The organism is Lacticaseibacillus mingshuiensis, assembly GCF_016861785.1.
Classification (GTDB): Bacteria; Bacillota; Bacilli; order Lactobacillales; family Lactobacillaceae; genus Lacticaseibacillus; species Lacticaseibacillus mingshuiensis.
In genome coordinates this window covers 55,263-98,473 of the sequence record NZ_BOLS01000011.1, presented here as the reverse complement: position 1 = coordinate 98,473, position 43,211 = coordinate 55,263, and the positions used below count along the sequence as shown (strand labels likewise).

General features: G+C 53.5%; 46 protein-coding genes, 2 tRNA genes and 3 pseudogenes (1 of these 51 only partly in view). 38 read left to right on the top strand and 13 right to left on the bottom strand.

Going from position 1 to position 43,211, the window contains the following annotated elements; all coding sequences use genetic code 11:
- The first annotated feature begins 80 nt into the window (after positions 1-80).
- From JUE67_RS08360 to JUE67_RS08290, 15 genes and pseudogenes are all read left to right on the top strand, one after another.
- Positions 81-317 (top strand): HK97-gp10 family putative phage morphogenesis protein, encoded by a 237-nt coding sequence (locus tag JUE67_RS08360; protein ID WP_225877929.1) that lies wholly within the window; start codon positions 81-83, stop codon positions 315-317.
- Positions 314-679 (top strand): hypothetical protein, encoded by a 366-nt coding sequence (locus JUE67_RS08355; RefSeq protein ID WP_203627337.1) that lies wholly within the window; start codon positions 314-316, stop codon positions 677-679. Before JUE67_RS08360 ends, JUE67_RS08355 begins: the two co-directional genes overlap by 4 nt.
- Position 680: 1 nt before the next feature.
- Positions 681-1,319 carry a phage major tail protein, TP901-1 family gene (locus JUE67_RS08350; protein ID WP_203627339.1) on the top strand — a complete coding sequence of 213 codons (639 nt, stop codon included), beginning with the start codon at positions 681-683 and terminating at the stop codon, positions 1,317-1,319.
- A gap of 63 nt (positions 1,320-1,382) precedes the next feature.
- On the top strand, positions 1,383-1,823 hold the full coding sequence (locus JUE67_RS08345; RefSeq protein WP_203627341.1) for a tail assembly chaperone: 441 nt from the start codon (positions 1,383-1,385) through the stop codon (positions 1,821-1,823).
- Between the two features lie 89 nt (positions 1,824-1,912).
- Entirely contained in the window at positions 1,913-2,128 is a 216-nt protein-coding gene (locus JUE67_RS08340) for a hypothetical protein (protein WP_225877923.1), read from the top strand.
- Entirely contained in the window at positions 2,128-5,298 is a 3,171-nt protein-coding gene (locus tag JUE67_RS08335; protein WP_203637120.1) for a phage tail tape measure protein, read from the top strand. The genes JUE67_RS08340 and JUE67_RS08335 overlap by 1 nt, the downstream gene beginning before the upstream one ends.
- A 3-nt stretch (positions 5,299-5,301) precedes the next feature.
- Positions 5,302-6,120 (top strand): phage tail domain-containing protein, encoded by an 819-nt coding sequence (locus JUE67_RS08330; RefSeq protein WP_203627353.1) that lies wholly within the window; start codon positions 5,302-5,304, stop codon positions 6,118-6,120.
- Positions 6,121-6,132: 12 nt separating this feature from the next.
- Complete coding sequence (locus tag JUE67_RS08325; protein WP_203627355.1) at positions 6,133-8,241, top strand: phage tail protein; 2,109 nt, start codon at positions 6,133-6,135, stop codon at positions 8,239-8,241.
- Positions 8,210-9,196: a BppU family phage baseplate upper protein gene (locus JUE67_RS08320; protein WP_203637119.1), complete on the top strand. Its 987-nt coding sequence runs from the start codon at positions 8,210-8,212 to the stop codon at positions 9,194-9,196. The genes JUE67_RS08325 and JUE67_RS08320 overlap by 32 nt, the downstream gene beginning before the upstream one ends.
- Before the next feature lie 71 nt (positions 9,197-9,267).
- A complete protein-coding gene (locus tag JUE67_RS08315) occupies positions 9,268-9,543 on the top strand; it encodes a hypothetical protein (RefSeq protein WP_203627550.1) in 276 nt (91 codons plus the stop codon).
- Positions 9,544-9,557: 14 nt separating this feature from the next.
- Positions 9,558-9,797 (top strand): annotated as a pseudogene (locus tag JUE67_RS08310) (phage holin); the annotation flags it as partial.
- A gap of 28 nt (positions 9,798-9,825) precedes the next feature.
- Positions 9,826-10,104, top strand: coding sequence for a DUF6275 family protein (locus JUE67_RS08305; protein WP_203627361.1), 279 nt, complete (start codon positions 9,826-9,828; stop codon positions 10,102-10,104).
- A 1-nt stretch (position 10,105) separates the two neighbouring features.
- Positions 10,106-11,242 carry a GH25 family lysozyme gene (locus JUE67_RS08300; RefSeq protein ID WP_203637118.1) on the top strand — a complete coding sequence of 379 codons (1,137 nt, stop codon included), beginning with the start codon at positions 10,106-10,108 and terminating at the stop codon, positions 11,240-11,242.
- 102 nt (positions 11,243-11,344) lie between these two features.
- The gene (locus JUE67_RS08295; protein WP_203627365.1) at positions 11,345-11,545 is read left to right on the top strand and encodes a hypothetical protein; all 201 of its coding nucleotides are present in this window, start codon (positions 11,345-11,347) and stop codon (positions 11,543-11,545) included.
- A 22-nt stretch (positions 11,546-11,567) separates the two neighbouring features.
- Positions 11,568-11,642 (top strand): annotated as a pseudogene (locus JUE67_RS08290) (glucose-6-phosphate isomerase); the annotation flags it as partial.
- 146 nt (positions 11,643-11,788) lie between these two features.
- Here the strand turns inward: JUE67_RS08290 and JUE67_RS08285 are convergent.
- From JUE67_RS08285 to JUE67_RS08280, 3 genes and pseudogenes are all read right to left on the bottom strand, one after another.
- Positions 11,789-12,091 carry a hypothetical protein gene (locus JUE67_RS08285; RefSeq protein ID WP_203637117.1) on the bottom strand — a complete coding sequence of 101 codons (303 nt, stop codon included), beginning with the start codon at positions 12,089-12,091 and terminating at the stop codon, positions 11,789-11,791.
- 1,826 nt (positions 12,092-13,917) lie between these two features.
- Positions 13,918-14,073, bottom strand: a complete 156-nt coding sequence (locus tag JUE67_RS12925; protein WP_444542885.1) for a sunset domain-containing protein — start codon at positions 14,071-14,073, stop codon at positions 13,918-13,920.
- Between the two features lie 102 nt (positions 14,074-14,175).
- A pseudogene (locus tag JUE67_RS08280) lies at positions 14,176-15,093 on the bottom strand (DNA/RNA non-specific endonuclease); the annotation flags it as partial.
- Positions 15,094-15,410: 317 nt separating this feature from the next.
- Between JUE67_RS08280 and JUE67_RS08275 the strand changes: the two are divergent.
- Positions 15,411-16,325 (top strand): Gfo/Idh/MocA family protein, encoded by a 915-nt coding sequence (locus JUE67_RS08275; RefSeq protein ID WP_203627367.1) that lies wholly within the window; start codon positions 15,411-15,413, stop codon positions 16,323-16,325.
- A gap of 45 nt (positions 16,326-16,370) precedes the next feature.
- Here JUE67_RS08275 and JUE67_RS12830 read toward each other — a convergent pair whose 3' ends face one another.
- On the bottom strand, positions 16,371-16,496 hold the full coding sequence (locus JUE67_RS12830; RefSeq protein ID WP_263852822.1) for a hypothetical protein: 126 nt from the start codon (positions 16,494-16,496) through the stop codon (positions 16,371-16,373).
- 54 nt (positions 16,497-16,550) lie between these two features.
- Between JUE67_RS12830 and JUE67_RS08270 the strand changes: the two genes are divergently transcribed.
- The 3 genes from JUE67_RS08270 (at position 16,551) to JUE67_RS08260 (ending at position 20,159) form a co-directional block, all read left to right on the top strand.
- Positions 16,551-17,024: a nucleoside deaminase gene (locus JUE67_RS08270; RefSeq protein ID WP_203627369.1), complete on the top strand. Its 474-nt coding sequence runs from the start codon at positions 16,551-16,553 to the stop codon at positions 17,022-17,024.
- Positions 17,025-17,476: 452 nt separating this feature from the next.
- The gene (locus JUE67_RS08265; protein ID WP_203627370.1) at positions 17,477-19,345 is read left to right on the top strand and encodes an OPT family oligopeptide transporter; all 1,869 of its coding nucleotides are present in this window, start codon (positions 17,477-17,479) and stop codon (positions 19,343-19,345) included.
- 352 nt (positions 19,346-19,697) lie between these two features.
- A complete protein-coding gene (locus JUE67_RS08260) occupies positions 19,698-20,159 on the top strand; it encodes a GNAT family N-acetyltransferase (RefSeq protein WP_203627371.1) in 462 nt (153 codons plus the stop codon).
- A 51-nt stretch (positions 20,160-20,210) separates the two neighbouring features.
- Here JUE67_RS08260 and JUE67_RS08255 read toward each other — a convergent pair whose 3' ends face one another.
- On the bottom strand, positions 20,211-20,543 hold the full coding sequence (locus JUE67_RS08255; protein ID WP_125698448.1) for a DsrE family protein: 333 nt from the start codon (positions 20,541-20,543) through the stop codon (positions 20,211-20,213).
- 130 nt (positions 20,544-20,673) lie between these two features.
- On the opposite strand from JUE67_RS08255, the gene JUE67_RS08250 reads away from it, so the two are divergent.
- A tRNA-Glu gene (locus JUE67_RS08250) sits at positions 20,674-20,745 on the top strand.
- Positions 20,746-20,826: 81 nt separating this feature from the next.
- Here the strand turns inward: JUE67_RS08250 and JUE67_RS08245 are convergent.
- The gene (locus JUE67_RS08245; protein ID WP_203627553.1) at positions 20,827-21,165 is read right to left on the bottom strand and encodes a hypothetical protein; all 339 of its coding nucleotides are present in this window, start codon (positions 21,163-21,165) and stop codon (positions 20,827-20,829) included.
- Between the two features lie 405 nt (positions 21,166-21,570).
- On the opposite strand from JUE67_RS08245, the gene JUE67_RS08240 reads away from it, so the two are divergent.
- The 6 genes from JUE67_RS08240 to JUE67_RS08215 all read left to right on the top strand — a co-directional run bounded on the left by JUE67_RS08240 (position 21,571) and on the right by JUE67_RS08215 (position 24,682).
- Positions 21,571-21,837, top strand: a complete 267-nt coding sequence (locus tag JUE67_RS08240) for a GlsB/YeaQ/YmgE family stress response membrane protein (RefSeq protein WP_203627555.1) — start codon at positions 21,571-21,573, stop codon at positions 21,835-21,837.
- A 56-nt stretch (positions 21,838-21,893) separates the two neighbouring features.
- Positions 21,894-22,433: an alkaline shock response membrane anchor protein AmaP gene (amaP, locus tag JUE67_RS08235; RefSeq protein WP_203627372.1), complete on the top strand. Its 540-nt coding sequence runs from the start codon at positions 21,894-21,896 to the stop codon at positions 22,431-22,433.
- A gap of 10 nt (positions 22,434-22,443) precedes the next feature.
- Complete coding sequence (locus tag JUE67_RS08230) at positions 22,444-22,641, top strand: DUF2273 domain-containing protein (protein ID WP_203627374.1); 198 nt, start codon at positions 22,444-22,446, stop codon at positions 22,639-22,641.
- 8 nt (positions 22,642-22,649) lie between these two features.
- Entirely contained in the window at positions 22,650-23,042 is a 393-nt protein-coding gene (locus JUE67_RS08225) for an Asp23/Gls24 family envelope stress response protein (RefSeq protein WP_125697340.1), read from the top strand.
- A 29-nt stretch (positions 23,043-23,071) separates the two neighbouring features.
- Positions 23,072-23,641, top strand: coding sequence for an Asp23/Gls24 family envelope stress response protein (locus tag JUE67_RS08220; protein ID WP_225877928.1), 570 nt, complete (start codon positions 23,072-23,074; stop codon positions 23,639-23,641).
- A 276-nt stretch (positions 23,642-23,917) separates the two neighbouring features.
- Positions 23,918-24,682, top strand: a complete 765-nt coding sequence (locus tag JUE67_RS08215) for a class I SAM-dependent methyltransferase (protein ID WP_203627376.1) — start codon at positions 23,918-23,920, stop codon at positions 24,680-24,682.
- Between the two features lie 242 nt (positions 24,683-24,924).
- Here the strand turns inward: JUE67_RS08215 and JUE67_RS08210 are convergent, their stop codons facing one another.
- From JUE67_RS08210 to JUE67_RS08185, 6 genes are all read right to left on the bottom strand, one after another.
- Positions 24,925-25,683, bottom strand: a complete 759-nt coding sequence (locus JUE67_RS08210) for a potassium channel family protein (RefSeq protein WP_203627378.1) — start codon at positions 25,681-25,683, stop codon at positions 24,925-24,927.
- Between the two features lie 75 nt (positions 25,684-25,758).
- On the bottom strand, positions 25,759-26,394 hold the full coding sequence (locus JUE67_RS08205; RefSeq protein ID WP_203627380.1) for a TMEM175 family protein: 636 nt from the start codon (positions 26,392-26,394) through the stop codon (positions 25,759-25,761).
- 90 nt (positions 26,395-26,484) lie between these two features.
- Complete coding sequence (locus tag JUE67_RS08200; RefSeq protein ID WP_203627381.1) at positions 26,485-27,915, bottom strand: C69 family dipeptidase; 1,431 nt, start codon at positions 27,913-27,915, stop codon at positions 26,485-26,487.
- A gap of 291 nt (positions 27,916-28,206) precedes the next feature.
- Positions 28,207-28,277, bottom strand: a tRNA-Gln gene (locus JUE67_RS08195).
- A 150-nt stretch (positions 28,278-28,427) separates the two neighbouring features.
- Positions 28,428-28,616: a hypothetical protein gene (locus JUE67_RS08190; RefSeq protein ID WP_203627383.1), complete on the bottom strand. Its 189-nt coding sequence runs from the start codon at positions 28,614-28,616 to the stop codon at positions 28,428-28,430.
- Positions 28,609-28,929, bottom strand: coding sequence for a hypothetical protein (locus JUE67_RS08185; RefSeq protein WP_203627385.1), 321 nt, complete (start codon positions 28,927-28,929; stop codon positions 28,609-28,611). The genes JUE67_RS08190 and JUE67_RS08185 overlap by 8 nt, the downstream gene beginning before the upstream one ends.
- An 88-nt stretch (positions 28,930-29,017) precedes the next feature.
- On the opposite strand from JUE67_RS08185, the gene JUE67_RS08180 reads away from it, so the two are divergent.
- The 7 genes from JUE67_RS08180 to manA all read left to right on the top strand — a co-directional run bounded on the left by JUE67_RS08180 (position 29,018) and on the right by manA (position 37,633).
- Positions 29,018-29,704: a histidine phosphatase family protein gene (locus JUE67_RS08180; RefSeq protein ID WP_203627387.1), complete on the top strand. Its 687-nt coding sequence runs from the start codon at positions 29,018-29,020 to the stop codon at positions 29,702-29,704.
- Between the two features lie 175 nt (positions 29,705-29,879).
- Positions 29,880-30,545, top strand: coding sequence for a TetR/AcrR family transcriptional regulator (locus tag JUE67_RS08175; protein WP_203627389.1), 666 nt, complete (start codon positions 29,880-29,882; stop codon positions 30,543-30,545).
- Positions 30,542-32,272 carry an ABC transporter ATP-binding protein gene (locus JUE67_RS08170; RefSeq protein WP_203627391.1) on the top strand — a complete coding sequence of 577 codons (1,731 nt, stop codon included), beginning with the start codon at positions 30,542-30,544 and terminating at the stop codon, positions 32,270-32,272. Before JUE67_RS08175 ends, JUE67_RS08170 begins: the two co-directional genes overlap by 4 nt.
- On the top strand, positions 32,272-34,161 hold the full coding sequence (locus tag JUE67_RS08165; protein ID WP_203627393.1) for an ABC transporter ATP-binding protein: 1,890 nt from the start codon (positions 32,272-32,274) through the stop codon (positions 34,159-34,161). The genes JUE67_RS08170 and JUE67_RS08165 overlap by 1 nt, the downstream gene beginning before the upstream one ends.
- Before the next feature lie 554 nt (positions 34,162-34,715).
- Positions 34,716-35,597, top strand: coding sequence for a VOC family protein (locus JUE67_RS08160; protein ID WP_203637116.1), 882 nt, complete (start codon positions 34,716-34,718; stop codon positions 35,595-35,597).
- Positions 35,598-35,613: 16 nt separating this feature from the next.
- Positions 35,614-36,612 (top strand): serine hydrolase domain-containing protein, encoded by a 999-nt coding sequence (locus tag JUE67_RS08155; protein WP_203627397.1) that lies wholly within the window; start codon positions 35,614-35,616, stop codon positions 36,610-36,612.
- 10 nt (positions 36,613-36,622) lie between these two features.
- Complete coding sequence (gene manA, locus JUE67_RS08150; protein ID WP_203627399.1) at positions 36,623-37,633, top strand: mannose-6-phosphate isomerase, class I; 1,011 nt, start codon at positions 36,623-36,625, stop codon at positions 37,631-37,633.
- 103 nt (positions 37,634-37,736) lie between these two features.
- Here manA and JUE67_RS08145 read toward each other — a convergent pair whose 3' ends face one another.
- A complete protein-coding gene (locus JUE67_RS08145) occupies positions 37,737-39,110 on the bottom strand; it encodes a Mur ligase family protein (RefSeq protein ID WP_203627401.1) in 1,374 nt (457 codons plus the stop codon).
- Between the two features lie 244 nt (positions 39,111-39,354).
- On the opposite strand from JUE67_RS08145, the gene JUE67_RS08140 reads away from it, so the two are divergent.
- The 5 genes in view from JUE67_RS08140 to glyA are tightly spaced (at most 51 nt apart) and all read left to right on the top strand, a layout consistent with a single transcriptional unit that may run on beyond the window.
- The gene (locus tag JUE67_RS08140) at positions 39,355-39,936 is read left to right on the top strand and encodes a thymidine kinase (protein ID WP_203627403.1); all 582 of its coding nucleotides are present in this window, start codon (positions 39,355-39,357) and stop codon (positions 39,934-39,936) included.
- 8 nt (positions 39,937-39,944) lie between these two features.
- Positions 39,945-41,024 carry a peptide chain release factor 1 gene (gene prfA, locus JUE67_RS08135; protein WP_203627405.1) on the top strand — a complete coding sequence of 360 codons (1,080 nt, stop codon included), beginning with the start codon at positions 39,945-39,947 and terminating at the stop codon, positions 41,022-41,024.
- Positions 41,017-41,847: a peptide chain release factor N(5)-glutamine methyltransferase gene (prmC, locus tag JUE67_RS08130; RefSeq protein ID WP_203627407.1), complete on the top strand. Its 831-nt coding sequence runs from the start codon at positions 41,017-41,019 to the stop codon at positions 41,845-41,847. The genes prfA and prmC overlap by 8 nt, the downstream gene beginning before the upstream one ends.
- A gap of 39 nt (positions 41,848-41,886) precedes the next feature.
- The gene (locus JUE67_RS08125) at positions 41,887-42,897 is read left to right on the top strand and encodes an L-threonylcarbamoyladenylate synthase (RefSeq protein WP_203627412.1); all 1,011 of its coding nucleotides are present in this window, start codon (positions 41,887-41,889) and stop codon (positions 42,895-42,897) included.
- A 51-nt stretch (positions 42,898-42,948) separates the two neighbouring features.
- A protein-coding gene (gene glyA / locus JUE67_RS08120) for a serine hydroxymethyltransferase (RefSeq protein WP_203627414.1) crosses the window boundary here: on the top strand, positions 42,949-43,211 show its 5' end (the start). It continues 970 nt past the right edge of the window; only the first 263 of its 1,233 coding nucleotides appear in the window; the start codon lies at positions 42,949-42,951; its stop codon lies off the right edge, out of view.

Genomic DNA, 43,211 nt, shown 5'->3' with positions numbered 1-43,211 from the left:
TGAAACACCAAAGCAGCGCAGTCCCGTGTGAATCGTGGGATTGCGCTGCTTTTTTGAAATTCTATGAATAATCCAGGCAGATTGCGCCTAAGCGAACGGGCGTCATGGCAGGAAACATAAACGTCAAGCCTGTTAAAAAAACTTCGACCTCAGTCACGGGCACCATTGAGGCAGAGAAAGAATATTCTTCGTTTGTTGAATTCGGAACCTACAAGATGTCGGCCGAGCCATTCATGCGTCCGGCTGTTGATTGGGGGCAGTCTGTGTTTATCAGAAACACGATGAACAAGCTAAAGGAGGCATCGAAGTTCAAATGATACTTTCCGAATGGTATGAGGCCGTGCAGACACAGCTAACCGCAGATAGATTGAACCCGGTGTTTGTCCAACCTGACGCTAAGAGCACGCTTCCGCTGGTCTTCATAAACGTTCACGTGGACACTGACATGTCCTCTAAGACTGGAACGTTGTCCAGCGTCAGTCAGCAGATTGACATCTACGACAGCATCGATACGCCGCCCGCAACGTGGGAGGAATACGTGCAATCGGTGAAGCACTCGCTGAGCAAGGTGACACGATGGCAGTCATTAACGGCATCTAATTCAATCGACACAAGCATGGGCGAGAGCAAACCATTACGCCGCTGCATGCTTATCATTACTCTAGAAGGAGACTATTAAAATGGCAGTTATTAATAACGGTATCGAGTTTGTAAAGGACACCCCATATCGTGGTAAAGACGTTTGGTACTTTATCCAATCGACAGATCCTAAAGTAGCACCCGTTGGCAGTCCTGCAATTTTGCCGGCTCACCAAGAATCTGGAGATACCAGTATCGAAGGTGATTCTCTTGATGAACAAACCAAGATGGGTCGTATTATTGCCGCATCCACCAACGAAGACAGCATTGAACTGACAACGTACATGGTTCCGGGCGATAAAGCACATGAAATCATCATTGACGCTAAGCATGAAGGCCGTCAGGTGAAAGTATGGCGTGTCATTGTTGACCCACGTCTGGCCGTTGTAGAAGACGACCACAAGGCTTATCCAGCAATGTTTGGGTACGGTGTAGTTGATAGTGCCGACATTTCAGATGAAGACAGTTTCTCCGAGATTGACTTCACTTTGAACATCATCGGCAAACTTGCTGACAAGAACGAAGACGGTACGCCGGGCACGTTCCCGCTTTCAGATGAGCAGGTTGCAATGCTCGACCAGCTCTATGCATTCGAACGCCCAGGCGAAAAAGCCGGCGAGTTTGCGGATGGCTCTGCAACGTCAACCACTACAACCACTACAACCACGTCACACGCTTAATTAGTCGCACACAGAGACGAGTAGGCTACGGCCGATCTGAGACGACAATCTAGGAGGATATTCATGTTAGAAATTCAAGTAAAAGGTCAACCTGTAGAAGCCAAGTTTAATTTCCGCGCGTTGTTCCGTGCAAACAAGCTGTACAGCTCCTCAGAGAGCGCGAACGATGGTGCCTCAAGCATCTGGCTGGCATTTGTTACTGATGATGATATGGCGCTGTTCAAAGCACTGCGTGTATTGCTGCCAAAGTCATATACCGACGACGACGTCATGGACGTGCTCGACAAGGCCGAAGAAGATGGCAAGTCGCAAGAATTATTCAAGGAAGTTGAGCAGGAGCTTCATGAATCCGGTTTTTTCAAACATGCAGCACAACGTTGGCTGAACTTGACCGAAAAATACGGCAAAGCGTTGACGGACAAGAAGAACCAGACCGACGAGGAGAAGATTCAAGCAGCAGCGACCAAGGATACCCTGGACGCAATGAAGAAGAGTCTCTCTTAACCGATTTTGCTCGTCATGGGATATACGATCCCAATATGCCATTCGATTTGTACATGTGGGAAGCCCGTTCGATGTTGGAGGGGTCTTTTTTGCGTGATGTCGATATGCGCCGTGATTTGATGGAGCTTGCTGTCAACATTGCCAACATTCAGAACGCGAAGAACCCTAAACGGTCAGTCAAGGTTGGCTACAAGAACATTGACAAAGCCGAACAAAAGGTACTCAAACGCAGTGGAAATCGAGAAAGAAAGCCTGATGTAGAAATGATTAAGAAACTCAATGCCGCATTTGGAGGTGGTAGCTAATGGCAAACGTAGTCGCAACATTCACAGCAAACATCGCGCCATTCCAGGCCGCCATGGGCAAGCTTCAAACATCCGTTAAATCTGGTACTGACGCCGCCTCTAATGCCGGTCAGCGAGTCGGCGGTGCCATGACAAACATTGGCAAGGCCAGCACTGTTGCTGGCCTTGCTATTGGCGCAATGGCAGTAAGTTCAATCAAGAGCTACGGAGATTTTCAAAACTCGATAAACAAAGCAGCCGTAATTGCCGGATCAAGCTCAAAAGATCTTAAAAGTAATATGAATGATCTAGAAAAGGAAGCGGTAGCCCTTGGGCAACAACTGCCGATCAGTGCACAAGAGGCCGGAGTTGCCATGGTCGAGATGGCTCGTAACGGTGCTTCCGTCAGTGATCTTAAGAAAGAATTCCCAGCGATTGCTAAGGCTGCCGCTGTTACTGGCGAAGATTTATCAGCTTCAGCGATCACTGTCCAGGGCGCTATGAATATTTGGGGCAATGGTGCTGCCAATGCTGCCAAAGATTCTGCCATCTTGGCTGATAATGCGAACCTATCCAGTTTAGGTATTGGTGACATGGGCCAAGTGTTCTCAAACGTTGGCGCCACTGCCAAAACTTTGGGCTTGTCAATTATCGATGTTTCTACAGCTAGTGGCATTATGGCCAAGAACAACATTTCGGCTGCACAGGGGTCACAAGATTTGGCTCATGCCTTAACATTGATGGCTCGTCCTTCAAAGGTTGCTGCCGGCGAGATGAAAGAATTGGGTATCACATACACAGATGCAAAAGGCAACTTTAAATCATTCCCGACAATTCTTAAAGAGGTGGCAAAAGCTACGGACGGATTAAGCCAGTCTGGTAAAATTGCTGTTCTAACCAATCTTTATGGGGCTGCCGGTGCCAAAGCCATGTTGCCTTTAATCAATTCTGTTTCTAAGAGTGCCGGTAATGGTAAATCTAAATGGGACGCCTATTCAGGTGCGCTTGAGGGCGTTGGATCATCGTCATCAAAAGCGTCAAAATATTTGAATGATAACGCTAATAATATGAACAAGAACGTAGGGGCGGCCCTTGACCAAATGGGGGACGATCTTAAAGGGCTTGTATTTTCCGGAATTAATCTTGCTGCTCCAGCATTGGTGAAATTGTTTAACACGATTGGCAACCTTGCCAGCAATTTGGCAAGCGCTAAGACCCCCATGGCAGCATTCCTTAAAAACATGATTGCTTGGTCGCCGGTTATTGCGATTGTGCTTGTAGCTTTTGGCATTTTGTCAACGGTTATCGGTACAGTGATTACCAATTTTTCCGTGATTGCAGGTGCGCTTGGGCCAGTCTCTCTTGGGTTTATTGCAGCGGGCGTGGCAATCGCGCTGATTGCAACCAAAAGCAAGACAGTTGGGGGCGCCTTAAATGGAATGATTGGTATTCTGAAAAATATTGGGCAATTCATTAAATCTGCTTTCAACAACGACATCGTCAAAAGCTTTGCTGTAGCAATTGCCGCCGCCGTTGTTGCCTTTAAAGGATTTTCAATTGTATCTTCGATTGTTACTTTTCTAAGATCATTTTCAATTGCAGAAACAGCAGCATCTGTCGCTCAATGGGCTCTTAATGCTGCGATGAGTGCTAACCCTATTGTCCTGATTGCGACCGCTATTGTAGCGCTAGTCGCCGGGCTAATTTATTTCTTCACTCAAACAAAAACTGGCCAAAAAATCTGGTCTGATTTTGTTTCTGGCCTAAAGAGCATGTGGAGTGGTCTTGCTTCATTCTTTAGTGGGCTATGGAGTGGCATTACTAAAACATTCAATAGCGCTGCGAAAGGCGTTCAAAATGGCTGGAATTCAGTAACTACGTTCTTCAGCAATTTATGGACTGGCATTGTAAATGGTGCCACGAGCGCTTGGAATGGGCTAACATCATTTCTTTCTGGAATATGGAATGGAGTAGTTGGCATTGCTTCTAGCATATGGGGAGGAATCAGTTCATTCTTTTCAGGACTATGGAACGGTATTGTTTCTGCTGCAATGGCCGTATGGAACACGTTTGGGCCTGCTTTAACGACAATTTGGCAAGGAATTGTATCAATTGCCACTGGTGTTTGGAATATGTTAAAGGCTGTCATTATGGGTCCTATTCTGATTGTGTTAGATTTTCTCACGGGAAGTTGGACACAGTTGGGGGCGGATCTTCAACTTATCTGGACAAACATTGTTACGGCAGCCAGCCAAATTTGGACGGGACTTGTCACATACTTCTCAGGAGTATGGAGTTTGATCACAACCTATGCCAAAACAGCATGGAATCTATTCACATCTGTTATCGAAGCGGTATGGAACGGTATTGTTTCAGGCGCTTCTGCAATCTGGAATGCCCTTGGATCATTCTTCAGCGGGTTGTGGAACGGTATTGTTTCAACGGCGAAGAGCTTGTGGAACGGCATGGTATCATTCCTATCTGGTTTGTGGAATGGCACTGTAAACACAGCCAAGAACATTTGGAATGCTTTGCCAGGGTTCTTCTCTGGGCTGTGGAGTAGAGTCACCTCGTTCTTCTCGTCAGCATGGAACAACATCAAGTCAACCGTAATAAACGCTGCTACTAACATTGTCAATGGAGCCAGAAACATTTGGAATGGGTTTACTAATATCGTCTCAAATGTCGTCAATGGTATCAAAAATGGCTTTAATGCATTAGTGCACTTCAATTTGCTCGATGCTGGACGTGCTATCATGGACAGCTTCTTCAGTGGGTTAAAGGCTGCATGGAGTAAGGTTCAGGACTTTGTCGGTGGTATTGCTTCTTGGATTCGCCAGCACAAAGGGCCTATTAGCTACGATGCCAAGCTGTTGATCCCTGCTGGTAATGCAATCATGGGTGGTTTGAATCAAGGACTGCAAAAGTCATTCGGAGCTGTTCAAAAGACGGTTTCTGGAATGGCAAGCGAAATTTCTGACAATATGTCGGTAAACATCAGCAACTTGTCAAACGCGGGCGCACAGTTCAGCTCTGGAGACGTCACTCAGTCAATTGATGCAAGCGAACGAATCACGCCAAACATCTACGTCCAAAACAACGTTGATAAGAACGGAATTAACAGCATGGTAAAAGAGGCTGACGCCAATGACGCAGCCGTTAGCAGCTACTTCCGGCCGATTGGAGGGTAGTATATGGATCTATTAGTTGAAAAGCTAGATGGTAGCCGATACTACCTAAGCCAATACAAGGTGTTGATTACTGAATTCGAGGAATCGGCACCGTCAGTCACTCGAAACAATATGCAGCTCGATCAGCGCAACGGGAACATTGATTTTGGAGGATGGCATACAGACAAGACAATCGACATTACCGGTTACTATCGGGCTAATGATATGGACGAGGAAGAGGCACTTCGTGAGAAGCTGTATGCGCTGCTTTCCGATCCGAACGGGTATTACATTACCCAGCTGAAAACAACGCCTAGTGTGGCGATGGAACGTCCTGGCGAGACGTCCGGAGGATACTACGATAGGCTGAAAGATTATCCGTCCCACAAGCGGTTCCTTGTTTATACAGAAGCACCTGAGATGGAGCTGGTTGGCAACGTCAATGGGACACTCTTGTACAAGCTAACAGCAGAATTCAAGACGATGAAGCTGCCTTACGGTGAGACACCGCCGACAGAAATTGATGTTAGCAGTAATGTGCCATACCGCGGCACCGTTCCTTGTAATCAACTCGAGCAAGGCTTCACTGTTCAGCTAACTGCTACCGGTTCGGCGTCTTCATTGTCTTTCAAAATTGATGACGCTGAGCTGACGTCTAGCAATGCTGTAGCCGCTGGTGATGTGATCTTACTGAATGGTTTTAGCTACACCCAAAATGGGCTAAGTATCGTCAGCAAGACGAACAAGGCCTATTTTATTTTGCAACCAGATAAGCCGAATCGGATTACCTGTAACGTGCCAGGCGCGGTCCGAATTCTCAGTTTCCAAAATCTATACGCATAGGAGGCGTGATTATTGATTACATTCATAGACGTTGATAATAATGAATATCAAGCCCAGTGTGAGATTGAGAAAACCGATGCTGTGAATGGTGAGAAGTCGTTATCTGGGACAATCTATTTTGGCCAAGATGTTAAGAATAATATTGCCAAAGGCTGGACGCTCTCTTTTCTTGGTGAGGGCTATGTTGTTGTCACATACACAAAGAATGATAAGGACAACACGATCACCTTCAGCGCGGTTCAGGCCTTCTTCTACAAGATGAGTAAGACCGGGTTCTACGAGACTTGGAACGGATCGCATGCACTAAGCAACTACCTTGATGCCCTGTTTTCTGGCACTGGGTACACGTATGACAATACAGCCTCAGTCGAAGCTTTTGAAAAGCAAGACTGGGGCATGAGTGACCGTCTGTCGCTATTCAACGGCATCATCGATCAAGCAAAAGTTGAGTTCTCTGTTGAAGGCACAGTAGTTCATATCGTCCCAGCAATGGGATCAGATCTATCAACCGTTGTCCGGAAGAAATTCAACCTTGATACGGCTGAAATTCAAACGGATAACACCAATTTTGCCACGTATGGCCGCGGATATGGTGCATACAGCAAGCCAGACGACACCACGAGCGACCGCTTGAAGGTTGAGTACAAGTCCCCACTGTATGACTACTACTATCCAAAATTTGGTGCTATTGAAGCCGCTCCGGTTGCTGACGAGCGCTATACGATCGCTGACAACTTGCTTGCGGCTGTCAAAAAAGCCGTCGATAGTAGCTGGGCAATTTCACTCACGCTTAACCTCGTTGATCTGCAATCAGTCGGGTATGACTACGCGATGGCAAACCCCGGCGACTATATCACAGTGATTGATGAGAGCCTTAATTTCAGTGATAAGGTTCGAATCATCAAAGTAACCAGTGATTATGATATTCGCGGCACTCGAACCAAAACGGAGGTTGAATGTGGCCGCTTGGCATTTGCTGAACAACAGAAGACATCACAATCAACACTATCTAACGTAGCCGCTGGCAAGATTCCAGTGCCTAATGAATGGCTAACATCGCAAGTGCAGCTAGCTACTAATAGTCTTCTCGCAGCAAGGACAGAGCTTAGCTTTACAGATCAGGGAATCATCGCCATTGATAAGAGTGACGCTAACAAAGTCGTAATCCTTAACAGCGCAGGCGTTGGTGTGTCAACAGATGGCGGCCAAACCTTCAAAACAGCGATTACTGCTGATGGAGTGGTCGCCGATAGGCTGTTTGGCGATTTGATTTCCGGAATCGCATTCGAAACAGCTAGTGATCACTACAAGATAAAGCTTAGATCCGGCACAATGACGTTCAGCGACTTGGATAATAATATAGGCTTACTCAGCGCCGCTTATGACATAGCAACTAAAAAAACCACAGGTACCACACTAAACACGTATCAAGGCAAATCGCTATCTTTAGGAATATCGGATCCATCAAAAGCAGAAGACGACGGAACCATACCATATAAGAGCGTTTTTAAGATTTTGGATAGTGCTACTTATGATGACCCAAAATACGGTCTTTATGGGCAATTGGTAACAGCAATCGCTAGCAGTCAGCCTGGTGGTATGTGGATCACTCATCCGTCAGTCATAGAGCTTAGTGCCAATGGAGGTACTGGAAATCAGCTAGAGGTCAAAAGCTCTAAAGTATCTGTTCTTGGTGACTTCAATGTCTACAACGGATCAAAAAACGCTGTGCAGGTTACTCGTGATGGTCTTCGCGCAACTCCGGCATACGAGCTGGCAGAAAACTATGTCGGCGATATTGGCGAGAGCAAAACGGGAGAAGACGAAACAGTGCGAGTGGACATTGATCCGCTCGTTTTTGATTTGATTAACACGGATAAGCCTTATCAAGTGTTCTTGACAGCATACAGTGACGCGCAATTCTGGGTTTCTGAACGCGGCAAGGACTACTTCATCGTTTCGTCAGACAGTCCTGATTCAGCATTTGGCTGGGAGCTTAAAGGCAAGCGCCGAGGATTCGAGGATCAGCGCCTCGTTGATACAAAAGACACTTATGAAGGCTTGGAAAAAATGGAGGGACTGATACCCAATGGCAATCAGAACGTACAAAGTAACTCTTGATTCAAAAAACACCATCGCTCCAGAGCCCGTGTTCTTACGTCAGGGTGACAAGACTGGAGCCGTGGTGATCGATGCGACTTTGTCTGACAATGGCACAGCAATATCTCTCGACGGCTTTACCCCAATGTTCAAGGCTAATACGGCAGACGGTGCCGCCGTGATAGCTGACAGCACCGGGTTTACGGTGGTCGATACAGCGGGTGGTGAATTCACATATAAGGTTCCCAATGCCCTGTCTGCGGCACCAGGAAAAATAAAAACAGCCTATTTTAGTTTCTTAGATGCGGATGGTTCGGAGTCAACATTTGACGTGGCTTTTGTCATCAAAGCCGCCGTGGACATGAGCCAAACACAGGCTGATGACTACATCACGATTATTGATGGCACGCTCAACTCCCTTCGGGAACAAATCGATGCCATGAATACCGACATTCAAACGGTTTTGAGTGCATATAATCAAGGAGACTTCTACAACAAGTCTGAGACGGATAGCAAGGACGCCACAACACTTGCTAGTGCTAAAAGTTATGCAGACTCTGAGGATGCCACAACACTTGCCAGTGCTAAAAGTTATGCGGACTCTGAGGACGCCACAACACTTGCCAGTGCTAAATCATATACAGATCAATATGTCTATTCTGATACCGGTTGGCAAAACCTGGTCATGATCAATGGCTTTGTTACCCATTCTACGAACACCCCGCAATGGCGAAAAGTTGGTAATCATGTGTTTCTTCGCGGTCTCCTGGACACGCCAATTAAGGCAGGAAAATTTGCCAATATTCCAAATGCAGCACCAAAGCAGCTGTCAGGTTTTGTTTGTTTACAAGGAAGCTCAAATAGCACCGACATGGCTCGCGTGTATGCAAACACGGATGGGTCACTTGAGGTAATAGCGATGGTCACAGACGCCAAAACTATTCAGCTCAACTCGATTCAGTATTGGACAGACTGATGCTGGTCAGTGGGACAGCTATTTTTGTTGATTGGATGTGAAATGATGTGGATTTTAAGAGTTGGTTAGACATTTTTGTAGAGTTGGGCGGTGGGGCTTTGTTGGGTTGGTTTTTAAGCCGGTGGCAGACGCATCGAAAACACGGAAAGGCGATTTATACGGGGCTTGTCGGCCTGTTGCACCATGATGTTTATATGCTTTGCAATCAGCACATCGGGGCCGGGTATATCAGTACCGACGATCTTGACGATTTGAATTACCTTTTCCGCAGCTACAAAGCCCTGGGCGGAAATGGAACGGGTGAAGCACTGTACAACAAGGTTTTACAACTTCAGATCAAAAACTGAAAGGAAGGTTCAACATGAAGATTAATTGGAAAGTACGAGTATTGAGCGGAAAATTCTGGCTGGCAGCAGTGCCGGCATTACTCCTAGTCATTCAGGCAATTGCCGCAGTGTTTGGGTATAAGTGGGACTTTGCTAATCTTGGCACCCAACTGACTGCAGTGATCAATGCGGTGTTTTCTCTGCTTGCGATTCTTGGGGTTGTGACTGATCCGACTACTGCGGGCGTGTCTGACAGCGCTCAGGCTTTGACCTATGCTAAGCCAAAGCAGGAGGACAAGTAAAATGGGTACAGACAGTTTTTTAGCTTTAGTAAAGCGCACGGTTTGCGACTATGCAAACGAACATCTTGATAAGACCGACAATGTAAGTCTGACACCAGATGATATTTACATTGTGTGGCTATCCAAAACATTGCAGAACAGCAAGGCATTGGCGTATACGACGTTGTCTGATGGGATGTATTACGAACTGACATACAACGGCGATAAACACGAAATGTACTTCGATGCCTACAAGAAGTTTGAAAACCGCGCAATCGAGGTAGATAAGGAGGCAAAATAGAATGGTATTAAACGGTATTGACATCGCAAATTATCAAACTGGGATTCCAAATATGCCCGGCGATTTTCGTATCGTAAAGGCAACTGAATCCACCAGCTACACAAATCCGGCAATGGCTGACCAAATCGCCAACGCACCCTCATTGCTAGGTTTCTACCACTTTGCCTCCAATGGCAATGTGCAAGCTGAAGCCGATCATTTCTTAGCGACTGTTAAGCCGTATATCGGCAAAGCTATGCTTGTCTTGGACTACGAACCAGCTCGGCCTAGCATTACGTGGGCTAAGGCTTGGCTGGATTACGTCTATCAAAAGACAGGCGTTCGTCCAGTTATCTACATGAGCTTGGCTGTCGAGAACGCTTATGACTGGTCAAGCGTGGTCAATGCCGGTTACGGCGTGTGGATTGCCCAATACAACAACTACAACACTGTTTCTGGCTACCAGCCTCGCGATTTGTATGGCACCCTCAAGCGCTGGCCGTCCATGGCGATGTTCCAATACACGTCATCTGGTCGTCTATCCGGTTGGGGCGCATCGCTGGATTTCGACGTCTTTTACGGCGACAAGCTGGCGTGGGCCAAGTATGCGGCAATCAGTGGTAAACCCGTGGCAACCGCCAAGGCGTCCACACCCACTGTGGTCAATCACACGACACGGACTAAGGCGGCAGTAGCGGTAAACGTCACCTACGAGTTGCATCAGCAAGGATATGGTTGGCTTGGAGCTGTTACCAATTTCAACAACTCAAACTCATCTGGTTTTGCAGGCAATCCAAACCACAAGCATGATGCGCTTTGCATCAAGGTGAGCCACGGGACAATCAAATATCGCGTCCGCGTGATCGGTGGCCAGTGGTTACCGTGGGTCACGGGATACAGTCACACGGATGCCGTCAACGGCTATGCTGGCACACTCGGCAAGACCATCGACGCGGTCGAAATGATTTACATCACGCCAGCGGGCGAAGCTTACAGCCAAGCTTACTATCGGTCACAGACCACAACGCAAGCTGGATGGTTGCGGACTGTCTGTGATGACGGCCGTTCGGTGGCCGGGTTGACTGACAGCTACGCCGGCAACTTCGGGCAGCCTTTGGACCGCTTGCAAATCAGTATTGGGACGGGGAATCCGTTCTAGCTCATTAAATCTCATCACAGCTCATCATTGCCTCACTCTGCTAACGCGGGGTGGGGCTATTTTTGTGCGGTCCAAATTGGCATATCGATATGATGTGCTAAAATGGCATTACATATCATCGAATTTTTTTTAAAACGGTGCATCGTTTCTTGCGGTCTCACCCTTTGCAGGGCGGGGCTTTTTCCTTTAGGTTTGCTGGCCAAAAGAACACACGGTTTAGATATTGGTGTAGAAAATGGTGTAGATGCTGGACAAAATATAGGTAAAAAAGCCGCCGTTCCGGCCTCGCCAGGCGCTCTGTAAGGCTATCGAGACTGCCAGGGATAAGAAAAACATGTTTGCGCTTCTCGGCCGTCCTGGCTTTGAAGATATGACCAAGGAATTGACCGCACGCCTGTAATGACGCGAGGTTCAATGAGGTAAAAAGCACCATCATAGACCGCTAGTATTGTGCAGACCGTGAATGAGGTTTCGTTCATGCGTTGATGACAGTGCTGGCGGTCTTTTTGTGCGCAATTTTTCTCGTCGGCGCTTGGCGCATCGCCGTTAAACGTTGTCGTGATGGGGTGTGACGCCATCACGAAAGTTTTTATATTTGCTCCCCCCCGGGGGCGTGCGTTCTGCCGGAATGCGGAACTCGATCTCTGCCAGCACAATAGCGCGATTGCCGTTTTCAGAGAATGCCGATTGCATTTTTCCCGCGGCGCTGAAGAAAAATAATGTGACGGCATCACACCAGTTCAGCACGCCCGGACCTGGAGTGCGCAGACTTCTATTGTCTATCTCGTCAGATTTATAGTCATGGTCTCGTGGTCCGTGAAAGTGGGCTGTCGATTCAAAGCGAAGCAATCAACCTGTGCGATGCGGTCACATTTGTTTGTCCGCACGGCCTTGTAGACGCGAGGTTGTATGCGCGAAGAGTCTCAAAACACTGTCATTACTGGGTGTGACGCTATCACAAAAGTTTTTGCTACGTCCCGTTGGAGATGAAATGATGGCGCAGTACTCGAAATTGTCGTCGAGTTTAGGCCGGTTAAAATTGCATCGTTTATTCTGTCTTGTGTGCGTCCATGACCACTAATTTCAGTATAAAGCATGAACTATTCGCGGATTTTCAGCGATTGCCGGAACCCGCAGTACATCAACGTTTCAAAATTTCCGATCACATTTTCCGGCTCCCACTCGCTTAATATTATGTAAGGGTCAGGAAGGTGGGCTCTTGCCGACGCCCGAATGAGCATGCCCCAAGTGGAGACTGTCGCACGCATATTCATTCGACTCCATGGGCGGTCGAGGGAAACAACACACCAACAGAACACCTGAATGTACAGCAGCTGTTCAGCACACGCACCATGGGAGCCCGGGTTCCCAATAGTCTTTCATCCCAATGTCGTGCAGCCCACCTTCGTTTGCAGGAGCTGAATGCGGCCCATCTTGAGAACGACACCTTCTTCTTCAGAAGCGGGAAGGTCACCGAAATTCTAAGCCTACATGACCTAAGCTTACTGCACCAGCAATCGATATGGCGGCGGCACGGATGCCAACCAAGTTTTTCAAAGAGCAATGCAATCACACAAGTTGCGACTGGCGAGGGCCTGTCGTTCGCAACTTGTGTGGCCCCTGGTCCGGTCAAAGGCCCGATCGAATCGGGGGTACATAGCGGATCACGGCCAGCTGAAATGATCCAACGAAAAGGAGCGTGGTCTAGTCCGTAGAATTAAAATTTGAAAAGATTTTGGCCGAATTGATCCGTCCTAAAGCCCGTCATCTCGGCATCCAGAATCTTTTACAAAACATTTAAGAGAATCACTTCACATTTGACCCCTCGGCAAACGCTTTACTAGTGTAAGGCCTGAGAAGGTGGTGGCCTTACCGACCCCCTGGAAAGCATGGCGGCATCCAGATAGTGCCGTCTGCGCGTTACCCTATCTGACCGGGCTGAGGAGAATCAACCACACCTACAGAGTGCCTGATGTACAGCAGGTACTCAGCACACGCACCATGGGGGCCCGGGTCCCCACCCTAGTCTTTCATCACAATGTCGTGCAGCCCACCTTCGTTTGCAGGAGCTGAATGCGGCCCATCTTGAGAACGACACCTTCTTCTTCGGAAGCGGGAAGGTCACCGAAATTCTAAGCCTATATGTCACCCAACTTGCACCAGCGTCCGATATGGCGGCGACTCAAAGATCCACCCGAGATGAAAGACGAACGACTCGCTTTGGCGGGTCATAATTGTTGCTCTGTCCCCGGCGGCAACGCCATGTCACGCTCTTTGAAAGTTGAATAAGCATTACCGGCATCCACACAATGTCGTGCAGCCCACCTTTGTTTGCAGCACCGGGTATGCGGCCCATCTTGAGAACGACGCTTGCTTCTTCGGAAGCGGGAAGGTCACCGAAATTCTAAGCCTACATGACTTAAGCTTACTGCACCAGCAATCGATATGGCGGCGGCACGGATGCCACAAAGTTTTCAAAGAGCAATGTATTCACACAAGTTGCGACTGGCGAGGGCCTGCCGTTCGCAACTTGTGTGGCCCCCGGTCCGGTCAAAGGCCCGACTGGATCGAGGGTACATAGATTTCCCAGAGGGCCTGTGATCAATCCCGTAATCAACAATGAGTGGGAATCAAAAGATCCTCCCCAGAAAAGGGAGGACCACGTTGTTAGGACATTATCGTTTTGCTTTGCGATAGCCGGCTGCTTGGGCGGCGGCTTCAGATTGGAAATAGACTGCATTTTCAGAGCTCATGTGATACCCAGCTTGGCCAGGCACGTGATAGATCTTCGACCGTGAATTGCCGATGATCTTGCCTTGACCAGTGATCACTTCGCCAGCGCCTGCTGTCGGGGTCTTCTTGGTGGTGGCACTGGATGCCGCCTTTTTCTGCGATGAAGCAGTGGCTGCGCCTGCAGTTTGGGCTGCGCTGACAGTACTGGTGCCGTCTGCGTAATTTAGGGTGACGCCACTTTCAACATTGAAGACAAAAACGTTGAAGGAGATACCACTTGCGCCGACCGATTGGGCCATCATGTGAACGCCGCGGGCAAGTAAGTCATTGCCGCGATAAACCGGCTTGACGGAATAGCGGACATACGCGCGCGTGTTTTGCTTGAGGAAATAGGCAATGTCCATTTCGTAGCGCAACATTTCCGGACTGTTCAGGGAGCGCGTGCCGGTGATCAAATTCTTCGGGTTATTGTTTTCCCCGGAAAGCTGATAACCGATCAAGTGGCTGCGGTTGTAGAGATAGCCACTCTTGAGCTTTTTGTTGTGCCAGCCGGTCGGGTTCCAGGTCAGGCCTTCGCGCTCGCCAGTTGGCATCAAGCTCTTGTTCAGCAGTGCTTCGGCGTCTGTGGCGCGGTTGAGCCGATCCAAGGCGCTGTAACTCTCCCACGCGCCACGCGAGGTTGAGAGATCCGCGCTGGAAAAAGTCGGCTTGCCGCCATTGACGTTGATCGTTTGCGTCCCGCTGTATGTAAGATTGGCGAGGCTGGTTGCGGTCTTCTTGGCTGCGGCCGCCTTTGCTGCCTTGGCTTTGGCTGCTGCTGCTTTCGCTGCCGCTGCCTTTGCCGCTGCCGCTTTTTTCGTTGCGGCCGCTTTGCTTGATGAGGCCGCTGCGATCGATGAAGACTTGGCTTCACTCGACGCGGCTGCTTCGCTGGAAGCCGCTGCCTCACTTGAGGCTTTTGCTTCGCTTTCCTCTTTTGCTTGCTTGGCTTTCGCTTTACTGCTGGCGATCTTCGACGAGCGTGCCGAATCCGCCTTGCTTGAGTCTTTTCCGGATGGCGAACCGCCGCAGCCAACAAGTAGCAAGAGCACTGCGCCAACGGTCAGCAGGCGCCCAATTTTCGCCGAGCGTTTGCCCCGTGTTGTGGGGTGACTCAGGATTCCTGCGGTGGCACCGCCAATGATGGCCAGCATCACCCATAATCCAATTAATAATGTCATGATCGTTCCTCCAATGATGTTGATGGTGTTGGCGCCGCACCGCTACGGACTTGCCAACACTTCCTATTATGAAGGGCCGCGCGCGGAAAATCACGGAATATTTATGTTTTATATAAAAATAGTCACCACTCTCCGGCCACGCCTGAAAAGCTTTTGACCGGTCTTGCTTGGTGTGCTAGCGTTAGGCTATCGAAACAAGAAGGAACGGTGAAGGGATGCTCAATATCGGTGTGATCGGCCTGGGCAATATTGCCCAGAAAGCTTATCTGCCTGTTTACGCGCAGATGCAGGATAAGGTCCAGTTCTATTTGATGACTCGCGATCTGGCTAAGCTGACGACCTTGGCCAATCAGTATCACATGGTGGCGGCTGGCACCGAGGTCGCGGCGCTGGATGGTCTCAATCTTGATGCAGTGATGATTCATGCCGCGACACCGGCACATTATGAACTCGCGGAACATTTTCTGAGCCGCGGGGTCAATGTGTTCATCGACAAGCCGCTGGCCACCTCGATGGCGCAGGTGACGGCGCTTTATCTGTTGGCCGCGCAGCACCAGAAACTGCTGACGGTCGGGTTTAATCGACGTTTTGCCCCGCTGGACAAGCAGTTGATCGCGTTGCCGGATAAAAATATGATCTCGGTCGTCAAAAATCGTGTCAACGCGCCCCAGCCAGTGGCAGAAGCCATTTATGATCTGTTGATTCACCCCCTGGATACCGCGCTGGCGCTGGCCAATTTTCCAGAAGAGCCAAACGCGCGCTTCAGCTTACATAAAAATAAAGAGGGGTTGCTCGAGCAAGCCAGCATCACATTCACGGGCAATGGGGTTCATGGTGAGGCGGCGATCAACCTGGTCGCTGGCGCCAATCTGGAGGAAGCCACTGTCGCCACACCAACTGGGGTGTATCGCGTTCAAAATCTGAGTCAGCTGCAGCACTTTGCTGACAGTAGCGTGACGACTGAGGTGGCGCCGGATTGGGAACCCACCCTTGAAACGCGCGGGTTTGCGCCGTTGGTCCACGCGTTTGTCGATGCAGTGGCTAACTCCACGGCCAACCCGGTCGAGCCACAAACGAGCCGGCTCACGCATTCACTGCTGGATGAAATGTTGCATCGCTTGGCTGACTAAAAAACACCATCGCCCAGGCGCTTCGGCCGATGCGATGGTGTTTCTTTAACGGTTGCCCTTAATGATCGCGATGATGCCGATCGCCAGGCTGGCGGCGCTGGTCGCAAGCAGGGACCCGCTCAACGCGGTGGTGATGATACCAAAGGTGCGCAACGAATGCTTTTTTGACATATGAGAACCCTCCATGGCTTTTCTTTTGATTATACAAGAAATGAGGCGCAGAAAATGACTTATGACAAATCATTTATGGCGCAGGCGGCAAAAGAAGCTGAAAGCAATCTGATCAGCGGCGAAGGCGGCCCATTTGGCTGTGTGATCGTTAAGGATGGCGCGATTCTGACTGCGGCGCATAATCAGGTGTTGGCGCAGCATGATCCGACTGCCCATGCCGAGATCATGGCACTGCGCCAGGCGGGGGCGTTGCTGGCCACCCATGACCTGAGCGGGTGCACGCTGTACAGTTCTGCGATGCCGTGTCCGATGTGTCTGGCCGCGATCGTCTGGGCGAATATAAAAACAGTGTATTACGGCAATGCAGCCGAGGATGCCGCTGCGATCGGGTTTCGCGATGCGGCAATCTATGATTTTATTGATGGTGGGCTACAGAATACCACCGTGTTGGTACTCACTCAGCACGACCGCGAGCTGACCATACCGGCATTTCACAGCTATCAAAATCAAGCCAAACAACTCTATTGATCAGGACCCCATCGCGCGTCGGTGGGGTTTTTATGTGGCGATTTTTCGTTGAATGCCGGGCCGGACCGACCTATCTGCTCAGCCCAAAACGCCCTGCTCGGCACCTTCAGTCGGGCTTCGGTGCGCATGGTCGCATCGTCCAACTGGGCTGTGCACTTGATGGCGAAGTGCGCCATCAAGCACCCAGCCCAAGTTAGCCGCACGACTATCCCGCGCACCTCCGCACCCTTAGTAGGGCTTCGCGGGGCAGGGCTGAGACAGCTAGTCGACCCAGCCACTCGATGGCCAAGAGCGCCATCAAGCGTCTAGGCCGACCTATCTGCTCAGCCCAAAACGCCCCGCTCCGCACCCTTTTTTCCTGTTCAAGTGTTCATGTGAGCGCTCGGGCTAGTCAAGATGCTACGATTTAATCAAGGTGGTTAATCATTATCTTGATAAGGAGGAACTTTGCGATGGAAAAACCTGTCAGCGTTCCCAAAACCGGTGTCAAAGCGCGCTCGCGCACTGGCGCCACCATCGTGTTATCCGTCGGCATTCTGCTGGCGATCTTGTTTGCGGCATCAACCGCTTATTCTGGTATGAAGGCGGGACTAACAGTCGCGGCCGGAATCCCCGGTGCGATCATCGGTTCTGCGGTCGTGCGCGCATTTGCGAAGCGGCAAGGCTTTGCCGGCACCAATGAGATGCAGGGCATGGCCTCGGGCGGCGAAACGATCGCCAGTGGGATGATCTTCGTCCTGCCGGCAGTGCTGCTCATCGGCGCGTCGATCAACTTTTTTGAAGCGATTCTCGTCGGCACGCTGGGCGTTCTGTTCGGCATTGGCACGGCCTCGATCGTTGAAAATCATTTATTGATCGACTCAAAGGATACCTTGATCTATCCAGAGGCAATGGCGATCAGCGAGACCATTCGCGCCTCGGCCAATGGTGGGGAAGGGTTGAAAATGATGGCCAGCGGCTTTGCCATTGGCGGCACGCTCACCATGTTGACGGGGTCGATGCTTGGCTGGATCAACAACCATTTCGTGCTTTACGGGGCAAAAGACTTTAAGTGGAAATTCGAATTGGAAGTTAACCCGCTTTTGGCCGGGATCGGTTTTATCGTCGGGCTGCAGGTCGCGGTCCAGATGTTTGCCGGCTCAGTTTTGGCTAACTTCGCCGTTGTGCCACTGATCGGGTATTTTACCGACATGGCGCATGGCGGGGCAACGGTGTGGAATGCCAGCGACAGCGCGATCAATCAGCTCGCGTTTGATGGCATTTCCGGCGGCTACATTCGTTATCTTGGCGCCGGCATGATGCTGGCAGGCGGGATCATCGGCGCGCTGAAATTGGTGCCAGTGATCGGCCGGTCGCTGAAAAGTGCGCTCGGTGGCACCCAGCGCCGCTCCGCGTTTGGCATGATGCTGCTCGGGTTTGCCATTGTGGCGACGATCGGACTGGCTGCGCTGTTCTCCCGCAGTCTGTTGATCGGGCTGCTTGGCGGGTCGCTTGCGATCTTGATGGCCTTTGTCTTCGTGGTGGTCGCTGCCAATCTCACCGGCACACTTGGCACGTCCAATCTGCCCGTGTCCGGCATGACCATCGCCTCGCTCGTTCTTTTGACCGTGCTGTTCGTGGCGTTTGGTTGGACGGGTCAAAGTGAGACACGGTCGCTGCTGCTTCTGGCGACTTTCGTGGTGACCGCCATCAGTATCGGCGGCGGCTATGCGCAAACACAAAAGGCCACTGAGTTGATGAAAGCGGATCGGCCAAAAATGCAGCGGCGGTTCCTGCTTGCCGCGGTGCTCGGCACCATCACCGTGGTCGGCGTGATCGTGCTGCTGGCGGGGCAGCTCGCCGACACCAGCGACAATGCGGCGTTTGCTTTGCCACAGGCCAATTTGATCGCAACGTTGACCTCAGGAATCCTCACCGGGAAACTGCCATTCACGATCATTTTCATCGGCGTGGTGATGGGCGTAGTGCTGCATCTCTTAAAATTGCCAGTGATGACCGTCGCCATTGGGTTCTACCTGCCAATGGCCACCACCGCCATCATTTTGGTCGGTGCCTTGATCCGCAAGGTTGTTGAAGGCCGCAAGCCAGCGGAAAATGCGAAGCGCGTGCAAAATGGCGTCAGCTTGTCTTCCGGGTTGATCGCAGGTGGCTCCATTGTCGGTTTGACCGGCATTCTGTTGTCCGTGTCCGGGCTGCTCGATCATGGCACGCCAGGTGGAGTGCTGGCTGGTAACGCCGCCGCGTTTGGCCTGCTCATTCTGTTGGCTGGCGCGATGCTGTGGGTACTGCGCAAACGCCCGCAACCTGAACAACCAAAGTAAGTCTGCTTGTCAGTCGTTCGAAGCGAAAAAGCCGCGGTTTGGTCGCCGCGGTTTTTGTATACGCCAAAACGAAAACGACACAAAAATTGTACACAACTTTTTCAAAAGCCGTCCCTGCAGCCCATCTTCTGATACATCCGCCTGCTATGATTTTCGCGAAAGGTGGGGGATGACATGTTCCTTTTGGTGAGTGGCGGGCTCATTGCGGTGCATTTGATCGTCTTCTGGGCAATGAGCGATCGCGCTGAGAAAATTCTTGAGCGACACGAGGCAGTCTCACATTTGCGGCCATAAGCTGGCGTTTCGGTCTGTTGCGTGCGACACTGAGTGTAAACGAAACAGGGAGAAAACGATGGCAGAGACAATTCAGGTGCGGCTGGCCGAGCAAAATGATGCTGAGGCACTGGTGCCGTTGGTGCACGCTTATTACGCGTTAAGTCCGGTGCCGCATGTATTTGACGATGCGGAAATGGCGGCGCATCTGCGGCGGCTGGCGGGCCAGCCCGAGTTCGGCCGCTTACTAGTGGCGACTCAGGGCGAGGTGCTCGTTGGGTTTGCGGTTCTGTATTTTGGGTTTGACACACGGGCGCTGGCTAAAACACTGACGCTCAATGATCTATTTGTGGTGGCTTCCTTGCGCGGCCAGGGGACAGGCCACGCCCTGATCGCGGCGACGTTTGCGCTGGCGCGGCAACTCGGCTGCAGTCGTGTCGACTGGCAGACGCGCACGAGTAATACTGATGCCCAGCGCCTGTACGACACCTTAGGCCAGCGAGTCGAGGGATGGGTGTCTTATTCGCATGATCTGAAATGAGAAAAAGAAACAAAAACAGCGTCCGTGCATTTTACGCGGACGCTGTTTGCTTTACGGCTTGATATAGGCGAATCCGGCATGCTGTTTTTTCACCAGTTCGACAACGCCTGCGGGGACGACGAGGACGCCGGGCTTGAGTTCCCCAGACGTGATCGCGTGGCCGCGCATCGCATTGCTGCAGGCGGCCACGGTGACGCCGAGCTCCTGCAAATCGGCAAACGCGACGGAACTGGCCTGCGTGACTCCGGTGATCGCCGATCCGTTAACGAGAAGCTCGATCTCACCGAGCACGCCTTCATCGGTGGCCGCGGTGATGTAGTTGTGAAGATTGCTGAGAACGACCGGCCATTTTGCCGGTTCGTCGATGTGGAAAATGACATCCATGGGCTCATCTCCTTTGCTTGATTATACCGCGGCCAGCCGCAAAATCGACAGTCGCCGGTCTTTTCGGGAATTTTTTGTTGACATGTGCGGAGAATCCGGTAAACTATTACTTGTGCTTAATTGAGGACATTGCCCGTTAGTCAAGGGGTTAAGACGCCTGGTTCTCAGCCAGGAAACACGGGTTCGAATCCCGTACGGGTGATACATGAATCGGAAAAAGTGCCAGAACCGCATCTCGTCGCGGTTCTGGCGCTTTTTGTTTAGCAAATTTTTCATCTGAAGCCTATTTTTTCAGATCGCTATAGGTAATGATGAACGACCCCATCATCGACTGCACCTTCGTCACTTTCACGGTCACCTTGTCGCCCGCTTTAACTTTCGGGTTTGATGAGCTGACAAAGTTGAGGTGTTTGCCAGTTTGCATGTTGTAGCCGAACATGCTATTTGGCGCGAGCTTGTCGACTGTCAACTGAACGGTTTTTCCCTCAAGATCCTTGCCGGCGTTGAGCGCTGTCTCCGCAGTCTTTTCGGTATAGTCTGGCTTCACAGCTTGCGCGCCGCATGCTGTTAAGGCGAATAGGACAGAGAGCACTGTCAAAATTGCCAATACACGTTTTTTCATGATTCCCCCAAAAATAGTGATCAGCTTTTTCCGTCGATCAGTCTTTGGACGTGAGGTGAGACCGGCGGCGAGAATTGAGACGATCACGATGCCGCTTTGCGATATTTTTTTCGTATCTGTCTGGGCCAAATGTATTTTCCAGTATAGCGGGCCATCATTAAGATTTAACGAAGGGGGACTCATTTGTGATCGTTTGACGTGCTGCAAGCCCACGCCGCCACCTACTTAACCCGATTAGTCATCTCGCAAAAGCCATTGCAGGACAAGCTAGATCGCGGCCGACGCCAGTTGAATATCCGCAAACTAATAGTCGAGATAAGCATCTTTATTGCGCGTCTTGACACCATTTCGGTACGCTTGATTTAGGGCAGAGGGCCCAAATCAAGAAGAGAAAGGGTGATGACAATGCTGCATTTTATCTGGGTCTTGATCGTTGGGGCGGTGATTGGTGCGATCGGGTCGTTGATCGTTGGCCGTGATCTGCCTGGTGGCTGGATCGGCAATATTATTGGCGGTCTCGTTGGCGCATGGGTCGGCTCCTCCTTGCTGGGTTCCTGGGGACCAAGCGTGGCGGGCATGGCCATTTTCCCTGCGATCATCGGCGCCATTGTGGTGGTTTTCGTGGTGTCGCTGTTGATCGGCACGCTCGGCAGCAAGCGCGAACGCGCATAGTCAACAAAGGCTGACCGGCGAAAAATATTTCGGCGGTGTCTTTGTCAGGAGGTTTTATGCGACCGCTCACAAAAGTCGCACTGGTATTAGTCGCATTGCTCGGCATCTGTCAGACACTGCTCATCGCCGCTTATTTTTGGCCGGTCGCCGCGGTGGACACGTGGTTGCTTGACCACTGGTCGATCAGCCGCATTCTTATGCTGACCTTGACCAGTCTTGTGTTCATCGTCTTCGTGGCGATGCTTTTGGTCGCGCTTTTTCGCCGCTCGACCCATCAAGAGCTGGTGATGACCGGCGACCGCGGCTCACTGGCGATCTCTCGGCAAGCCGTTGAAAGCGCGGTGGCCAAGGCGGTCGCAAAAGAGCATGCGGTCAAAGGCGTCAGTGTGGACGTGACCATGCACAAGAAAGAGGCGGCCAAGGTGATGGTCGAAGCGATCAGCATGAGCGGCCAGAGTCTGGCGGCGCAAGGGCAGCGCATCGAAGAAACGGCCCGCGCCAAGGTGGTGCAACTGCTGGGCACTGAGGTCAAAAAGGTGAAAGTGCACCTGATGCCTGTCAGTCAAGCCCCGCGCGGCACCGCGCGCGTGCTGTAAGGAGGCGCCCATGAAAACTGGCACAATTGGCCTGCTTGCAGGTTTTGCGATCGCGATCGTGCTTCTTCGCTTCGGCTTTTGGGGCATGCTTTTGACCGCGCTACTTGCAATCGCTGGCTACATGACGGAACGCTGGCTGTGGCCTGCGCGCAAGGAGCTGATGGCTTGGTTGCGCTCTGGCAAGCGCCAGCTGCAAAAGGATCGGTAGGTGACAGGATGCAGACGATCACGGATAACGGATTAGAGACGCTGAAAAGTAATTCGCATTTGTCTTTTGACAATAAGGTGCTGGAAAAGATCGCCGCCATCAACGCGCAAGATATCGACGGGCTGCTTGGGATGGAAGGCTCGATGGTCGACAGTTTGGCCGAGACCTTCAATCAAGAGCGCCAGACGAAAGGCATCAAGGCGGAAGTCGGCGAACACCAAGTGGCGATCGACATGAACGCGTTGCTGGAATACGACGCCGACGCGCAGGCCATCTTTGATACACTGTGCGCCAAGCTGGCCGATGCGATCGATCGCATGACCGGCCTGCAGCTAGTCGAGTTGAATCTGCACATCAATGACGTGTTGACGCGCCGCGAATGGCAACAGACAACCAAGTGACCCGAGGCCAAGGCCTCAAAGGAGCAAATATGGTAGATCAAAAAAATGATGAGATGATGCACGACATGACAGATGACATGAAGGACGCAAAGCCGATGCCCCCACATATGGACAAGGATCTGCCGCATGGCCCGGGGATGACACCGGACAAGGACATGGCGCCTGAACTTGAGACCAAGCTGACGTTTGATGAAAGTGTGCTGAAAAAGATCGTCAACCGCACCAGCGGCGAAGTGGCCGGGGTGTTGAGTCTGGAAGGCGGCATGCTGCATGACATGACCGACTTTTTCCGCAAGAATGAGGACCCGACAAAGGGCGTGGCGGTCGCTGTCGATGATGATCAAAATGTCAAAGTCGAACTCGATGCGACCATGCGCTATGGTGAGGATGCCCCGGCTGTTTTTGCCGAAGTAACCAAGGCCATTGTGCGCAATGTCAAAGAGATGACTGGCATGACGGTGGTCGGCGTGTCGATGCACGTGAAGGACATGCTGACGGAAGAAGAGATCGCACGCCAGGAAGACGACGCGGATGATCACGAGGAGTCAAAAGATGAGGCGCGGATGACCCGCGATGACAAGGACTTGCAGCCGGCTTGATCACGCCAAATTCTGAATGCGCTAAATCTGAGTACTCGACATCTGAGTACACGAAATCTGAGTACACGAAATCTGAATGCGCGCCAATCTGACAGCACCAGAAATTGACGGTACCAGATCTTAACGGCGCCCCCCCTTACCGGCATCACCTTTCGACGGCACCAAACATAGCGGCCTTGACCACAAAGCGTCGGGGGCCAGGTGAAAGCATCGGCGACGACCGGTGCTTTTTTTCGTGGCTTCGGGTAAAATTGAGCGCAGCGAGGAGGCGTTATCATGACAGAGAATTCATATACGGCGACCAATGCCAAGGTGATCGATCACTGGGTCAAAACAGGGTGGCAATGGGGCCAGCCAATCAGCCACGAGGCCTATCAGCGGGCCCAGGCCGGGGAGTGGAAAATGCTGCTGACCCCGACCAAGCCGGTGCCACGCAATTGGTTTTTCCAAGACATGGCCGGCCGGCAGGTGCTTGGCCTGGCATCCGGCGGCGGCCAACAGATGCCGCTTTTTGCCGCGATGGGCGCAGTCGGCACCGTGTTTGACTTGTCCTCGGCGCAACTGGCCGGCGATCGCGCAGTGGCGGCGCGCGAACAGTATTCGCTCACCGTTGTGCAAGGCGACATGACCAAGCCGCTGCCATTTGCGGATGCATCTTTTGACCTGATCTGCCAGCCGGTCGCGAATTGTTACATCCAGGATGTCCTGCCGCTTTGGCGCGAATGCGCGCGCATTTTGAAGCCGGGCGGGCGGCTGATGGTCGGGCTGGACAACGGACTCAACTACATCGTGGATGAGGCCGAGGAAAAAATTGTGCGCGGCCTGCCCTTTGATCCCATCAAGGACCCTGCGCTGCTGGCTGGCAAGGATGTGATGGAAGACGGCATTCAGTTCTCCCACACGCTGGAGACGCAGCTGCGCGGCCAGCTTCAAGCCGGCCTGCAGTTCGTGGACATGTACGAAGATACTAACGGCGATGGCCGCCTGGATGCGCTGGGCATTCCAAGCTTCTGGGCGACACTGGCAGAGAAGGGTGCGTAGGTGCGCACCGGAGCCCAACTGTAAGGGTGCGAAGCGCGGCGTCCAGGTCTGAGCAGCTAACAGGGTCTGGTGCGTGGGGCCGCCCTTAGCCCCGAGTGCCGGCACCAGTTAGATGCCTCAGACCTGCCGCGTGGAGCCCAACTGAAAAAGGCTGCGTAGGCCCGCGGCAAAAAAATTCGCCAAAATCAAAAAACGTCTGACCGCAAATTGAAGTGGTCAGACGTTTTTGATTTTTTGTGCGGTTATCGCTTATTGAGCAGTTTCCGCTTCTCATGCGCATATTCTTTCGCGCTGATCGCACCGCTTTTTTGCAGGGCGTCAAAGCGCGCGATCTCCTCTGCCACCGAGCTGCGGGCGGTGCTTCGATCGTCGGCCAGATAGGCGGTGATCGAGGAGGTCAGGGTACCGATCAACCCAATGCCGTTGAACATCAAGACGACCGCGGTGATGCGGCCGACCAAGGTGTGCGGGGAGATGTCGCCATACCCAACGGTGGTGGCGGTGACGACCGCCCACCACAGCGCGTTGCCGTAATTTTGGTGCTCGGCGATCGCGTAGATCACGGACACGATGATGATCAGCAGCGCCGAGAGAATCAAGTAATAGATCAACCCACCGCGATGCAGAAAACGCGAGGCATGGGCCCGAAACGTGGCGGTCTTATCGCGCAGACGCGTTACGAGGCGCTGGCGCAATTGGCGCAGCCGTTGCCACACTGTTTTCACCTGCTCGGGCGACAGGACGCCGCTGGTGGGGACCAAGGCGGACAGGTGGAAGGAATTGCTGGCCAGCAGATTGGCCTTGCCCTTTGCCAGCCACAGCCGCAGCAGGTAATCCGCGCTAAATAATAGCAGCAGTACCGCAGTCAGGATGCGGGCCAGTCGACTTGGGGCGGTGATCACACCTAGGAATTCTAGCAGCAGAAGGCCGAGGCTTCCCAGCGTCACGATCAATAGCGTTAGATTGTACAGCCGAAAGCCGCGCATCAGTTTTGGATTCATACCAATTTTCACCTCATATCTGCGATAGCGTATCACCTTCGCAGCGAGGCGGCACAGCCCGGCGCGTTTTTTTACTCAATCTGAAGATTTCTGCTTGACGCCGATGTGGATGACACGCGAAAAACGTAGGTAGGCGATGAAATGAAACAGCACCCCGGCCGCCAGTAGCAGGCCCGCCAGCACATTGGAAAAAAGGGCCGCGATCATTGACGCCAGGTAGATCAGCACGCTGCGGGCGGGGTCGAGGCGAATGCGCTGATAGTGCTGCTCAATGCCGGTGAGAGAGCGCAGTTCGGCGTGATGCTCGAGGTAGCGATACAGCACCAGAAACGACAGCGAGATCAGCAAAGCCACGATATCGTACACGATGATCGCCACGCGAATGTCTTGGGTGTTGCCGTTGGTCAGCGCCTCGATGAGCAGCACCATCGCGTAATTGACAAGGGTCACCGTGAACAACACCAGCAGATTCAAGATGTTGAGCGTCCGGTCCGTTTTTTTCACGTATTGAAAATAGTCATGATGAAACAGCCAGCTGGTGCCGACGTAGAAATACGACATGAGGTACATCAGAAACAGGGGACCCTGCTGCAGGACCACATGCGTCAAGGACCCAGGCGCGATGGTCTCAGGCTTGAATTCCAGAATCAAGATCGTGAGCAAAATGGCAAAAACGCCGTCGCTCAGTGCGTTGACCCGCTCTTTTGACATGGCGATCACCTCCAGCGTTATTATAAGACGTCAGGGCACTAAAAAACCACCTGCGCGATCATGCGGCAGGTGGCCTGGTTGGTGACTTGGTTACAGGTTCTTATCCATGTTGAAGGTCAGGCGCGATTGCTCGAGGCCCTGCATCAAATAGGAAGCGATCTCTTTTTTTGTGGTGGCTTTAACTTGGGCCACGATGTCGTAATTCGCTTGGGTCAGCGCCGCGGTGAGGTCCTTATCGACCAGTTCGGCGGTGGCGGCATCCGTCTTGGCCACATGCGCGCGGAACGTTTGGTTGAGCGCCGTCAGATAATCGCGGTCCTGCTGGATGAACTTGCTGTAATGACTTTCGACCAGCATGCCAAGGCTGCGGTGCAACCAGTAGGCGGAATCCGTGTCGAGGTCCAGCGTCAGCGGCGTCTGGGAGTAGCTCGGATCCGTGTCCGTGGCGTTGGTGTAAAACGGCACATAAGGCGAGTAAGTTGGAATGCCGATGTTCAGCCACATGATCGCGCTTTGGCCAGCCGGCTTGTTGCCGCGCAGCTGCAGAATGTGCGAATTCTGCGTGCGGTTGAGGCCGATCGGGCGGTAGCGCAGCTTGTCGGCGTCGTCGCCGTGGCCGAGCGGGTCAAACCGTGTCTCGTTGTAATGGCTGCCGAGAATGTAAGCCATGTCCTCGCGCGTGATCTTGTGGTCGGTGTGCATGATGAACGGCAACTCGGCGCTTTCCGGCTCTTCAGGGGTTTCCGGGTTTAAAATGTGATGCGCGTACCAGACACGCGGCGTGTTGTAATGACGGTCTTTTTCGTTCATCGTGCCGAAAATGTGGCGGAAGTTCCAGCCGTTTTTGTCAGGATTCAGGTTATTGGCTTCGACAAATTCCTGGATGCCATTGCTCCAGATGAAATTGTCTGGGTCGTCAAAATCGACCTGCTGAATGGCGACTTGGTTGGCGGCCACGGCATAAGCATCGTCGGGAATACGCTGGGCGACCCAGTGATGGCCGGTGACGATCTCCATGTACCAGGCGCTGTTCTTATCGGCAAACAGAACCGAGTTGCCAGCTGGCGAGCCGTATTGGGCGATCAGCTGGCCCAGGTATTCAACGCCGTGACGAGCGCTTTCGATGAAAGGCAGGACCATGTTGACCATCAGATCTTCATCCAGTCCATCTTCAACAAGTGGGTCGATGGCAAGTGTGCGTTCGTTGCCATAGGTACTTTCAGTCGCAGACATTGCGACATTCTTTTCGTTGATGCCACTTTCTTCGTAATCGCCAAACTGGGCGGTGTCCACGTTTGGCACCGCGTTGTAGCGGTAGCCGTTTTCCGGAAGTGGGGCGGTGAAACCGTTCAGCGGTGAGGTGACGGTCAAGTCTTTTTCACCATGCCAGGCCGGATGCATGTAAAAGCGGTGCGGCGCTAGGACGTGGAAGGTGTCATCGTTGCGGGCGATCATTGTGCTGCCATCGATGCTGGCATTTTTGCCAACGAGGATCGATGTGCACGCAGTCAATTTTTTCATTGGTGTCCCTCTTTTCTCAAGCTGATTCCAGTGTACGCCTAAAACGCAAGGGGCGAAAGGGTGAGCGGGTCTGGTTCTGCGGCTTCTCTGTTCGCTCTTAGTGACTTCCCACGACATACTGATTGTGCGCCACATCTTCATTTTCAATTTTCTTTGCGATTGCCCAACATATGAACGGACATATATTATCGAGATTTGGGGGCCGCGATTCAAACCCGCCACACTCATCGGCACGCCAAAAAGCGGCGCACCAGGCTTTTCAGCTCCGGTGCGCCGCTTTGCATGTCGTGATTGGGTAGATAGGGATCGAACCTATGATTATGGATTCAGAGTCCACTGCGTTACCACTTCGCTACTACCCAATAAGTGTGAAGCACTTAACGAACGAATAATATCTTACAAAATACCACGCCAGCTGTCAACCGCATTTGCAGACTTTTTTAAAAAGTGGCGTTTTTTCCGCAAACATGGCGCTAGTGGGTCTTTTGGCCGGCGTGCTAAACTAGAGGTGGTCATTGGTGATGGTCGAGCAGCCAAAGAAAGCCTGCGTAGCCGATGCAAAGGGCGGCGAAGATCAATAAGGCCAAGGCGGCGAAGCTGAGCCAACGCAGGCCAAAGCTCAAGGCGCCTAGCCACAGCAGGCCGGCGAGCAAACACGCGCGCAGGGTGCGGGCCAGCAGTTTTTTGACGGGCTCACTCAAAGGAGACCTCGATGAACAGATGGCCGGAGCCAGAAATGTGGCTCGTGGTCATCCAGATCTCCTCTGGTACCTGGGGGTCATCCGGCGCGATCAGCTCCGCCAGCCAGCGCACCAATTTTTGATTGCTGACGATGAAGTCATCCGGCAAGCGAAAGGCGTTGAGGCGTTCCTCGGGAAAAAGTTCCGCTTGGCATGGGAAAATGACTTGGTCAGAAAGGGCAAACGCGATGACATTTGAATAGCCTCGGCGAATCAATGTGACCTGCTGAGGATGGGTGTGCAAATATTCAAGAACTTGCGTGGGAATTTTCATCGCGCTGCCTCCGTCTTAAGTCGCTGGTTGCCCTGCGCCTTGCATGATAGCATGAAAATAGCTCGATGTATAGAATGGAGGATGCGAGATGACAGTCCATTTTTATCTAGTGCGTCACGGCGAAACACAGATGAATCGCAAGCAGCACATGCAGGGGGTGACGGATGCGCCGCTGACTGAAAAGGGGGTCGCGCAGGCCGACGCATTGGGTGCGGCGCTGGCCAAGGTGCCGTTTGCCCAGGCATACAGCTCGGACCGAAAGCGCGCCGTTGCCACCGCTCAGCATATTTTGGCGGCCACGCCGTCTGCCCCTGCCTTGATGCGCCTGGCCAGCCTGCGCGAATATTATTTCGGCGGGCTGGAAGGCATGAGCTCGGCCCAGGTGATGCGCCTGTCCGTTCAGCGCTACGGCCTGCGCGCGATGCCCCAGGTGTGGCAAGGCGGCGACCGCTTCGCAAAATTGGTCCGCAATTTTCAAAAGCTGGATGACACAGGCCAGGCAGAGAGCTTGCCGGCCCTGCAAAAGCGGATGCGCGACGTGTTCCAGCGCCTCGCGGATCAGGCGCCGGTATCCGGCAACGTGCTGGTGGTCGGGCATGGCCTGAGTTTGTCGGCCATGATCGAGTGGGTCAAGCCGCAGTCGGTGCCGATCGGTTTACTGAAAAACACCAGTGTGACGCGGCTTGATTTTGATCAGACTACCGGCACCTGGCAAGTGGTGGCGGTGAACCTCACCGCTTCTCAGGCAGCTGCACTGGCGACGCCTAGTTTATAGAAGAAACAGAAATGACGGGTCTGCTCACTGGCCGCGGCCAGAGGCGGACCCGTTTGCTGTCTAAATATGACTTTTTTGTGAAAATCGAGACAGAGCATTGCACCGCATGACCATGACGCGTAGAATGACAACTTGTCACATGACAGAACGTCATACCCCAATGAAAGGAGCGGCCATGCCTAAATCCACCTTCTATCGGCTTGCAGATGAAAAGCGCCAACGCTTGATCGTCGCGGCCTACAACGAGTTTTCTCGCGCGCCGTTTGCCGATGCCAGTATCAGCAATATTATCAAAGAAGCCGGCATTCCGCGCGGCAGTTTTTATCAATATTTTGAAGATAAAAGTGATGTCTTCTTTTACCTGCTGGACCTGATTCGGCAAAGTGCAAATGTTTGGCTGAAAGACGCACTGAGCGCCAATCACGGCGATCTGTTTGCCACCATGCATGAGGTGGTCGAGCGGCTGGTCGAGACGATCACCACTGGGCCGTACCACGCCTTTTATGGCAACCTATTCATGTATATGGATTTTCATTCCGCGGATAAGATGGCGAGGGAAGGCACTGGGCCGGTCATGCCGCCACACGGCCCCAAGAAAGGCGAGTTCGCGTCTTTTTTGTTGGAAAATGTGGACCGCGACCGGCTGCGGGTCAAGGCAGATGATGATCTGCGCGTCTTGATTCATCAGCTCTTTGGGATGTTGATGCAATCGATCGGCCATTATTTCAATCAGCTGGCCAGTGGGGCACAGCTCAGTTCGGATGAATTAAAACGGCGTCTGGACCAGCAACTTGATTGGTTGCAGTTCGGCGTCGGTGAAACAAAGGAGGAGAAGCAATGATCAAACTCGCAAAAGGCAGGGTCTCCCTGTGGGCGATCCTGGCCGCGGTCGGGTTCATGATCGTGCAGGTGATTTCAAGTCTTTACCTGCCCAATCTGACCGCGGACATCGTGAACAACGGGGTCGTGACTGGCGATATCGATTATATCTGGAAGACCGGGTATAAAATGATCGCCTTTGCGATCTTAAGTGTGGTCGCCAGTGTCGCCAACGTGTATGTGGCGTCTAAGGTCTCACAGAAACTGGGCCAACGTATTCGCTCAGATGTTTATCGCAAAGTGATCAACTATTCGCATGATGAGATGGATCAGATCGGCGCAAGCAGCCTGATCACCCGGACCACCAACGACGTGACGCAGATTCAAAACGTCTGGGTCATGATCTTGCGGATGATGATCATGGCGCCGATCATGCTGGTTGGCGCGGCGTTTCTGGCTTACCAAAAGAGCCCGGCGCTGACCAACATCTTCTTGATCGTTTTGCCGATCATGGCGGTGTTCATGGGCGTGGTGATGTATTTCGCCGTGCCGCTGTTCCGCGCGATGCAGAAGAAAACCGATAACATCAACTTGGTCTTCCGTGAAGGCCTGACCGGGGTCCGCGTCATTCGCGCCTTTCGTCAGGATCAGTTCGAACAGGACCGTTTTGATGGCGTCAACAAGGATTACACCAACAACGCGGTGAAAGTCTTTTCCATCATGGCCTTGATGTTTCCGGTGATGACGCTGATCATGTCCGGGACCAACATCGGAATCACCTGGTGGGGCGGCCACTTGATCGCCCAGCAGTCGCTTGAAACAGGGAACATGATCGCGTTTTTGACTTACGCGATGCAGATTCTCATGAGTTTCATGATGCTGTCGATGATCTTCGTGTTCATTCCGCGCGCCCAGGCGTCTGCGGTCCGAATCAACGAAGTGCTGGCTCAGACCACGACGCTTCAGTCCCCGGCGACGCCAAAAGAAATGGCGACGGACAAGCCGCAGTTGCGCTTTGATCACGTCAAGTTCCGCTATGCCGGCGCTGAAGAACCTGCGCTGACCGACATCGATTTTGACATGCATGCCGGTCAAACATTGGCGATCATCGGCGGGACCGGGGCTGGGAAATCGACTTTGGTCAACCTGATGCCACGTTTTTACGACGTGGAAGAAGGGGCCGTTGAAGTCGATGGCCAAAATGTGAAGGATCTGGATCTGCAGGAACTGCATCGCCAGATCGCGTTTGTGCCGCAAAAGGCCAACCTGTTCACAGGCACCGTGCGCGACAACATGAAATACGGCAACGAAGATGCGACGGATGATGAGATCTGGCATGCGCTTGAAGTGGCGCAGGCCAAGGATTTCATCAGCGAAAATCCGGAAGGCCTGGATTATCACGTCGAGCAAGGCGGCGGCAACTTCTCCGGTGGCCAGCGTCAGCGGTTGGCGATCGCCCGCGCCTTAGTCAAGGACGCGTCAGTTTATGTGTTTGATGACAGTTTTTCCGCGCTGGACTTTAAGACGGATGCTGAATTGCGTCAAGCACTGAAAGAGGACGCCAAGATTTCCTCGCGTATTGTCGTGATCGTCGGCCAGCGTGTGTCGACGGTGGCGGATGCCGATACGATCCTCGTGCTGGAAGACGGCAAGATGGTCGGCCGCGGCACCCATGCCGAGCTCAAGGCAACCAATGATACCTATCAAGAGATCATCAAGTCGCAGATCAGGGAAGGGGACGAAGCGTAATGGCAGAAGATACGAAATCGACGAATCGTCCAATGCGCGGCCCCGGCGGCCCTGGCCATGGCCCGGGTGGCTTGGTTGAAAAGCCAAAGAATTTCTGGGGCACCACGTTCCGTTTGTTCGGCTACATGAAGTCCCGGCTGGCCGGCATCGTGATCGTTGTCCTGCTGGCGATCGTGTCCGCGATCTTCCAGATCCGGACGCCAAAAGTCTTAGGCCAGGCGACCACCGAGATCTTTAAGGGCTACATGAAGGGTGCCGCCATGCAAAAGGCCGGCATCAAGATGACGGAGTTCCCAATCAATTTTGGCAAGATCGAGAACATCATTATCATCGTCATCTTCATGTACCTGGCGTCTGCGCTGTTTAGCTTCTTGCAGCAGTACATCATGACCCGCATCTCTCAGCGCACCGTGTATGACCTGCGCAAGGAGCTCAAGGGCAAGATGCAGACGGTGCCGATCAATTATTACGACACCCACAGCAACGGGGATATCATGTCCCGTGCGATCAACGATATGGATAACATCGCTGGAACCCTGCAACAGAGTCTCACGCAGTTGGTCACATCGACGGTCACCTTTATTGGGACATTGTGGATGATGCTGACGATCAGTTGGAAAATGACCTTGATCGCGCTGGTCACCATTCCACTTTCCTTGGTCATTGTCGGCATCGTGGCCCCGAAGTCGCAGCGCTATTTTGCCGCTCAGCAAAAAGCACTTGGTCTCTTGAACAACCAGGTCGAAGAAAATTATTCCGGCCAGGTGATCATCAAGTCCTTCAACCGTGAAGACGTGGTGATGGCCAACTTCGAAAAGGAAAACCAGCAGTTCTACAATGCCGCGTGGAAAGCGCAGTTCGTTTCTGGCATCATCATGCCGCTGATGACGTTCCTGAATAACATCGGTTACGTCTTCGTCGCCATCATCGGGGGCATCAGCGTTTCCAACGGCTCTGTCTCGATTGGGGATGTGCAGGCGTTTCTGCAATACACCCAGCAGTTCTCCCAGCCGATCTCACAGCTGGCCAACCTCGCCAACACCATTCAAAACACCGTCGCTTCTGCGGAACGTGTCTTTGAAGTGCTGGACGAAAAAGACATGGAGGACAAGCCTTCTGGTCTGCCTGTGCCAGCCGTTGAAAATGATCCGAACAAACTGGTCATGGATCACGTCAAGTTTGGCTATGATGGCAGCCCGATCTTGATGGAAGATTACTCGCTGGCCGTCAAGCCAGGCGAGATGATCGCCATCGTTGGGCCGACCGGGGCCGGCAAGACCACCGTCATCAACATGCTCGAGCGCTTCTATGATGTCAAAGGCGGTTCCATTCGCCTCGATGGCACGGATACCCGTGACATGAGTCGAGAAGACTTGCGCAGCCATTTTGCGATGGTTCTGCAGGATACTTGGCTGTTCACCGGCACCATTTGGGACAACTTGAAGTATGGCCGCGAAGATGCCTCCAAGGAGCAGATCCTTGAAGCAGCCAAGGCGGCGCATGTGGATAACTTTGTCCGTCAGCTGCCGAAGGGGTACGACACGGTCTTGAACGAAGACGCGTCCAATATCTCGCAAGGCCAGCGCCAGCTGTTGACCATCGCCCGGGCGTTTGTCGCCGATCCGGACATCTTGATCTTGGATGAAGCGACTAGCTCCGTCGACACCCGGACTGAGGTGCACATCCAGCACGCGATGGGTCGGTTGCTCAAGGGCCGGACGAGTTTCGTCGTCGCCCACCGACTGAGTACGATCCGGGATGCGGACAACATCATTGTCATGAACCACGGCTCGATCGTCGAGACCGGGAACCATGATCAATTGATGGCGAAAAACGGCTTCTACGCCGATCTGTACAACAGTCAGTTCTCTGGGAATGTTGAGATCTAAGCGCACAATATTGATCCGGCCTCGTCGCATTGCGGCGGTGGCCGGATCTTTTTTTGGAAGTGGGACAAATGCCGCTTTTGGGTCCGACAGGTAAGCGGTCCAAGCGCCAGGTCCGTTCTTTGGACTGGGTGATCGAATCCGTAGCTGTTCGGACCCGGACAATTGGACCACGACACTGCTGTAACATCAGGGCGCGATACTGGCACTAGGACAACGATATTTTGTCGCAGGGCAACGTTCTTTGTTGCGAGCCTGCGCACCCTTTTGCAGTTGGGCTTCGGCTCGCAGGGGTGGGACATTTAGCTGACCTAGGCACTCGGTGGCAAGGGACGCCACCAAGCACCTAGGCCAAGCTAGCTGCCCACCCCTAAACGCGAGCCTGCGCACCCTTTTGCAGTTGGGCTTCGGCTCGCATGGCGGGGACATCTAACTGTCTCGTGTGCTCGAGGCGAAGTGCGCCTCAATCACCCGAGCCAAGTTAGCTGCCCCTCCATCCCGCGAGCCTGCGCACCCTTTTCCAGACCGGATTCCAGCTTTTTTCCTCGTCTGCGTGTATGCTTTGCGCAAAGGGGGCGATGGTCGTGAAGGGGCATTTTATTTTGGATGCGGCCACACGCATCGGTTTCATCGCGCTGAAAGTGGCGGAGGCTGAGCCGGTCGCAGACTGGTATCGGCAAATGGGGTTTGAGACCCTTCAGGAAAAAGAGAAGCAGGTGATGCTGGGCATTCACGCTGACCGCAAAGTTTTGCTGATCTTGCAAGAAGTCGTGGGGCTTCAGCCAAATGGGCCGTTGACGGGCCTCAGCGGGTTTTCGGTGATGCTGCCCACTCGGCCAAGCCTGCTGGCGGCGTATCGGCGGGTGTCCGCCCGGGAAAAGGTGCAAGGTTTTACCACCACTTGGGGGCTGGGCTTCACGACGGTCGATCCGCTTGGCAATGCGGTGACGTTTGCCTATGACGAAGAGGGACCGACCAAGCCGCCGGGGTATCGCTGGCGCAGTGCGGACCGAATCGCCGCTGCACCGGCTTTGTTTGCGGGCGGGGCGGACGAGCGCACGATGCCGGTCGGGACCACCCTGGGGCAACTGGTCGTGCGGGTGCATTCGCTGGCAGAGACGCTCCCGTATGTGACGCAGGTGCTTGGGTTTGACGAGCTGCCGGGCAAGCAGTCACCTGGCCAATTTTCGCTGACGGTCGGCAACGCCACCATGCACATCATGCTGACGCTGGAGGAGGACCCACGCGCGCTGCCGCCCATGCCGGACCATTTTGGCGCCAAGTATGTCAATCTGGTGGTACCCAACACGCTGATCTTGCGGCTGCTGCGCGCGAACCTTGCCACCGCGCCGGGAAGCTCCTATCATTATGATGAAAAGAAGCGCTACTTGATGGCGGCCGGGCCGAACCGGTTGACCATGTGGTTCAGTGTGCTGTAGCGCAAAAGGAGTCCGTATGACAGAAACAGATGACGCGATCACGCAATTGATCACCGACCACATTGTGCCAGGGGCTAGCTGGGCAGTCTTGGCGCCAGACAGCGTTGCAACGCATGTGGCAGGCATGGCGCAGGTGTTGCCCACGGCGGAACCCTTGCGCCCGAACATGGCCTATGATCTAGCTAGCCTGACGAAGGTGCTGGGCACCACCACCGTCTTTTTACAAGCGGTTGAGGAAAAACGGGTGACGCCGGATGCGGCATTGGCGGACTTTATTCCAGGATTTCACCAGCCGACCACATTTCGCCAGGCGCTGACGCACACGTCGGGGCTTGAGGGCTACATTCCACACCGCGACAGCTTGCCGGCCAAAGCACTGAAGGCGGCGTTGATCGAGGCGATGCAGGTCACGGGTGAATGTGATCGGCAAGTCGTTTACCGGGACGTTAATCTGCTGCTGGTAGGCTGGGCGCTGGAAACGATCTATGGGGCGCCGATTCAGGACCTGATCGAAACGCGGGTGCTCACGCCGCTTGGGCTGAGTGGGGCGAGTTTTCACCCGGATCCGGCGCAGTGCGTCCCAACCAGCTATGATGACACGACGCAGCGGGTGCGGCGCGGGCTGGTGCATGATCCCAAAAGTGCGATCTTAGGGGCACATAGCGGCGCTGCCGGACTGTTTGCGACGTTGGGTGATCTGGTGCGATTTTCGGAGTTCGTGTTTGGCACGCGTCAGGCGGCTGCGTTTCCGGCGCTGGCCTACCGCGATCTGGTGCGTGACCAGACGAAAAATGGACTGGGACGCACCCTGGGCTGGGACTTGCGCCAGGGGGCCGGGGCGTTGTGGCTGTACCACACAGGGTACACTGGCACGTTTTGGCTCCTGCAGCCGCAACTGCAGCGCGGGCTCATCGTGCTGACGAACCGCGTGCATCCGCGGGTCAACCTAGATTTTTTGGCCAGGCGTGACGAAATCGTGGCCGGATTTCTCGCAAGCGCTTCATCACCGGCCTGAATATGCTAGAATGAGGCCTGTACGAAACAGGATAGGAGTGAACATTTTGACGGAACCAATTTTTTTGGAACCAGTCTTTCATCAAAAGATCTGGGGCGGGCGCAAGCTTGAGACCGATTTTGGCTACACCATTCCAGACGGCAAGATCGGCGAGCTGTGGGCGATCTCGGCGCATCCAAATGGCCCGAACGTGATCGAAAATGGTCCGCTGGCAGGCTTGACGCTGGACCAGGCCTGGGCGGATCATCAGGAGTATTTTGGCCATCAGCAGGGGAAAGTCTTCCCGCTGTTGACGAAGATCCTCGATGCCAACGATAGCCTCTCGGTGCAGGTGCACCCAGATGATGCCTACGCAAAGGCCCACGAGCGTCCCGGCGAGCTCGGCAAGACCGAGTGCTGGTATGTCATCGAAGCCGATCCCGGCTCGTATCTCATTTACGGCCATCACGCCAAGACCCGCGAGGAATTGGCGCAGATGATCCATGACGGCGATTGGGACGATCTGCTGCGCAAGGTGCCGGTCAAGACTGGTGACTTTGTGTATGTTCCAAGTGGCACCATCCACGCGCTGAACAAGGGCATCATGGTGCTCGAGACTCAGCAGAGCTCCGACACGACATACCGGCTGTATGATTACGACCGCGTCGGCGCCGATGGGAAAAAGCGTGAGCTGCACCTGCAGCAAAGCATCGACACGACCACTGTGCCATCCCAGGATCCAAAGCTCGACATTCAAACGGAAAAACGCGGCGACTCGACTGTCACGACCTTTGTGACCGCTCCGCTGTCACCGTTCTTCTCTGTTTATCGCATTCAGCTCAAGGGGTCCTTGGACTTTGATCGCGAGGCGCCATACACGCTGGTCTCTGTTTTGGCCGGCAACGGCACCTTCGAAGCGGATGGCAAGTCCTATCCGATCAAAAAAGGCATCCACTTCATCATTCCAAATCAGATCGAACACTGGGCATTCACCGGCGACATGGACATCATCACGTCCACGCCGGGCAAGGCTGAAGAATAAGCAAAAGGCGACGCGCATAATTCTGCGTGTCGCCTTTTTGTTAGGAATAGGTTGTGAATTTAGTTCTATGCTCGGCCAGCCCGCGCACCCTCCGCACCCTGTTTTAAAAACCAGCTTTGATATAGCCAGCCTCGCTTAATTTCTTGCGCAACTGCAGCACGGCGGTGTAGGTCGCCAGCACATAGACATGCTGGCTTGGGGCTTCTTTGAGCGCGGTGATCACGTCGCCGAGATCGGGGCGCTGAACCAATTCGGCTTCCGGCACGCCGGCGACTTGCATCCGAAACGCGATATCTTTGTAGCGCTCGCCGCCGACCAGGTAGCTGGTGGCTTTGCCGCTTTGAACCAATTGTTCGAAATTGCCGTCCCAGATCCAGCTAGTGTCGGTGCCATCTGCGTATTTTGCATTGAGCAGCATCGCAAAGGAAAATGGTTCCTGATTGCGCTGGATCATGGCGAGGACCTCGTTGAGCCCGACCGGATTTTTCACCAAGATCAAGGTGACGGCCTTGCCATCGAGGCTGATCTCCTCTTGGCGGCCAAACACTTTCTCGTCATAGGCAAACGCTTGGCTGACTTGCGCGGGGGTGATGCCAAATGCGGCGCCGACCGTGTACGCAGCCAGCGCATTGTAGACGTTATACGTGCCACCGATCTGCAGGGAAAATTCATGGCCGTCGATCGCAAATTGGGAGCTGGTCGGCGTGAGGTCGCGCACCGCCGTCACGGCATGAGCCAGCGCGGGACGCTTGAAGCCGCAATTCGGGCAGAAATAATTGCCGAGGTTGGCATAAGTGATGCCGCGGTAGTGCAAAATGTGCTCACAAACGGGGCAAAGCACGCCATCCGTGTTCGGCGGGGCCATGACGTCTGTCGTTCTTTGGTCCGCCAATTCAAACCCATAATAGGAAACGGGATTGTCCAGCGGCCGGGAGCTGAAGATCGGCGCATCGCCATTTGCGATGACTTGGGCGCTAGCGTCTAGCTGGATCCCGTTCAGGATCTTTTGGTAAGTCGTGTAGAACTCGCCATAGCGGTCCATTTGGTCGCGAAAAATGTTGGTCAACACGAACATCTTGGGATGCAAGTAGTTGGCGACCGGGGCGACGTTGGCTTCATCGACTTCCAGCACCGCTAATTTGCGTTGGCCAGCACGGGACTTGCCGCGACCATGGGCCAAAAAGGCGGCGATGATGCCCTGCATCATGTTGCTACCGGTGGGGTTGGTCAAGATGTCGTCATATTTTTGGCGGAGCACTTTGACGATCAAATTGGTGGTCAGCGTCTTGCCGTTGGTGCCGGTGACGACGATCACGTCATAATCTTTGCCCAGCGCGGCCAAAACGCTCGGGTCGATGCGCTGTGCGAGTTTGCCGGGAAGCGAACTGCCGCCTTTGAGAAATGTGTGTAAAAACCAATAGCTGCTGCGCCCGACGATCGTGGCCAGGCCGGCTTTGGCGGAATTGCGCGTTGTCAATTGCGTCCCCCCTTGTTTATCTTTGATGATAGCATATCTTCAGGCCCCGCGGCGGAACGACGGCAAAACTTAAGCGGAGAAACAGGGCGGCGACTCATCGACCAGTTTCATCCACCCAAATCACCGAAACTGAGAACCGCTTGCCACCGCCAGCCGTGTTCAATCTCGTGAAATTTGGTATACTGGAGCCAGTGTTTTTGCGCAGACGCCCGTTGTTTGTGCAGAATAAGGAAGGAGCTTCACCATGGCGCAATTATTTTTCCGCTACGGCGCGATGAACTCGGGGAAAACGATCGAGATCTTGAAAGTCGCCCATAACTATGAGGAGCAGCACAAGCAAGTGATCATCTTGACCAGCGCGGTCGATGATCGATCTGGCGTGGGCGTGATCGCCAGCCGCATCGGCATGGAACGCGCGGCTGTGCCGATTCACCACGACACCAACGTCTTTGACCTAGTCAAGGAACTGGATGCCGGCGCGGCCTGCGTGCTGATCGATGAAGCGCAGTTCTTGGAAAAGCATCACGTGTTTGAATGCGCGAAGGTCGTCGATGAGCTCCACATTCCGGTGATGGCGTTTGGCCTGAAAAATGATTTCAAGAATGAGTTGTTTGAGGGGTCTAAATACCTGCTCCTGTATGCCGACAAGATCGAAGAGATGAAAACGATCTGCTGGTTCTGCGCCAAAAAAGCCACGATGAACTTGCGCGTGCATGACGGCGTGCCCGTTTATTCCGGCGAGCAGATACAGATCGGCGGCAACGAGAGCTATTTTCCGGTCTGCCGGCACCATTATTATTTTCCGCCTGAAGAGTTAAAGGCCTAGGAGGCAACATGGATAAGATCTTTGAACAGTTGGATGGCTTGCTGGATCGCTATGACGAACTGCAGGAATTGATGAGCGATCCGGAAGTCATTCAGGATACGAAGCGCTACATGGCGTTGTCAAAAGAGGAAGGCAGCATGCGCGAGGTCGTCGCCGCCTACCGCAAATACAAGCAGGTCAAAGACGACATCGAGGAAAGCAAGGACCTGCTTGCGACCAGCAAGGATCCCGAACTGGAGGAGTTGGCCAAGGAGGACTTGGCTTCACTTGAGCCGGAGCAGGGCCAGCTGGAAGATCAGATCAAGCGGCTGATGCTGCCCAAGGACCCCAACGATGATAAGAACATCATCATGGAGATCCGCGGCGCGGCTGGCGGCGACGAGGCGAGCCTGTTTGCCGGCGACCTCTTGTCGATGTACATGAAGTACGCGGAAAAGCAGGGCTGGACCACCGAGATCATCGATGAAAATCCAACCGAGGTCGGCGGCTATAAGGAAGTTTCTGTTTTGATCACCGGCGAGAGCGTTTATTCCAAGCTTAAATACGAAAATGGGGCGCATCGCGTGCAGCGCGTGCCGGTCACAGAAAGCGCCGGCCGGGTGCATACGTCAACGGCCACGGTCGGGGTCATGCCGGAATACGATGAGGTGGATCTCGATATCGACCCCAAAGACATTCGCACCGATGTTTACCGCTCCAGCGGTGCTGGTGGGCAGCATATCAACAAGACGTCCAGTGCGGTGCGGATGACGCATTTACCGACAGGCATCGTGGTCACCATGCAAGACCAACGTTCCCAGCAGCAAAACCGCGCCAAGGCGATGCAGATCTTGCGCTCGCGTGTCTATGATTTTTACGAAAGCCAAAACGCGGATGAATATGCGGCCAAGCGGAAAACGGCGATCGGTTCAGGAGATCGCTCGGAGCGCATCCGGACCTACAATTACCCGCAAAATCGGGTGACGGACCACCGCATCAATCTGACCCTCAACAAGTTGGACCGCATCATGAACGGGGAGCTTGCGGATATCATCGACGCGCTGATCGTGCAGGATCAGACGAATAAGCTGGAATCGATCAATGACTGAGACCTATGACCAGGCGCTACGCTGGGCGGCGGGTGAGCTGGCCGGTCGCAATGATGCGGATGGGGCGCGGTATGTGCTTGAGATTCGGGGCGGCTTTTCGCCCAGTGGCCTGCAGCTCCACCGCGGCGACGCGATGCCGCCTGCGTTGTGGGCGCAGTTTCAAGAAGATGTCGCCCGCCTGCAAAACAATGAGCCGCCGCAATACATCGTCGGTGTCGCCCCGTTTTACGGGGACCTGTTCAACGTGACACCGGCTGTTTTGATTCCCAGATTTGAAACGGAAGAGTTGGTGGCCTGGGCGGCTGAAGATGAGGCCAATGCGACCAGCGGGCTGGATGTTGGCACTGGCAGTGGCGTGATCGGCCTCACGTTGGCACAGCTCTTGCCGAATTGTCGGATGACGCTCAGCGACGTGTCAGCTGCGGCCTTGGCCGTTGCCCAGAGGAACGCGACACGATTGAAGCGTCAGGCGACTTTTGTGCAAAGCGACTTGTTTGCGGCGCTGGGCGATCAGCGTTTTGATTTTGTCATCGCCAATCTACCGTATATCGCGCGCAGCGAAACGCCGGTGATGGACGCCAGCACGCTCAAGTTTGAACCTGGCCTTGCGCTGTTTGCCGAAGAGGAGGGGCTCGCGTTATTTCGAGCGTTCACCGAGCAGGTCGGCGCCCATCTGACGCCAGGCGGGTGCGTGTATCTAGAATTTGGCTATCATCAGCAGCCCGCCCTGGCCGCGTTGTTTGCGGCGGCGGTGCCGGAAGCGACGGCGACGTTCCGGCAAGATATGGCCGGCCATCCGCGGATGGTGCGGCTGGCATTTTAAAATCGATCTGAACCAAGGCACGAGACGAGGGGATATATAATGGAAACAAAAAAATTTGGTAAGGATGATCTGGCGGAAGCGGCGGCGCTGATTCGGGCGGGGGAGGTCGTCGCTTTTCCCACCGAGACCGTTTATGGGCTGGGGGCGGATGCAACCAGCGCGAAGGCGGCCCTCAAGGTATTTGAGGCGAAGCATCGGCCAGCGGATAACCCGCTGATCGTGACGGTCGCGGATCCCGCGATGGTGGCACGGTTTGCGACTGTGACACCGGATGCCGCAAAATTGATGGCCGCTTTTTGGCCTGGTCCGTTGACCATTATTCTGCCGATTTTGCCTGGCGCCTTGTCGATGGTGGTCACAGGCGGCCTGCAGACGGCGGCGTTTCGGATGCCGGCCAGCGCATTGACGCGCGCGTTGATCGCCGAGGCGGGGGTGCCGATCGTCGGGCCATCCGCAAATATTTCCGGCAAACCCAGCGCCACCCGCGCCGAACATGTGCTGCATGATTTTGACGGCCGCATCGCCGGTGTGCTCGATGATGGGCCCACAACGGTTGGGGTGGAGTCGACGGTGATCGACATGACCGTGCAGCCACCGGCGATCTTGCGGCCCGGCAAGATCGGCCCGGCCGAGCTGGCGCCGGTGATCGGCGAGGTGCAATCCGATCATCATCACGTTGGCGCCAAGGAGACGCCCAAAGCGCCTGGGATGAAATACAAACATTACGCCCCAGCGGCTCAGGTCGTGGTGGTGGATACCCCGGCGCAATTTCCGGCCGCGATCGACTGGGCGCAGGCAAGTGGTCAGCCATTTGGGGTGTTGGCCTGTGATGATATTTTGACGACGGTCGACCCGGCTGTGCCGACGTACACGCTAGGCAGCGATGTCACCACGGCGACGCACGCGCTGTTTGCGGGGCTGCGCTGGTTCGACCTGCATCCCACGGTGACGCTGATTCTCGCCCAAGCATTTCCGGCAGATGGCCTCGGTGCCGCTTACATGAACCGCCTATTAAAATCCGCTGGGAACGAACACTTTTCGCAAGACTGAATGACAATGTTCTGATATGATGAGGCTATCTTGAAAATGGAGGGCTTTTTTATGGACATGATGACGCAAGACCCGGCCGTTTTTGGTGCGATTCACGATGAGGAAGAACGCCAGCAGCACAACATTGAACTCATCGCCTCAGAAAACATTGTGAGTCCGGCGGTTCGCGCCGCCCAGGGCTCCGTGCTCACGAACAAGTACTCGGAAGGTTATCCCGGCCACCGGTTCTATGGCGGCAATCAATACATCGATGTGATCGAGCAACTGGCGATCGACCGCGCAAAGGAGTTGTTTGGCGCCGAATACGCGAACGT

Excerpts from the sequence above, each read along its gene's own strand:
- JUE67_RS08180 (WP_203627387.1), top strand. The coding sequence starts at position 29,018 with ATGACAGTCCATTTTTATCTAGTGCGTCACGGCGAAACACAGATGAAT.
- JUE67_RS08205 (WP_203627380.1), bottom strand. The coding sequence starts at position 26,394 with ATGTCAAAAGAGCGGGTCAACGCACTGAGCGACGGCGTTTTTGCCATT.
- JUE67_RS08300 (WP_203637118.1), top strand. The coding sequence starts at position 10,106 with ATGGTATTAAACGGTATTGACATCGCAAATTATCAAACTGGGATTCCA.
- JUE67_RS08165 (WP_203627393.1), top strand. The coding sequence starts at position 32,272 with ATGGCAGAAGATACGAAATCGACGAATCGTCCAATGCGCGGCCCCGGC.
- JUE67_RS08240 (WP_203627555.1), top strand. The coding sequence starts at position 21,571 with ATGCTGCATTTTATCTGGGTCTTGATCGTTGGGGCGGTGATTGGTGCG.
- JUE67_RS08220 (WP_225877928.1), top strand. The coding sequence starts at position 23,072 with ATGGTAGATCAAAAAAATGATGAGATGATGCACGACATGACAGATGAC.
- JUE67_RS08345 (WP_203627341.1), top strand. The coding sequence starts at position 1,383 with ATGTTAGAAATTCAAGTAAAAGGTCAACCTGTAGAAGCCAAGTTTAAT.
- JUE67_RS08125 (WP_203627412.1), top strand. The coding sequence starts at position 41,887 with ATGGAAACAAAAAAATTTGGTAAGGATGATCTGGCGGAAGCGGCGGCG.
- JUE67_RS08210 (WP_203627378.1), bottom strand. The coding sequence starts at position 25,683 with ATGAATCCAAAACTGATGCGCGGCTTTCGGCTGTACAATCTAACGCTA.
- prfA (WP_203627405.1), top strand. The coding sequence starts at position 39,945 with ATGGATAAGATCTTTGAACAGTTGGATGGCTTGCTGGATCGCTATGAC.
- amaP (WP_203627372.1), top strand. The coding sequence starts at position 21,894 with ATGCGACCGCTCACAAAAGTCGCACTGGTATTAGTCGCATTGCTCGGC.
- JUE67_RS08335 (WP_203637120.1), top strand. The coding sequence starts at position 2,128 with ATGGCAAACGTAGTCGCAACATTCACAGCAAACATCGCGCCATTCCAG.
- JUE67_RS08330 (WP_203627353.1), top strand. The coding sequence starts at position 5,302 with ATGGATCTATTAGTTGAAAAGCTAGATGGTAGCCGATACTACCTAAGC.
- prmC (WP_203627407.1), top strand. The coding sequence starts at position 41,017 with ATGACTGAGACCTATGACCAGGCGCTACGCTGGGCGGCGGGTGAGCTG.
- JUE67_RS08170 (WP_203627391.1), top strand. The coding sequence starts at position 30,542 with ATGATCAAACTCGCAAAAGGCAGGGTCTCCCTGTGGGCGATCCTGGCC.
- JUE67_RS08275 (WP_203627367.1), top strand. The coding sequence starts at position 15,411 with ATGCTCAATATCGGTGTGATCGGCCTGGGCAATATTGCCCAGAAAGCT.
- JUE67_RS08270 (WP_203627369.1), top strand. The coding sequence starts at position 16,551 with ATGACTTATGACAAATCATTTATGGCGCAGGCGGCAAAAGAAGCTGAA.
- JUE67_RS08350 (WP_203627339.1), top strand. The coding sequence starts at position 681 with ATGGCAGTTATTAATAACGGTATCGAGTTTGTAAAGGACACCCCATAT.
- JUE67_RS08200 (WP_203627381.1), bottom strand. The coding sequence starts at position 27,915 with ATGAAAAAATTGACTGCGTGCACATCGATCCTCGTTGGCAAAAATGCC.
- JUE67_RS08295 (WP_203627365.1), top strand. The coding sequence starts at position 11,345 with ATGGCATTACATATCATCGAATTTTTTTTAAAACGGTGCATCGTTTCT.
- JUE67_RS08355 (WP_203627337.1), top strand. The coding sequence starts at position 314 with ATGATACTTTCCGAATGGTATGAGGCCGTGCAGACACAGCTAACCGCA.
- JUE67_RS08225 (WP_125697340.1), top strand. The coding sequence starts at position 22,650 with ATGCAGACGATCACGGATAACGGATTAGAGACGCTGAAAAGTAATTCG.
- JUE67_RS08265 (WP_203627370.1), top strand. The coding sequence starts at position 17,477 with ATGGAAAAACCTGTCAGCGTTCCCAAAACCGGTGTCAAAGCGCGCTCG.
- JUE67_RS08230 (WP_203627374.1), top strand. The coding sequence starts at position 22,444 with ATGAAAACTGGCACAATTGGCCTGCTTGCAGGTTTTGCGATCGCGATC.
- JUE67_RS08175 (WP_203627389.1), top strand. The coding sequence starts at position 29,880 with ATGCCTAAATCCACCTTCTATCGGCTTGCAGATGAAAAGCGCCAACGC.
- manA (WP_203627399.1), top strand. The coding sequence starts at position 36,623 with ATGAGGCCTGTACGAAACAGGATAGGAGTGAACATTTTGACGGAACCA.
- JUE67_RS08255 (WP_125698448.1), bottom strand. The coding sequence starts at position 20,543 with ATGGATGTCATTTTCCACATCGACGAACCGGCAAAATGGCCGGTCGTT.
- JUE67_RS08245 (WP_203627553.1), bottom strand. The coding sequence starts at position 21,165 with ATGAAAAAACGTGTATTGGCAATTTTGACAGTGCTCTCTGTCCTATTC.
- JUE67_RS08305 (WP_203627361.1), top strand. The coding sequence starts at position 9,826 with ATGGGTACAGACAGTTTTTTAGCTTTAGTAAAGCGCACGGTTTGCGAC.
- JUE67_RS08140 (WP_203627403.1), top strand. The coding sequence starts at position 39,355 with ATGGCGCAATTATTTTTCCGCTACGGCGCGATGAACTCGGGGAAAACG.
- JUE67_RS08155 (WP_203627397.1), top strand. The coding sequence starts at position 35,614 with ATGACAGAAACAGATGACGCGATCACGCAATTGATCACCGACCACATT.
- JUE67_RS08185 (WP_203627385.1), bottom strand. The coding sequence starts at position 28,929 with ATGAAAATTCCCACGCAAGTTCTTGAATATTTGCACACCCATCCTCAG.
- JUE67_RS12830 (WP_263852822.1), bottom strand. The coding sequence starts at position 16,496 with ATGTCAAAAAAGCATTCGTTGCGCACCTTTGGTATCATCACCACCGCG.
- JUE67_RS08215 (WP_203627376.1), top strand. The coding sequence starts at position 23,918 with ATGACAGAGAATTCATATACGGCGACCAATGCCAAGGTGATCGATCAC.
- JUE67_RS08260 (WP_203627371.1), top strand. The coding sequence starts at position 19,698 with ATGGCAGAGACAATTCAGGTGCGGCTGGCCGAGCAAAATGATGCTGAG.
- JUE67_RS08320 (WP_203637119.1), top strand. The coding sequence starts at position 8,210 with ATGGCAATCAGAACGTACAAAGTAACTCTTGATTCAAAAAACACCATC.
- JUE67_RS08160 (WP_203637116.1), top strand. The coding sequence starts at position 34,716 with ATGCTTTGCGCAAAGGGGGCGATGGTCGTGAAGGGGCATTTTATTTTG.